General features: G+C 74.3%; 41 protein-coding genes and 1 pseudogene. 20 read left to right on the forward strand and 22 right to left on the reverse strand.

Features of this window, described 5'->3' with window-relative positions; translation table 11 throughout:
- Together E1281_RS40040 and E1281_RS07745 are read left to right on the forward strand one after the other, a co-directional pair.
- Positions 1-1,220, forward strand: a 1,220-nt coding sequence (locus E1281_RS40040) for a SelB C-terminal domain-containing protein (protein WP_347813273.1), incomplete at its 5' end; no start/stop codon positions are given.
- Between the two features lie 73 nt (positions 1,221-1,293).
- Positions 1,294-2,487 (forward strand): RtcB family protein, encoded by a 1,194-nt coding sequence (locus tag E1281_RS07745; RefSeq protein ID WP_131876466.1) that lies wholly within the window; start codon positions 1,294-1,296, stop codon positions 2,485-2,487.
- 152 nt (positions 2,488-2,639) lie between these two features.
- Here the strand turns inward: E1281_RS07745 and E1281_RS07750 are convergent, their stop codons facing one another.
- The gene (locus tag E1281_RS07750) at positions 2,640-3,467 is read right to left on the reverse strand and encodes an alpha/beta hydrolase (protein WP_131876467.1); all 828 of its coding nucleotides are present in this window, start codon (positions 3,465-3,467) and stop codon (positions 2,640-2,642) included.
- Positions 3,468-3,574: 107 nt separating this feature from the next.
- Here E1281_RS07750 and moaA point away from each other — a divergent pair, with 107 nt between their 5' ends.
- The 3 genes from moaA to E1281_RS07765 are packed head-to-tail and all read left to right on the forward strand — an operon-like array spanning position 3,575 to position 5,488.
- Complete coding sequence (gene moaA, locus E1281_RS07755; protein ID WP_131876468.1) at positions 3,575-4,564, forward strand: GTP 3',8-cyclase MoaA; 990 nt, start codon at positions 3,575-3,577, stop codon at positions 4,562-4,564.
- Positions 4,564-5,172 carry a molybdenum cofactor guanylyltransferase gene (locus E1281_RS07760; protein ID WP_131876469.1) on the forward strand — a complete coding sequence of 203 codons (609 nt, stop codon included), beginning with the start codon at positions 4,564-4,566 and terminating at the stop codon, positions 5,170-5,172. The genes moaA and E1281_RS07760 overlap by 1 nt, the downstream gene beginning before the upstream one ends.
- Before the next feature lie 19 nt (positions 5,173-5,191).
- Entirely contained in the window at positions 5,192-5,488 is a 297-nt protein-coding gene (locus tag E1281_RS07765) for a DUF6457 domain-containing protein (RefSeq protein WP_243716696.1), read from the forward strand.
- Here the strand turns inward: E1281_RS07765 and E1281_RS07770 are convergent.
- Positions 5,485-5,730, reverse strand: coding sequence for a hypothetical protein (locus E1281_RS07770; protein ID WP_131876470.1), 246 nt, complete (start codon positions 5,728-5,730; stop codon positions 5,485-5,487). The genes E1281_RS07765 and E1281_RS07770 overlap by 4 nt on opposite strands.
- Positions 5,731-5,810: 80 nt before the next feature.
- Here E1281_RS07770 and E1281_RS07775 point away from each other — a divergent pair, with 80 nt between their 5' ends.
- On the forward strand, positions 5,811-7,229 hold the full coding sequence (locus E1281_RS07775; protein WP_243716689.1) for an MFS transporter: 1,419 nt from the start codon (positions 5,811-5,813) through the stop codon (positions 7,227-7,229).
- On the opposite strand, the gene E1281_RS07780 is transcribed toward E1281_RS07775, so the two are convergent.
- A complete protein-coding gene (locus E1281_RS07780; protein WP_131876471.1) occupies positions 7,226-8,572 on the reverse strand; it encodes an NAD(P)/FAD-dependent oxidoreductase in 1,347 nt (448 codons plus the stop codon). The genes E1281_RS07775 and E1281_RS07780 overlap by 4 nt on opposite strands.
- Entirely contained in the window at positions 8,562-9,377 is an 816-nt protein-coding gene (locus tag E1281_RS07785) for a tryptophan 2,3-dioxygenase family protein (protein WP_131876472.1), read from the reverse strand. Before E1281_RS07785 ends, E1281_RS07780 begins: the two co-directional genes overlap by 11 nt.
- A 129-nt stretch (positions 9,378-9,506) precedes the next feature.
- On the opposite strand from E1281_RS07785, the gene E1281_RS07790 reads away from it, so the two are divergent.
- Entirely contained in the window at positions 9,507-10,610 is a 1,104-nt protein-coding gene (locus tag E1281_RS07790; protein WP_131876473.1) for an alpha/beta hydrolase, read from the forward strand.
- Here E1281_RS07790 and E1281_RS07795 read toward each other — a convergent pair.
- Positions 10,604-11,155, reverse strand: coding sequence for a MarR family transcriptional regulator (locus tag E1281_RS07795; protein WP_243716690.1), 552 nt, complete (start codon positions 11,153-11,155; stop codon positions 10,604-10,606). The genes E1281_RS07790 and E1281_RS07795 overlap by 7 nt on opposite strands.
- Before the next feature lie 53 nt (positions 11,156-11,208).
- Here E1281_RS07795 and icmF point away from each other — a divergent pair, with 53 nt between their 5' ends.
- Together icmF and E1281_RS07805 are read left to right on the forward strand one after the other, a co-directional pair.
- Entirely contained in the window at positions 11,209-14,427 is a 3,219-nt protein-coding gene (gene icmF, locus E1281_RS07800) for a fused isobutyryl-CoA mutase/GTPase IcmF (RefSeq protein WP_131876495.1), read from the forward strand.
- A 6-nt stretch (positions 14,428-14,433) separates the two neighbouring features.
- Positions 14,434-15,204, forward strand: coding sequence for a helical backbone metal receptor (locus tag E1281_RS07805; protein WP_131876474.1), 771 nt, complete (start codon positions 14,434-14,436; stop codon positions 15,202-15,204).
- Here the strand turns inward: E1281_RS07805 and E1281_RS07810 are convergent.
- The 5 genes from E1281_RS07810 to E1281_RS07830 all read right to left on the reverse strand — a co-directional run bounded on the left by E1281_RS07810 (position 15,198) and on the right by E1281_RS07830 (position 20,828).
- On the reverse strand, positions 15,198-15,818 hold the full coding sequence (locus E1281_RS07810) for a TetR/AcrR family transcriptional regulator (protein WP_131876475.1): 621 nt from the start codon (positions 15,816-15,818) through the stop codon (positions 15,198-15,200). The two genes, E1281_RS07805 and E1281_RS07810, sit on opposite strands and share 7 nt — an antisense overlap.
- Positions 15,815-16,570 (reverse strand): 3-oxoacyl-ACP reductase FabG, encoded by a 756-nt coding sequence (gene fabG, locus E1281_RS07815; RefSeq protein ID WP_131876476.1) that lies wholly within the window; start codon positions 16,568-16,570, stop codon positions 15,815-15,817. Before fabG ends, E1281_RS07810 begins: the two co-directional genes overlap by 4 nt.
- Before the next feature lie 13 nt (positions 16,571-16,583).
- Entirely contained in the window at positions 16,584-17,735 is a 1,152-nt protein-coding gene (locus E1281_RS07820) for an acyl-CoA dehydrogenase family protein (RefSeq protein WP_131876477.1), read from the reverse strand.
- A 119-nt stretch (positions 17,736-17,854) separates the two neighbouring features.
- Positions 17,855-19,837 (reverse strand): substrate-binding domain-containing protein, encoded by a 1,983-nt coding sequence (locus E1281_RS07825; RefSeq protein ID WP_131876478.1) that lies wholly within the window; start codon positions 19,835-19,837, stop codon positions 17,855-17,857.
- A 649-nt stretch (positions 19,838-20,486) separates the two neighbouring features.
- Complete coding sequence (locus tag E1281_RS07830; RefSeq protein WP_243716692.1) at positions 20,487-20,828, reverse strand: DUF3099 domain-containing protein; 342 nt, start codon at positions 20,826-20,828, stop codon at positions 20,487-20,489.
- A gap of 69 nt (positions 20,829-20,897) precedes the next feature.
- Between E1281_RS07830 and E1281_RS07835 the strand changes: the two genes are divergently transcribed.
- Positions 20,898-21,110, forward strand: a complete 213-nt coding sequence (locus tag E1281_RS07835) for a dodecin (RefSeq protein WP_131876479.1) — start codon at positions 20,898-20,900, stop codon at positions 21,108-21,110.
- Between the two features lie 85 nt (positions 21,111-21,195).
- Here the strand turns inward: E1281_RS07835 and E1281_RS07840 are convergent, their stop codons facing one another.
- A complete protein-coding gene (locus E1281_RS07840; protein WP_131876480.1) occupies positions 21,196-22,581 on the reverse strand; it encodes a metallopeptidase TldD-related protein in 1,386 nt (461 codons plus the stop codon).
- Positions 22,578-24,077: a TldD/PmbA family protein gene (locus tag E1281_RS07845; RefSeq protein ID WP_131876481.1), complete on the reverse strand. Its 1,500-nt coding sequence runs from the start codon at positions 24,075-24,077 to the stop codon at positions 22,578-22,580. The genes E1281_RS07840 and E1281_RS07845 overlap by 4 nt, the downstream gene beginning before the upstream one ends.
- Before the next feature lie 145 nt (positions 24,078-24,222).
- Here E1281_RS07845 and E1281_RS07850 point away from each other — a divergent pair, with 145 nt between their 5' ends.
- Positions 24,223-24,927, forward strand: a complete 705-nt coding sequence (locus E1281_RS07850; RefSeq protein ID WP_131876482.1) for a beta-ketoacyl-ACP reductase — start codon at positions 24,223-24,225, stop codon at positions 24,925-24,927.
- Between the two features lie 5 nt (positions 24,928-24,932).
- Positions 24,933-25,718, forward strand: coding sequence for an enoyl-ACP reductase FabI (fabI, locus tag E1281_RS07855; protein WP_131876483.1), 786 nt, complete (start codon positions 24,933-24,935; stop codon positions 25,716-25,718).
- 39 nt (positions 25,719-25,757) lie between these two features.
- On the opposite strand, the gene E1281_RS07860 is transcribed toward fabI, so the two are convergent.
- The 3 genes from E1281_RS07860 to E1281_RS07870 all read right to left on the reverse strand — a co-directional run bounded on the left by E1281_RS07860 (position 25,758) and on the right by E1281_RS07870 (position 29,421).
- Positions 25,758-26,399: a hypothetical protein gene (locus E1281_RS07860; protein ID WP_131876484.1), complete on the reverse strand. Its 642-nt coding sequence runs from the start codon at positions 26,397-26,399 to the stop codon at positions 25,758-25,760.
- A gap of 109 nt (positions 26,400-26,508) precedes the next feature.
- On the reverse strand, positions 26,509-28,419 hold the full coding sequence (locus E1281_RS07865; protein WP_243716693.1) for a helix-hairpin-helix domain-containing protein: 1,911 nt from the start codon (positions 28,417-28,419) through the stop codon (positions 26,509-26,511).
- 51 nt (positions 28,420-28,470) lie between these two features.
- Positions 28,471-29,421: an aldo/keto reductase gene (locus E1281_RS07870; protein ID WP_131876486.1), complete on the reverse strand. Its 951-nt coding sequence runs from the start codon at positions 29,419-29,421 to the stop codon at positions 28,471-28,473.
- A 130-nt stretch (positions 29,422-29,551) separates the two neighbouring features.
- Here E1281_RS07870 and E1281_RS07875 point away from each other — a divergent pair, with 130 nt between their 5' ends.
- Positions 29,552-30,199, forward strand: a complete 648-nt coding sequence (locus E1281_RS07875) for a hypothetical protein (protein ID WP_207943167.1) — start codon at positions 29,552-29,554, stop codon at positions 30,197-30,199.
- On the opposite strand, the pseudogene corA reads toward E1281_RS07875, so the two are convergent.
- Positions 30,196-31,176, reverse strand: a pseudogene (corA, locus tag E1281_RS07880) (magnesium/cobalt transporter CorA). The gene E1281_RS07875 and the pseudogene corA overlap by 4 nt on opposite strands.
- A 63-nt stretch (positions 31,177-31,239) precedes the next feature.
- Between corA and E1281_RS07885 the strand changes: the two are divergent.
- The 3 genes from E1281_RS07885 (at position 31,240) to E1281_RS07895 (ending at position 33,421) form a co-directional block, all read left to right on the forward strand.
- Positions 31,240-31,953, forward strand: coding sequence for a histidine phosphatase family protein (locus E1281_RS07885; RefSeq protein ID WP_131876487.1), 714 nt, complete (start codon positions 31,240-31,242; stop codon positions 31,951-31,953).
- A gap of 10 nt (positions 31,954-31,963) precedes the next feature.
- Positions 31,964-32,512 carry a DUF3090 domain-containing protein gene (locus tag E1281_RS07890; RefSeq protein WP_131876488.1) on the forward strand — a complete coding sequence of 183 codons (549 nt, stop codon included), beginning with the start codon at positions 31,964-31,966 and terminating at the stop codon, positions 32,510-32,512.
- A gap of 120 nt (positions 32,513-32,632) precedes the next feature.
- Positions 32,633-33,421 (forward strand): SCO1664 family protein, encoded by a 789-nt coding sequence (locus E1281_RS07895; RefSeq protein ID WP_131876489.1) that lies wholly within the window; start codon positions 32,633-32,635, stop codon positions 33,419-33,421.
- Positions 33,422-33,515: 94 nt separating this feature from the next.
- Here the strand turns inward: E1281_RS07895 and E1281_RS07900 are convergent, their stop codons facing one another.
- From E1281_RS07900 to E1281_RS07920, 5 genes are all read right to left on the reverse strand, one after another.
- The gene (locus E1281_RS07900) at positions 33,516-34,103 is read right to left on the reverse strand and encodes an SDR family NAD(P)-dependent oxidoreductase (protein ID WP_207943168.1); all 588 of its coding nucleotides are present in this window, start codon (positions 34,101-34,103) and stop codon (positions 33,516-33,518) included.
- Positions 34,100-34,444 (reverse strand): hypothetical protein, encoded by a 345-nt coding sequence (locus tag E1281_RS07905; RefSeq protein ID WP_131876490.1) that lies wholly within the window; start codon positions 34,442-34,444, stop codon positions 34,100-34,102. Before E1281_RS07905 ends, E1281_RS07900 begins: the two co-directional genes overlap by 4 nt.
- Before the next feature lie 94 nt (positions 34,445-34,538).
- Positions 34,539-35,129 (reverse strand): FAD-dependent monooxygenase, encoded by a 591-nt coding sequence (locus E1281_RS07910; protein WP_207943170.1) that lies wholly within the window; start codon positions 35,127-35,129, stop codon positions 34,539-34,541.
- On the reverse strand, positions 35,126-35,950 hold the full coding sequence (locus E1281_RS41130; RefSeq protein WP_207943169.1) for an aldehyde dehydrogenase: 825 nt from the start codon (positions 35,948-35,950) through the stop codon (positions 35,126-35,128). The genes E1281_RS07910 and E1281_RS41130 overlap by 4 nt, the downstream gene beginning before the upstream one ends.
- A 333-nt stretch (positions 35,951-36,283) precedes the next feature.
- Positions 36,284-37,750, reverse strand: coding sequence for a flavin reductase (locus E1281_RS07920; RefSeq protein ID WP_165958823.1), 1,467 nt, complete (start codon positions 37,748-37,750; stop codon positions 36,284-36,286).
- Positions 37,751-37,907: 157 nt separating this feature from the next.
- On the opposite strand from E1281_RS07920, the gene E1281_RS07925 reads away from it, so the two are divergent.
- Complete coding sequence (locus tag E1281_RS07925; protein WP_243716695.1) at positions 37,908-38,723, forward strand: IclR family transcriptional regulator; 816 nt, start codon at positions 37,908-37,910, stop codon at positions 38,721-38,723.
- A gap of 7 nt (positions 38,724-38,730) precedes the next feature.
- Here E1281_RS07925 and E1281_RS40045 read toward each other — a convergent pair whose 3' ends face one another.
- A complete protein-coding gene (locus E1281_RS40045) occupies positions 38,731-38,871 on the reverse strand; it encodes a hypothetical protein (RefSeq protein ID WP_165958822.1) in 141 nt (46 codons plus the stop codon).
- On the opposite strand from E1281_RS40045, the gene E1281_RS40050 reads away from it, so the two are divergent.
- From E1281_RS40050 to E1281_RS07935, 3 genes are all read left to right on the forward strand, one after another.
- On the forward strand, positions 38,855-39,994 hold the full coding sequence (locus E1281_RS40050) for a hypothetical protein (RefSeq protein ID WP_165958824.1): 1,140 nt from the start codon (positions 38,855-38,857) through the stop codon (positions 39,992-39,994). The genes E1281_RS40045 and E1281_RS40050 overlap by 17 nt on opposite strands.
- Positions 39,991-40,572 (forward strand): neocarzinostatin apoprotein domain-containing protein, encoded by a 582-nt coding sequence (locus E1281_RS40055; RefSeq protein ID WP_165958825.1) that lies wholly within the window; start codon positions 39,991-39,993, stop codon positions 40,570-40,572. Before E1281_RS40050 ends, E1281_RS40055 begins: the two co-directional genes overlap by 4 nt.
- Before the next feature lie 517 nt (positions 40,573-41,089).
- Entirely contained in the window at positions 41,090-41,854 is a 765-nt protein-coding gene (locus E1281_RS07935) for an NRDE family protein (RefSeq protein ID WP_131876492.1), read from the forward strand.
- The last annotated feature ends 2 nt before the right edge of the window (positions 41,855-41,856 follow it).

Here is a 41,856-nt window from a genome sequence, read left to right on the forward strand (position 1 = left end):
TCGTCACCGGCACCCTCTCCGCCGGGACGGTCGCCGTCGGGGACGAGCTGCTCCTCATGCCCGCCGGCGAGCGCGTCCGCGTCCGGACGATCGGCTGCGCGGGCGAGCCGTGCGACGCGGTCGGCGGCGTCTCGCGGATCGTGCTCACCCTGCGCGACGCCGGGCGCGTGGACGGCGGCATGGCCCTCGTCACCGACGGCGCCTGGACCCACACCACCTCCGTCGACGTCCGCACCCGCTTCGGCGAGGCGTCCGGCCGGCTGGCGCGGCGGCTGACCCTGCACATCGGGTCGGCGGCGGTCCCGGTGCGGCTGCGGCCCCTCGGCCCCGACACCGCCCGCCTGACCCTCAACACCCGGCTCGCCCTGCACCTCGGCGACACCGGGGTCCTGCGCGACCCGGAGCGCCGCTCGATCGCGGGCGTGAGCGTCCTGGACGTCCGGCCGCCGACGCTGGTGCGGCGCGACGCCGGCGCGGCCCGCGCGCGGGAGCTGGCCTCCTGGCCCGACCGGCCGGACGGCACGTTCGTCCTGCGCCGCCACGGCGTGCTGCGCCGGTCGGAGCTGTCGGTCATGGGCTGCGCGGCGCCGCGGGACGCCGTCACGCTGAACGGCGAGTGGGTCGCCGACCCCGCGCACTGGAACTCGCTGTTCGAGCGCCTCACCGAGGAGGCGTCGCGGCACGCCGCCGAGAACCCCAGCGCCCCGGGGATCCCGCTGGAGACCGTCCGGCTGCGGCTGGGCCTCCCGGCCCGGCGGCTCGTCGCGGCCCTGGTCCGCCCGCCGCTGCGCGTCGAGGCCGGGCGCGTCCACGGCCCGCCGCCCGCCCCGCGGGAGGCCGGGCACGCCCCGGGACCGGCCGCGGTGGCCACCGCCCCGCCGCCGCCCTGGGCGGACGCCGTGGAGCGCCTCCGGGCCGCGCTGGCCGGCGCGCCGTTCTCCCCGCCGGGCGCCGACCGGCTCGCGGAGCTGGGCCTCACCGGCGGAGTGCTCGCCGAGGCCGAGCGCGCGGGCGCCGTCCTGCGGATCGAGGGCGAGGCAGACGACGACATCGTCCTGCTGCCGGGCGCCGACCGGGAGGCGCTGCGCATCCTGTCGGCCCTGCCGCAGCCGTTCACCCCCGGGCAGGCGGGCGAGGCCCTGTCGACCAGCCGCGGCGTCGCCGTCGCCCTCCTGCGCCACCTGGACGGGCTGGGCCTCACCGAACGCCGCCCCTCATGAAAACCTGTTGAACGGGAAGGCCCGTTCTGGCGTCATAGATCACGGTTCGGATCCCGTCGATCAAGGAGAAGGCATGCCGTACCAGACCATCAAGGGCGGCCGCGTTCCCATCCGGATGTGGACCGACCCGGCCACCGTCGAGGACCAGGCGCTCGACCAGCTCCGCAACGTCTCCGCCCTGCCGTGGGTGGAGGGCCTCGCGGTGATGCCCGACGTCCACTACGGCAAGGGCGCGACCGTCGGCTCGGTCATCGCGATGAAGGACGCGGTCTCCCCGGCGGCCGTCGGAGTCGACATCGGCTGCGGGATGACCGCCGCGAAGTCCACGCTCACCGTCGAGGACATGCCCGACGACCTGTCGGTCCTGCGCGGCCGCCTGGAGAAGGCGATCCCCGTCGGACGCGGCTCCCACCGCCAGGCCGTGGACCCGGACGGGCTCCCGAACCTAAGGGAGCGCGGCTGGTACGACTTCTGGAAGGCGTTCGACGAGCTGCACCCCGCCGTGCGGTCCCGGCTCGGCCGCGCCCGCACGCAGATGGGCACGCTCGGCGGCGGCAACCACTTCCTGGAGCTGTGCGCGGACGACGCGGGCGCGATCTGGCTCGTCCTGCACTCGGGGTCGCGCAACATCGGCAACGAGCTGGCCGAGCAGCACATCGAGGCCGCCCGCAAGCTCCCGCACAACCAGGACCTGCCGGACAACGACCTCGCCGTGTTCCTCAGCGGCACCGTGAAGATGGACGCGTACCGCCACGACCTCTTCTGGGCCCAGGAGTACGCGCGACGCAACCGCGCCGTCATGATGGCGCTCGCCCAGAACGTCGTGACCAAGCGGTTCGGGGAGAAGCGCTGCCGCTGGAACCAGCCCATCTCCTGCCACCACAACTACGTGGCGGAGGAGGAGTACGGCGGCACCGAACTCCTCGTCACCCGCAAGGGCGCGATCCGCGCGGGCGCCGGCGACCTCGGCATCATCCCGGGATCGATGGCGACCGGCACCTACATCGTGCGCGGCCTCGGCAACGAGACCGCCTACAACTCCGCCTCGCACGGCGCGGGCCGCAGGATGAGCCGCACCAAGGCACGCAAGAACTTCACCGTGGACGACCTCGTCGCGCAGACGCACGGCGTCGAGTGCCGCAAGGACAGCGGCGTCATCGACGAGATCCCCGGCGCCTACAAGGACCTGGAGTCGGTGATCGAGGCCCAGTCCGACCTGGTCGAAGTGGTCGCCCACCTTCGCCAGCTCATCTGCGTCAAGGGCTGAGTTGATTGCAGGCCCGGCCCACTGCGCTCGCCTGGCGGCTCGCTCCGTGACCTGGCCTGTGCGAGCGCGAATCGCTTCGCGATCCTCCCGGTGAGGCTCGCCTCCGGCGTCGCCTCACCGGTCAGGTCGCGCGCTCGCGCGCGTGGCTGAGGTCATCGCCCGGGAGCCGGCGACTTCGGCAGGTGGTGTTCGATGAAGGTGGTGACATCGGTGAGGATCTCGTCGCGGTTCGTCTCGTTGAAGATCTCGTGGCGGGCGCCGGGGTAGAGGCGTTCGGTGAAGCGGCTGCCGCGGATCGCCTCGATGCCGGTGCGGGTGTCCTCGGGGCGGACGAGTCGGTCGGCCTCGCCGTGTGCGTAGAAGGTCGGGAGTTCGCCGAGGGGGCCGTGGGCGTCGATGGCGCGCAGGGCTGTGTCGAGGGCCCGCACGGTGGTCTTCTTGAAGGGGCCGTGCCAGATGAGCGGGTCTTCGGTGTAGGCCTTGCCGACGGCCGGGTCGCGCGAGAGCGTGGACGTGTCGATCGACTCGTCCGGCATCTCGTCCAGCGGGAGCAGGCCGTCCACGACGTGCCAGCGGCCCAGCACCGGACCGGACAGCACCAGCGCGGCGAGGAGGCCGCCGTGCAGCTGGGCGTACCGGGTCGCGATCAGCCCGCCCATGGAGTGACCGATCATGACGACGGGCAGGCCGGGGTGGTCGCCGCGCGCCGACTCCACGACCGTGTGCAGGTCGGCCACGACGTCCTCGTAGTCCTCGATCAGCACGCGGTCGCCCGCCGAGCGGCCGTGGCCCATGTGGTCGGGCCCGCAGACGACGGCGCCGTGCCCGACGAGGGCGTCGGCGACGTGGTCGTAGCGGCCGAGGTGCTCGCCGTAGCCGTGGACGAGGACCGCGACGTAGCGCGGCTCGCCGTCCGCCCAGATGCGGGCGGTGATCGCGCCCCGCGTCCCCGCGAACTCCCATTCCCGCGACGTGGTCACTCCGGCCTCCTTCGTGGTCGACGGAAAGTAACCGTCTCTCGCGATGCGACGGAACGTCAACCACCGGAATAGGGTGGAGTGTCCGACCGCAATAGGAAGGGGCGCCCGTGCTGGTCGACACCTTCGGCCGAACCGCGACGGACCTGCGGGTCTCCCTCACCGACCGCTGCAACCTCCGATGCTCCTACTGCATGCCCCCCGAGGGCCTGGACTGGCTGCCCAAGCCTGAACTGCTCACCGACGACGAGGTGGCACGCCTGGTGGGGCTCGCCGTCCGGGAGCTGGGAGTGACCGAGGTCCGCTACACCGGCGGCGAGCCGCTGCTGCGGCGCGGCCTGCCCGGCATCGTGGCGCGGACGACGGAGCTGGCCCCGCGTCCCCAGGTGTCGCTGACCACCAACGGCATCGGACTGGACCGGCTGGCCGCGCCGCTGGCCGAGGCCGGGCTCGACCGGGTCAACGTCTCTCTCGACACCCTCGACCGCGGCACCTTCGAGCGGCTCGCGCACCGCGACCGCCTGGACGACGTCCTCAAGGGCCTGGCCGCCGCGCAGGCCGCGGGACTCGAACCGGTGAAGATCAACGCGGTGCTGATGCGCGGCGTGAACGACCACGAGGCCGTCCCGCTGCTGCGGTACTGCCTCGACCACGGCTACCGGCTGCGGTTCATCGAGCAGATGCCGCTGGACGCCCAGCACGGCTGGACCCGCAAGGACATGATCACCGCCGACGAGATCCTGGAGCGGCTGGCGGCGGAGTTCGACCTGGCCCCCGACGACGCGCACGACCGCGGCAGCGCGCCCGCCGAGTCGTTCGCGATCGGCGGCGGCCCGGAGACCGTCGGCGTCATCGGCTCGGTGACCCGGCCGTTCTGCGGCGTCTGCGACCGGGTGCGGCTCACCGCCGACGGGCAGGTCCGCAACTGCCTGTTCGCCACCGAGGAGTCCAACCTGCGCGACGCGATGCGCGGCGGAGCCGCCGACGACGAACTGGCCGACCGCTGGCGCACGGCCGTGCGGGCCAAGCGCGCCGGGCACGGCATCGACGACCCGTCCTTCCTGCAGCCCGCCCGGCCCATGTCGGCGATCGGCGGCTGATGGCCCGCGGCGCCGGGGCGTTCGACGCGGTCGTGCTCGCGGGCGGGCGCGCCCGGCGGTTCGGCGCCGACAAGCCCGCCGCGCCCGTCGGCGGCCGCGCGCTGATCGAGTGGGCGGCGGCAGCGGCGTCCGGGGCGTCCCGGCTGATCGTGGTGGGGCCGCCGCGGGACGTCCTGCCGGGGGCCGTGCTCGTCCGGGAGGACCCGCCGGGCGGCGGGCCGGTGCCCGCGCTGCGCGCCGGGCTCGCCGAGGTGCGGGCGCCGCGGCTGGCGCTGCTGGCGGCCGACCTGCCGTTCCTGCGTCCCGCCCACGTCTCCCGGCTGCTGGAGGCCCTGGGGGAGCGGCCCGGGGCGGTGCTGGTGGACGAGGAGGGCCGCGAGCAGTGGCTCGCGGGCTGCTGGGACGCCGGAGCGCTGCGGACGGCGCTGGACGCCTACACGGGCGCGTCGCTGCGGGGGCTCCTCGGCCCCCTCGGACCCGTCACGGTCGGGTCGCCGGCGGGCGCCCGCCCCGCCTGGTACGACTGCGACACCCCCGAGGAGTTGGCCGCCGCCGACCGCCTGCTTCGACCGTGCGAGAGTGGGCAGGTTCGCCGAGACCACGCGTGAAGGGGGACCCGTGTCCGTACTGGAGGACTGGATCAACGCGGCCTGTCACGAACTGGGCCTCGAACGCTGCGAGATCGACCGCGACCTGGTGCTGGACCTGGCCCGCGACGTCGCGCACGGGGTCGCGCGGCCCGGTGCGCCGCTGACGGCGTACCTGCTCGGCCTCGCGGTCGGCCGGGGCGCGCCCGCGCGGGACGCCGCCGCCCGGCTGACCGAGATGGCCGAGGGCTGGGACGCCGAGGCCCGCGAGCCCTCCGAGGTGCCGGGCCCGGCGGGCGAGGCCGTCCTCGACGACGCCCGGCCCCCGGGCGCCTAACCTTCGCGCGGGGGTTCGCCGAGGTCGGTGACCGGCACCACGTCCTTCAGGAAGTCGCGGCGGCCGAGGAACGCCGACAGGCTCTCGCGGTGCTCGTCGCAGGCGAGCCAGACCTTCCGCCGGTCCGGGGTGTGGATCTTCGGGTTGTTCCACCGCAGCGCCCACACGGCGTCGGCGCGGCAGCCCTTGGCCGAGCACTGGAGTTCCTCGTCGGGGCCGGGTCCCGGAGCGGAGTCGGTCATCGGGCAACTGTGGCACAGCACGCCGCGTGGAACGTGCCCGCCCCGCGTTTCGCGCGGTGGTCGGCGGATAGGACCGTGCAGTGCGCACGGAGACCGCGGACGCGGAGGGAGTCTGGGACGGGAGGCGCCGCTGGCAGGCGCTCTCGGTCTGCCTCGTCGCGGCGTTCATGACACTGCTGGACGTCAGCATCGTCAACGTGGCGCTGCCGTCGATCCGCGACGGGCTGGACGCGTCCGAGGCGGGGCTGCAGTGGATCCTGTCCGGGTACGCGCTGACGTTCGGGCTCGTCCTGGTGCCGGCGGGCAGGCTCGGCGACGCGCGCAGCCGCCGCGCCGTCTTCATGACCGGGCTCTCCCTGTTCACGCTGGCGAGCGGGCTGGCCGGGCTCGCCCCGACGGTCCTGTTCCTCGTCCTGGCGCGCCTCCTGCAGGGCGTCGCGGGCGGCATCCTGAACCCGCAGGTCGCGGGCCTCATCCAGCAGTTGTTCCGCGGCGCCGAGCGGGGGCGGGCGTTCGGTGCGCTCGGCTCGGTCATCGGGATCGCGACGGCCGTCGGCCCGCTGCTCGGCGGCGCCCTGATCGCCGTCGCCGGGCCCGACGAGGGCTGGCGCTGGGTGTTCTACGTCAACGTCCCGGTCGGGGTGGCCGCCCTGGTGCTGGCGTGGCGTCTCCTGCCCGCCCCCGTCTACGGGGAGCGCCAGGGCCTCGACCCGGCCGGGGTCGTCCTGCTGGGCGCGGGGATCGTGTGCGTGCTGCTGCCGCTCGTCCAGGAGCAGCAGTGGCGGAGCGACCTGAAGTGGCTGCTGGTCCTCGCGGGCGTGGTGCTGATCGCCGTGTTCGCCGCGTGGGAGCGCCGGGCCCGGACCCCGATGATGGACCTCGCCCTGTTCCGGCTCCGGTCCTACGCGCTCGGCTCGACGATCGCGCTGCTGTACTTCGCCGGATTCACCGCGGTCTTCTTCATCTTCGTCCTCTACCTGCAGAACGGGCTGGGCTACAGCGCCCTCGGCGCGGGTCTCGCGATCACCCCGTTCGCAGTCGGGTCGGGCACCGCGTCCGCCGTCGGGGGGCGGCTGGTGGCGCGGTACGGCCGCCCGCTCGTGGCCGCCGGGCTGGGGCTGGTGCTGGTGGGGCTCGGCGCGGCGTGGGTGGCGGTCGAACTGCACCCCGGGGGCGGCGTGGCGTGGGTGACCGCGGCGCCGCTGCTGGTCGCGGGAATCGGCAGCGGCCTCGTCATCGCGCCCAACCAGACGATCACGCTGTCGGAGGTGCCCCACACCGAGGGCGGCAGCGCGGCGGGCGTGCTGCAGACCGGCCAGCGCGTCGGCACCGCGATGGGCATCGCCGCCGTCGGGTCGGTGTTCTTCGCGTCCCTCTCCCGGACGGGCGGGGACTGGGCGGCCGCGTTCCGGTACGGGCTGGTCGTCATCATGGTGCTCGTCCTGGCGGCCCTGGCGGCGGCCGTCGCCGACGTGGCGACCGGCCGCCGCTCCGGCTAGGGCCTGCGGCGCCGGGTGCGCACGGTCAAGGCGCGCACGGTCAGGGCCAGGACGGCCGCGGCGCCCGCCGCGGCGGCGGCGAGGATCCGGTTCTGGCGTCTGATCCGGGCGGGGATCTCCGCGTACGGCATCGTCGAGAACGACACCAGCTCGTAGCGCGACACGTACCGCCCCGCCAGGCAGCGCTCCAGTGCGTGCGTCGCGGCCTGCTTCGCCCGGTACACCGGCGACGCGACGCGGTCGCGCATCTCGATGAAGTTGTCCAGGGCCATCTCGGCGATCGCGTCGGTGCTGGCCTTGCGGCGCTCCTGGTAGAGCGACAGCGCACCGGCCCAGTCGCCGCCGGTCTCGGTCAGGCACCGGTCGATCTCGATGCAGTCCTCGAACGCGCAGTTGGCGCCCTGCCCGAAGAACGGCACGATCGCGTGCGCGGCATCCCCCAGCAGCGCCACGGCGGCGCCGTCGCCCCGCCGCGTCCACGGCCACGCCCGGACGGTCACCAGCGACCCGACCGGGTTGTGCTCGTAGTCGTCGGCCAGGTCCGGCATCAGGCCCGCGACGTCGGGGTAGTGGCGCTCGAAGTAGGCCGCGACCTCCTCCGGCGTGCCGAGCGCGTCGAAGTCGTCCTTCGGCCAGAACAGCGTGCAGGTGAACGACCGGTCCAGGTTCGGCAGCGCGATCATCATCGAGGTGCCGCGCGGCCAGATGTGGAGCGCGTCCGGATCGAGCGCGAACTCGCCGTCCTTCGGCGGGACGGTCAGCTCCTTGTAGCCGTGCTCCAGGAAGTCGGCGTCGACGTCCAGCCCGAGGGACCCGCGGACCGCGCTGTAGGCGCCGTCCCCGGCCAGGACGACATCGGCGGGCTCGTCGTCGGCGTCCTCCAGGAGCAGCGTCCCGGCCGCGGTGTCCACGCCGGTGACGCGCTGGGAGAAACGGAGCGTGACGCCGGGCGTGGCGTCGGCGGTGTCGAGCAGCGAGCGGTTGAGCTCGGCCCGGCTGATGGAGTTGATGGCGCGCCCGCGGTCCGAGCCGTACGGCTGGAAGTTCGGCGCGCCGGACACCGGATGCACCATCCGGCCGTGCATCGGCAGGGCCTGCTTGAGCGACCGCTCCCGCAGGCCCACCTGCTCCAGCGCGGCCAGGCCCCGCGCCGAGACCGCCAGGTTGATCGAACGTCCGCGCTCGGCGCCGGAGACGCGCGGGTCGGGGCGCCGCTCGTACACCGTCACGGGGACGCCGCGGCGTCCCAGCAGCACGGCGAGCAGGCAGCCCGCGAGGCCCGCGCCGACGATCGCGACGCGTTCCCCGCCCTCACCTGCCGCGGGGCCGCCGTCACCCGCCATGGCCGGGCTCCTCCTCCGCGCCGGCCGCCTCGGTCTGCGAGCGGACCTCCCACAGGTCGGGGAACGAGGGGGTGAACAGCGTGCGGCGCAGGTAGTCCGCGCCGGCCGAGCCGCCCGTGCCGATCATGGCGCCGATCGTCCGCTCCACCATCTTCAGGTGCCGGTACCGCCACTCCTGGACGCCCTCGTCCACGTCGACGAGCGCCTCGCACACCTCGGCGGCGGGCCCGGACTCGTCGGCGTAGACGGCGAGGAGCGCCTTCTGCACGCCGGGGTCGGCCTCCCAGGGGCGGGAGGTGTCCCGGTCGAGCGCCTCGCGCGGGACGGCGTAGCCCTTGCCGTCCAGGTACCGCAGCAGGGAGTCGAAGACCGACGGGCGGGACACCGCCGCCCGGAGCCGCTCGTCGTCGCGCAGGTCCGAGGCGGGGAAGGCGCGCCGCCCGAGGACGGCCTCGATCTCGCGGAACTGCTCGCTCTGGAACCCGCTGGAGCTCCCGAGGACGTCCCGGAACGCGGCGAACTGCCGCGGCGTCATCGTCTCCAGCACGTCGAGCTGCCCGACCACCGTCTTGAGGATCTTGGCGATCCGGCGCGCGGTGTGCAGCGACCCCGCGCTGCCGCCCTCCTCCAGCCTGCGCTGGAGCAGCTCGGCCTCGTGCAGGATCTGCTTGAACCACAGCTCGTAGACCTGGTGAATGATCACGAAGAGCAGCTCGTCGTGGGCCCGTGTCTTCGGTTCCTGGCAGGCCAGGAGCTCGTCGAGCTTCAGGTACCCGCCGTACGTCATCGTCGGCGAATCCGCCATCACGCCTCCTTGCGACACAACGGATGTGCCCGCAGCATATGGGATCGCTCCACGCGCCCCGGGGACGGCGCCGCGGCGGCGCCCCCTACGATCAGAACCGGATTCGGTGGCGCCTCGGGAAGGGTCCGGATGAGCGGAATCGTCAAGGAGTTCGTGGGGCTGCCGTCGCCCCTGGCCGGCAGGGCGGGCGCGGGCGGCCACCCGTGCCAGGGCGTCTACCACCGGCCGGCGGGCGAGCCGCCGAAAACGGCGTTCATCGCGACCCACTACAACATCGACTTCTCCGAGCACTACCTCGCCGAGCACCTCGCGGCCCGCGGCTACGGCTTCCTCGGCTGGAACACCCGCTTCCGCGGCAACGAGGCGCACTTCCTGCTCGACCACGCGCTCGCCGAGATCGGCGAGGGCGTCCGCTGGCTGCGCGAGCAGGCCGGGGCCGAGCGGATCGTCCTGCTCGGCAACTCCGGCGGCGGCTCGCTCATGGCCGCCTACCAGTCCCAGGCCGTCGAGCCCAACGTCACGCCGGTCGCCGGCATGCGGCCGGTCCCCGCCATCGAGGACCTGCCGCCCGGGGACCTGTTCATCGCCCTCGCCGCGCACTCGGGCCGGCCCGAGGTCCTCACCGCGTGGATGGACCCGTCGGTCACCGACGAGACCGACCCGCTGTCCGCCGACCCCGCGCTCGACCCGTTCGACCCCGAGAACGGCCCGCCCTACGACCCCGCCTTCCAGGCCCGCTACCGCGCCGCCCAGCGCGCCCGCAACGAGCGCATCACCGACCGGGTCCTGGAACGCCTGGACGCCCTGAAGGGCTCCCGCGCCCGCGACACCCTGTTCACCGTGCACCGCACCTGGGCCGACCTGCGGATGATCGACCCGTCGATCGAGCCGTCCGACCGCGAGCCCAACCGCTGCTACCTGGGCGAGCCGGCCAGGGCGAACTACGGCGTGTTCGGCATCGGCTCCCTGTGCACGCTGCGGACCTGGCTGTCGATGTGGAGCCTGCGCACGTCCCAGTGCGCCGCCGCGCCGCACCTCGCCCGGATCACCGCGCCGTCGCTGGTCGTGCACGCGACGGCGGACGAGTGCGTCTACGACTCCGACGCCCGCGCGGTGTTCGACGCCCTCGCCTCGCCCGACAAGACGCTCGACTTCATCAAGGACACCCATTACCTGCCGCGGTCACGCCCCTGGGTCGCCGACCTCGTCGACGCCTGGGTCCGCGATCACTGACCCTCACCGCCGGCCTCCGCGAGGTCGCCGGTGGCCAGGCGGACCTGGCGGAGCGCGGTGGTGATCTCGGCGGCGTGGGCGGCGGGCAGGCCGGCGACGCCGAAACCCGACTCGTTGAGGGCGCGGGTGGCCTCCTCGGCCAGGTCGCGCCCGGCGTCGGTGATCCGGGCCAGGACGACGCGGCGGTCGTCGGGGGAGGGGCCGCGGCCGACGAGGCCGCGCCGCTCCAGCCGGCCGATCACGTTGGTGACCGACGCGGGGTGGACCATCAGGCGGGTGCCCATCTTGCCCATCGGGAGCGTCCCCGTGCGGGTGAAGGCGAGCAGGCGCAGCGCCTCGTAGGCGGCGAACGTGAGGGCGTACGGTTTGAGGACGGCCTCGATCCGGCTCAGCAGGAGCTGCTGGGCCCGCATCACCGAGGTCACGGCCGCCATGTGGTCGGCGTGCTCGGGCCAGCGGAGGCTCCACTGGCGGTGGGCCTCGGAGATCGGGTCGGGGGTCTCGGGCACCGCCCCACCGTATGTGGTCTTGACCGGGTCGCGCACGGAAACTATTTTAACTTCCAAATATTGGATGTCCAAGGTTTGGGGTGGAGACGGTGACGGGGGAGCTGCACACGCCGGTGCACCCGGTGCGGTTCGTGACCGCGGCGGCGCTGTTCGACGGCCACGACGCCGCCATCAACATCATGCGGCGCATCCTGCAGTCCCAGGGCGCCGAGGTGGTGCACCTCGGCCACGACCGCTCGGTCCGCGAGGTCGTCGACGCCGTCCTGGAGGAGGACGCGCAGGGCGTGGCGATCAGCTCCTACCAGGGCGGCCACGTCGAGTACTTCGAGTACCTGTCGCGCAGCCTCAAGGAGGCCGGCGCCGAGCACGTGAAGGTGTTCGGCGGGGGCGGCGGCGTGATCGTCCACGAGGAGATCGCGCGGCTGTCCGGGGCCGGCGTCCGAATCTTCTCGCCCGAGGACGGGCACCGGCTCGGCCTGCCCGGAATGATCAACGAGCTGGTGCGCGACTGCGACGCCGACCTCGCCGCCGAACCCGTCCCGGTGGAGGCGGTGCTGGCGGGGGAGCGGCGCGCCCTCGCCCGCGCCCTCACCTGCCTGCAGGCGGGCAGGCTCGCCGAGGGCGACCGCGCCGCGCTCGCCGAGGCGGCGGCAGGGCGGAACGTCCCCGTCCTGGGGATCACCGGGACCGGCGGCTCCGGGAAGTCGTCGCTCACCGACGAGCTGGTGCGGCGGCTCCGCGTCGACCAGCGGGACCGGCTCCGCGTCGCGGTTCTGGCCGTCGACCCCACCCGGCGGCGCGGCGGCGGCGCGCTGCTCGGCGACCGGATCAGGATGAACGCCCTCGACGGCGACCGCGTGTTCTTCCGCTCGCTGGCGACGCGGGGCGCGCGCGAGCTGCCCGGCGGCGTCGAGGAGATGATCACCGCGTGCAAGGCCGCCGGGTTCGACCTGGTCGTCCTGGAGACGCCCGGCATCGGGCAGGGCGACGCCGCGATCGTGCCGCTGGTCGACGTCTCGCTGTACGTGATGACGCCCGAGTTCGGCGCGGCGTCCCAGCTGGAGAAGATCGACATGCTCGACTTCGCGGACGTGGTGGCGATCAACAAGTTCGAGCGGCGCGGCGGCGCGGACGCGCTGCGGGACGTGTCCCGGCAGCTCGTCCGCAACCGTGAGGCGTTCGGGCGGCGGCCCGAGGACATGCCCGTGTTCGGCACCAGCGCGGCCACGTTCGACGACGACGGCGTCACCGCCCTCTACCAGCACCTTGGCGGGCTCCTCGGGGAGCACGGGCTGGAGCTGGAGGACGGCGCCCTACCCGAGATCTCCACGAAGGTCTCCACGGGCGCCGCGGCGGTCATCCCGACCGGCCGCGTGCGGTACCTGTCCGACATCGCCGAGACGGTGCGCGGCTACCACGCCCGCACCGCCGAGCAGGTGGCGGCCGTCCGGCGCGTGCAAAGGCTGGACGAGGTGCGCGCCGAGCTGGCGGACGCGTCCGAGGTCGAAGGGCTCCTGGAGAAGGCGCGCCGCGACGTGGCCCCGGAGAACGCCGAGCTGATCGAGGGCTGGCCGGCGCTCGTGGAGTCGTACTCGGGCGACGAGCAGGTCGTCCGCGTCCGCGACCGGGAGCTCCGCACCCGGCTGACGCGCGAGTCCCTGTCGGGCAACCGGATCCCGCGCGTGGCGCTGCCGCGCTTCACCGACCACGGCGAGCTGCTGAGGTTCCTGAGGAACGAGAACCTGCCGGGGCGTTTCCCGTTCACCGGCGGCGTGTTCCCGTTCAAGCGCGACAACGAGGACCCCGCGCGCATGTTCGCGGGGGAGGGCGACCCGTTCCGGACCAACCGGCGCTTCAAGCTGCTGTCGGAGGGCCAGCCCGCGACCCGCCTGTCGACGGCGTTCGATTCGGTCACCCTGTACGGGCGCGACCCGGACGAGCGCCCCGACGTCTACGGCAAGGTCGGCACCTCCGGCGTGTCGATCGCCACGCTGGACGACATGAAGGCGCTGTACGACGGGTTCGACCTGTCGTCGCCGACGACGTCGGTGTCGATGACGATCAACGGCCCCGCGCCCACGATCCTGGCGTTCTTCCTCAACACCGCCATCGACCAAGGGCTCGACGCCTTCTACGAGGAGCACGGGCGCGAGCCGTCCAAGGACGAGGCCGCCGAGATCCGCGCGCGTGTGCTGTCCACCGTGCGCGGCACCGTGCAGGCCGACATCCTCAAGGAGGACCAGGGGCAGAACACCTGCATCTTCTCCACCGAGTTCTCCCTGCGGATGATGGGCGACATCCAGGAATGGTTCATCGCCAACGGGGTCCGCAACTTCTACTCGGTGTCCATCTCCGGCTACCACATCGCCGAGGCCGGGGCGAACCCCATCAGCCAGCTCGCGTTCACGCTCGCCAACGGGTTCACCTACGTCGAGTCGTACCTGGCGCGCGGCATGGACGTCGACGACTTCGCGCCCAACCTGTCGTTCTTCTTCTCCAACGGCATGGACCCCGAGTACAGCGTCCTCGGACGCGTCGCCCGCCGCATCTGGGCCGTGGCCATGCGCGACCGGTACGGCGCCAACGAGCGCAGCCAGAAGCTCAAATACCACGTGCAGACGTCCGGCCGTTCCCTGCACGCGCAGGAGATGGACTTCAACGACATCCGCACGACGCTTCAGGCCCTCATCGCCATCTACGACAACTGCAACAGCCTCCACACCAACGCCTACGACGAGGCCGTCACCACGCCGACGGCGGAGTCGGTGCGGCGGGCGCTGGCGATCCAGCTCATCATCAACCGCGAGTGGGGCCTGGCGATGAACGAGAACCCGCTGCAGGGGTCGTTCGTCATCGACGACCTCACCGACCTGGTCGAAGAGGCGGTCCTGGCGGAGTTCGACCGCATCAGCGAGCGCGGCGGCGTCCTCGGCGCGATGGAGACCGGCTACCAGCGGGGCCGCATCCAGGACGAGTCGATGCTCTACGAGCAGCGCAAGCACGACGGCTCGCTGCCGATCGTCGGCGTCAACACGTTCCGCGCCCCGGGGGCCGACGACGGGACGCCGGAGACGATCGAGCTGGCCCGCGCGACCGAGGAGGAGAAGCGGTCCCAGCTCGACCGGGTCCACGCCTACCAGGACGCGCACCGCGACGAGGCGCGGGAGGCGCTGTCCGCGCTCCAGGACGCGGCGCGGTCGGGGGAGAACGTGTTCGCGGTGCTGATGGACGCGGCCCGCGTGTGCAGCCTGGAGCAGGTCACCGACGCGTTCTTCGAGGTCGGCGGGCAGTACCGCCGCAACGTCTGACGCCCGATGAGCCCTCTCGACGACACCGGCGCCCCGGTCCCCGTCCCGGACCGGGTGCGCCGCGTCGTGTCGATCGTCCCGTCCCTGACCGAGAGCGTCGCCGTCACCGCGCCGGGCCTGCTGGCGGGGGCCACGGACTGGTGCACCCACCCGGCGGGTCTGGACGTGCCGCGCGTCAGGGGGACCAAGAACCCCGACCTGGAGCGGATCGCGGAGCTGCGGCCCGACGTCGTCCTCGGCAACACCGAGGAGAACCGCCCCGCCGACGTCGGCGCGATGCGCGCCGCGGGGATCCCGGTGTGGATGACGGAGATCCGCACCGTGGACGAGGCCCTCTCGTCCCTGCGGCGCATGCTCACCGAGGCATGCCGGGTCCCGGTGCCGGGCTGGCTGGACGAGGCGTCCCGCGTCTGGGCGGGCGTCGCGCCGGGCGCCCCCCGCGCGGCCGTCATCCCGGTCTGGCGGCGGCCGTGGATGGTCGTCGGCCGCGACACCTTCACCGGCGACGTCCTGTCCCGCCTGGGCGTGTCCAACCTCTACGGCGGCCACCCCGAGCGCTACCCGAAGGTCCCCCTCGACGAGCTGAACGCGGCCGGCGCCGACCTGGTCGTCCTGCCGGACGAGCCCTACCGGTTCACCGAGGAGGACGGCCCCGAGTCGTTCCCCGGCATCGACGCCGCGCTCGTCGACGGCCGGTACCTCACCTGGTACGGCCCGTCCCTCGCGGCCGCCCCGGGCGAGCTGGCGCGGGCGCTCGCCGCCGCCCGGACCTACTGATCTCCGCCCTGGCCGCCGCCGGCGGGCCCGCGCGCGAACATCGCCTCCACGCAGGCCGCCATGCGCTCGTCCAGCTCCTCCGGCGGCAGCTCGATCTCCCGCGCCAGGTGCTCGCGCAGCAGCGTGTACCCGTAGATCGTCGACGCGATCGCCGCCTGGACGGCCGCCACGTCCGGCACCGGCAGCTCGCCCCGCCCGGCTTCCGCGGCGAGGTCCTCCCGGCCCGCGCCCCGGTTGAGCAGGACCCGGGGCCGGTCGTCGCCGTCCAGCACCAGCAGCGACGCCAGGACGACCGGCTCCGGGTTGCGCAGGCTCGTCCAGAACAGCCGCGACAGCCGCCTGCGCAGCGGGAGCCCCGCCGCGTCCACCGCGTCCTCGGCGTTCGGCCGGGACCGGTGGAACAGCGCCGAGCGCAGCAGCGCCCGCCGCGACCCGAAGTACTGGTAGACCAGCCCGCGGTTGACCCCGGCCGCGTCGGCGACCTCCCGCAGGTTCAGCCCGGCGAGGACGCCGCCGCGCCGCAGCAGCGCGATCGCCGCCGCGCGCAGCGACTCCTCGGTCGCCTCCCGGTCGCGCGCCGGGCCGTCCCTGCGCGCCGTCCGCGGTGACGTCACGCCCGCGGGCCGCCGGCGACGTAGATGACCTGCCCGGACACGAACGAGGCGTCGTCGCCGACGAGGAACGCGACCGTCCCGGCGATGTCCTCCGGGGTGCCGACGCGCCGGACGGGGATCTCCTTGGCGGCGGCGGCCTTGAAGTCCTCGAACTCCACGCCCACGCGGGCGGCGGTCGCGGCCGTCATCTCCGTCGCGATGAACCCGGGCGCGATCGCGTTGGCGGTCACGCCGAACCTGCCCAGCTCGATCGCCAGGGTCTTGGTGAAGCCCTGGAGGCCCGCCTTGGCCGCCGAGTAGTTGACCTGCCCGCGGTTGCCGAGCGCCGACACCGACGACAGGTTGACGATGCGTCCCCACCCGGCCTTCGTCATGTGCTCCTGGGCGGCGCGGCTCATCAGGAACGAGCCGCGCAGGTGCACCGACATGACCGTGTCCCAGTCGTCGTCGGACATCTTGAACAGCAGGTTGTCCCGGGTGACCCCGGCGTTGTTCACCAGCACGACCGGCGGGCCCAGCTCTGCCGCCACGCGCGCGACGGCGGCCGGGACCTGCCCGGAGTCGGAGACGTCCACGCCGACGGCGAGGGCCTCCCCGCCGTTCTCGCGGATCTCCGCCACGGTGCCGGCGCAGGCGGCCTCGTCGAGGTCGCAGACCGCGACGGCGAAGCCCTCCCGGGCGAGCCGGACGGCGGTGGCGGCGCCGATGCCGCGCGCCGCGCCCGTGACGATGGCGACGCGAGAGTCCGTCATCTCCCTGCCCCTCTCAGACCTGGATGTCCTTGGCGATGATGGTCTTGAGCACCTCGCTGGTGCCGCCGTAGATGCGGGCGACCCGGGCGTCGGCGTACAGCCGCGCGATCGGGTACTCCAGGATGTAGCCGTAGCCGCCGTGCAGCTGGAGGCACTTGTCGACGACGCGGCCCTGCACCTCGGTGCAGAACAGCTTGCACACGGCGGCGTCGGCGGGGGTGAGCTCCCCGGCGTCGAGGGCCTCGATGCAGCGGTCGACCAGCGAGCGGGCCGCCTCGACCTCGGTGGCGCACTCGGCGAGGACGAACTTGGTGTTCTGGAACGACGACACGGTCTTGCCGAAGACCGTCCGGTCCTGGACGTACCTGCGCGCGAACTCCACGGCCGCGGCGGCGGACGCGTAGGAGCTGGTCGCGATGCCGAGCCGCTCCTCGGCGAGGTTGTGCGTCAGGTACTCGAACCCGCGGCCCTCCTCGCCGAGCAGGTCCTCGGCCGGGACGCGGACGTCGGTGAACGACAGCTCGGCGGTGTCGGAGCTGCGCAGCCCGATCTTCTCCAGCTTGCGGCCGACCGCGTAGCCCGCGCTGCTCGTGTCCACCGCCAGGATCGACAGGCCGGCCCGGCGGTTCTCCGGCGTGGCCGGCGACGTGCGCGCCACGACCAGGACCCGGTCGGCGAGGACCCCGCCGGTGATGAACGTCTTGGCGCCGTTCAGGACGTAGTGGTCGCCGTCGAGCCGGGCGGTGGTCTGCATGCCGGCGAGGTCGGAGCCGGTGCCGGGCTCGGTCATCGCGATGGCCGTCATCATCTCGCCGGAGACGAACGGCGGCAGCCAGCGCTTCTTCTGCTCCTCCGACCCGTACTTCAGCAGGTAGGGCAGGACGAGGTTGACGTGCACGCCGTAGCCGCCGAAGCTCACCCCGGCCCGGGCGCACTCCTCGGAGACCACTGCCTGGTACTTGAAGCTGGTCTCGCCCGCGCCGCCGTACTCCTCGGGCACCTGGACGCCGAACACGCCGAGCTCGCCGAGCTTGTTGTAGAAGCCGCGCGGCGGATGGCCGGCGTCCTCCCACTCGCCGTAGACGGGCGCGACCTCCGCCTCGATGAAGGCCCGGATCATCTCCCGGAAGGCCTCATGGTCCTCGTTGAACACGGTGCGCCGCACGCTCTGGCCCCTTTCGCCGCACAACTAGCAGAACGCTAACTTAACTCGAATCGATTTCTAGAATCAAATACGAGCAGGGCGTTCCGCGGCCGCGCGGCGGCCGGACCGGGCGGCCGGGGTCAGCAGTCGGGCTCGCAGACCCGCTGGGACAGCGCCTTGAGGAAGAAGGACTGGACCTGCCCCGGCGTCTGCGCCACGTACGCGTCGCCCTTCGTCGCCCGCGCGATCCGCCGCAGCTCGTCGGCGTCCACGCCTTCGCCGATGCCGAACATGTTGATCTGGACGGGGCGTTCGGGGTCGTACGCGCGGCGTATGCGGTCCAGCGTCTCCGCCAGCGAGGGGCCTTCCCGGTCCTCGTTCTTCCCGTCCGTCCACAGCAGGACCGAGTTCACGTACTCCGGCTTGTAGGTCCGCTTCATGTGGTCGAACGCGGCGATGGCGGTCTCGTACAGGCCGGTGCCGCCGTGCTCCTTGACCCTGGTCCGGGCGAACGCGCTCAGCACGAGCTGGCGCCGGGTGGCCGAGCCGAGCCGCTCGGCCAGCGGCCCCACGCTCACGAGCTCCCGCCAGTCCCGCTCTCCCTCCAGCTCCGTGGAGAACACCCACTGGCCGAGTTCGCTGTCGTCCGGCAGCAGGGACAGACCGTTCTGCGCCGTGCGGATCGTGGACTGCAGGCGGGTGATACCGGGCCCGATCCTCCGGTCCATGGACCCGGAGATGTCGATGATGCTCAGCATCCGGATGCTCAGCGAGAGCTGCGCCCACTGCTGCATGGTGCGCCCGACCTCCGCCGCGGACGCCGGGGGCAGCGCCTTCGGCGCGGTCCTGCTCAGCCCGGTCCGCCCGGAGAACGCCGCCGGCGCGGCGCCGTCGGGCGTGCGGAAGCCCAGCCCGTGCACGTCGTCGCGGGTGGCGTCGCCGGCCAGCTCCCTGCGCAGCAGCCGCGCCGCGTCCAGCTCGGCCGGGTCCCCGGACAGGACGGTGACCGGGTGGTCGAGGAAGATCGTGCCCTCGGCCGGGTAGACGGCGACGGCGTTCTCCGGGGAGCGTTTCGCGTTGTGGGCGAACACCGCCTGCTCCGGCGCCAGCGCGACCGGGTGGCGTTCTCCCGCGTCCTGGCCGAACTCGGCGAACCCCGCCTTGACGGACACCGCGACCCCCTCCCGGATCGTCCGCACCACGCCGGTGAACAACGCCTGGCCCTGCGGGTCCTCGGACAGCAGCGCGCTGGCCAGCATCAGCGTGGCCATGCCGGTCGCGGTGCCGTCGGGGTCGGGGACCCGCAGCCGGAACAGCCGCGGCGGGATCGCGCTCTCCGCGGGCGCGCCATCGGCCCCCTGCTCGGCGTTCGCCGCCGTCCCGGCCGCGGCCAGGAGCTCCTTCCAGGACGGCTGCGCGGGCGCGCCGAGGTCGCGCAGCCGTGCGGCGAGCCCGCTCGGCATCGCGGGCACGACCGGGGTCGAGGCCATCCCGCCGAGGCCGGTGAGGCCCGCGGCAGCCCCGGCCCGCCCGGATCCCTCGACGAGCCTGGTCCACAGGGACGAGTCGGGGATCCAGACGTCCGGCCGCTCGGTGACGCCGGCGACGCCCTTGCCCGACAGCAGCGTCGCGACCGCGGCCGGCTCGGCGGACCGCACGCGGGCCTGGGCGCACCTGCCGGCGACGCGGTTGCGGTCGTCGTTGAAGCGTTCCGCGGCCCGGGTCACCGCGGGGGCGATGTCCGGCGCCGCGGCCACGCTGATCGTGAGCGCGTCCTCGCCGGAGCAGTCGTCGCCCGCCCAGGTGATCGCGTACGCGCCGGCGCCCGTCAGCAGGACCAGCGCGACCGCGCCGGCCAGCGGGCCGAGCAGGACGCCGCCGATCCGCCTCGGCGGCCGGGGCCCTCGGCGGCCCGGCCCGGCGGCGGCGTGCGCCGGGCCGGTGGGACGGGACGGGCGGCCGACGGCCGCGCCGGGGGCCGGGGGACCGCCCGGCGGCCCGGACGCGGAGGAGGGCACATGGCCCGGGTAGGAGGCGCCGAGGAAGGTGTAGGGGACGTCGGGGTCGCCGGTCTCCGGCGGGGTCCGGGGTGCCCACTCGGGCACGTCGTCGTGTCCGCTCATCGCCGATCTCCGTTTCCCGGGCGGGGGCGCCGGGGCGTGGCGCGCCGCTTGGTGACAGCCGCCCTGTGAGACACATAGAGGAAGTGTTTCAGCAGGATCACGTGTGATGTTCGTCTCATCGGCGTCTTCCGTCAAGTGTTCCGGCGGCTCAGGTCCGGACGCGGGCCCGGCCGCGGCGGGGCCACCCTCCGGGCGCGGGGCCGGTGTCATCGCCGAGGAGGAGTAGGCGGCGCCGCTCAGGAGTACGCAGGGCGCCCGGGAATGGATCGGACCCCGTCCAGGTCGTTCTGACGGACCGTGCGCGGCCGGAAACGCCGTGCTCTACACGGATTCGGGGGAGAAAGGTTCGGTCCGGTCGGGTTTCGGGTCGTGGCCGGAGCAGGCCACCGCCGGGGGTTGCTTTCCCGCGCGGATGTGCTTCGGGGCGGAGCCGGCCGTCAAGGGCGGTTCATCGGCGCCCCGGGGGAGTTCCAGGAGAAGACCCCGGACATGAAAAGCGGCGCCGGGTGGATACGGGGGCAATCCACCCGGCGCCGCATCATCGGTGTTCCGACGGGGGCCCGGAACACCGGCACGGGCGCTCCGACGGGGGACCAGAGCGCCGGTACAAATCGTACACCGAAACCCCCCGCGGTTAGTCAAGAGAATGTCACGACCCGATTTCCGGTCGCTGTCCGGAAACCGGCTTGTGTTCCCGGTCGCCGGGATCGTCCCTCCGGTCGCCGAAGGACGCGGGGGCGGTCGGCTCCCGTCCGCCGTTCGCGAAGACCACCGCGACGTACGGCAGGATGAGCGCCCCGGCCACGAGGACGATCGCCAGCCACGCCGGAGCCCCGGCCACGGCGGCGAGTATGGCGCCCACGAAGCACACCGTCCGGACCCCCATGGACACCAGGTAGCGCCGCTGGCGGTGGCCGATGTCCTCGGACATCGGGCGGGGAGCGTCGGTGACCGTGTAGACCTCCGGCTCCCGATCGTGATTGGGCTTCACGATTCCAAGGTAAGCCCATGGGGTCCGGCTGGCGACAGCAGTACGGGTCAAGACATCGGAGGAAACGAGATGACCGATCGCACGTACCGGGTGACGGAGATCGTGGGGACCTCGCCGGAGTCGCTGGAGACGGCGATCCGCAACGGCGTCAGGCGCGCCTCGCAGACCCTGCGCCACCTGGACTGGTTCGAGGTGACCGAGGTCCGCGGCCAGATAGAGGACGGCGAGGTCGCCCACATGCAGGTCACCATGAAGGTCGGCTTCCGGCTGGAGGACGCCTGAGCCCGGCGGGCCCGCCCCCGAGAGGGCGGGCCCCAGGCACGGCCACGGACGACGCCGAGCGAAGCTCGTCCTCGGGACGGTGGCCTCAGGACGCCTGCGACACCGTCGACATGTTGAAGTCGGCGACGCGCAGCGGCGGCATGGCGGCGCGGGTGAAGTAGTCGGACCACTCGCGCGGCAGCGTCGGGCCGGTCTCGCCGACCTCGGTGAGGCGTGACAGCAGGTCGACGGGGCTCTCGTTGAACCTGAAGTTGTTCACCGCGCCGACGACCTCGCCGTCCTCGACGAGGTAGACGCCGTCGCGGGTGAGGCCCGTCAGCAGGAGGCTCTGCGAGTCGACCTCGCGGATGTACCACAGGCACGTCAGCAGCAGCCCGCGCTCGGTGCGGGCGACCATCTCCTCCAGCGTCGCGCCGCCGCCCGGCCCGGTCATCGCCAGGTTGTCGACCGGCGGGGTGAGCGGCAGCCCCGTGCGCTCGGCGGAGTGCCGCGTCTGGATGAGGGAGGCGAGGTCGCCGCCGCTGATCCAGTCGGTGGCGCCCAGCGCGAGGCCGTTGTCGAACACCGACGACTCGCGGCTGGAGGCGTGCGCGACGACGAACGGGGCGCACTCCATGCCCGCGGCGGCGGGGTCGCTGGACAGCGTGACGGGCAGGTTCGCGAGCCGCTCGCCGACGCGGGTGCCGCCGCCGGGGGCGCTGAACACCGTCCGGCCGTCCTGCGCGTCCTGGGAGCCCGCCGACCAGTACAGGTAGATCATCAGGTCGGCGACGGCGGACGGCGGCAGGATCGTCTCGTACCGCCCGGCGGGCAGGTCCACGCGCCGCTCGCCCCACTCCAGCCGCCTGGCCAGGTCGCCGGTCAGCGCGGGGACGTCGACGTCGGTGAAGTCGCGGGTGCCGACGCCCGCCCACGCCGAGCCGCCGGCGCCCTTGGCGTTGAGCTCCAGCAGCCCGGTCGGCTGGTCGTGGCGCAGCCGCAGCCCCGCGGAGCTGCCCAGGAACGTCGAGGTGAGCATGTGGTTGGCGAACCCGTACAGGCGGCGGTCGCCGGCCTGCGCGGCGGCGAACGCCTCGCCCAGCGCCGGTGCGAACCCCTCGAACACGCCGATCCCCGTCTCGGCCGGGTCGTCGTCCCAGTCCGCCGAGGGCGGCCCCCCGGTGATCAGGGGCGCGGCGTCCTCGGCGGCCTCGGCGCCGGCGGCGTCGGCCTCGGCGGCGCGCACCAGGTCCTCGATGCCGTCCGCGGTGACGGCCGACCGCGACACCACCCCGGTGGCGACGCCGCCGGGGGTGTCGCGCAGCGCGATGACGGTGAGGCGGCTGGAGCGGGTCACGCCGTTGGTGGTGAGCGTGTTGCCCGCCCACCGCAGGTTCGCGGTGCTCGCCTCGTCGGCGATGACGATGCAGTCGTCCGAGCGCGACAGCGACAGCGCCCGCTCGACGGCCTCCTGCGGCCCGGTGGTCGTCACTGTCCGGCCTCCTTCAGGGCGTTGAGGATGTTGACGCCGCGGAACAGCGCCGACGGGCAGCCGTGGCTGACCGGTGCGACCTGCCCCGGCTGGCCCTTGCCGCAGTTGAACGCGCCGCCGAGCACGTACGTCTGCGGCCCGCCGACCGCCTCCATGGAGTTCCAGAAGTCGGTGGTGGTGGCCTGGTAGGCGACGTCGCGCAGCTGCCCGGCGAGGCGGCCGTTCTCGATCCGGAAGAACCGCTGCCCGGTGAACTGGAAGTTGTAGCGCTGCATGTCGATCGACCAGCTCTTGTCGCCGACGATGTAGATGCCGCGCTCGACGCCGGAGATCAGCTCGTCGGTGGACGGGCCGCCCTCGGCGGGCCGGAGCGAGACGTTCGCCATCCTCTGGAGCGGCATGCTGGACGGCGCGTCGGCGAACGCGCAGCCGTTGGAGCGCTCGGCGCCGGTGAGGCGGGCGATGCGGCGGTCGGTCTGGTAGCCGGTGAACAGCCCGCCGGTGACGATGTCGAACGACTGCGTCCGCACGCCCTCGTCGTCGTAGCCGATCGTGGCCAGTCCGTGCTCGGCGGTGCGGTCCCCGGTGATGTTCATGACCGTCGAGCCGTACCGCAGGTTCCCGAGCTTGTCCGGGGTCGCGAACGAGGTGCCTGCGTAGGCGGCCTCGTAGCCGAGCGCCCGGTCCAGCTCGGTGGCGTGCCCGATCGACTCGTGGATCGTCAGCCAGAGGTTGGACGGGTCGACGACGACGTCGTACACGCCCGCCTCGACCGACGGCGCGGCGAGCTTCTCGGCGAGCAGTTCGGGGATGCGGGCGAGTTCGCCGTCCCAGTCCCAGTGCTCGCCCGACAGCCACTCCCACCCGTACCCGGCGGGCGGCGCGAGCGTGCGCATCGTGTCGAAGAGGCCGCCGGAGAGGCCCACCGCGTTCACGACCGGATGCAGCCGGACGCGCTGCTGGGTGGTGACGGTCCCGGCGAGGTCGGCGAAGAACTTGTTCTCCTTGACCTGCAGCAGCGTCGCGTCCACGTGGTCGACGCGGTCGTCGCCGAGGAGCCGGCGGCTCCAGCCCGACAGCAGCGCCACCTTGTCCGCGGTCGGCACGTCGAACGGGTCGGTCTCGTACGCCGAGACCCACGTGCGCTCGCCGTGCACGGGTTCGGGGGCCAGCTCGATGGGCTCGCGGTTGACGGCCCTGGCGACCGCGGCGACGTCGACGGCCCGGGCCGCGATGCGGGCGGCCCCCTCGGGCGTCAGGTCGATGCCGGCGGCGAAGCCCCAGGTGCCGTCCTTGACGACGCGGACCGACAGGCCGACGTCGTCGGCGTCCAGCGCGGTCTCCAGCGCGGCGTCGTGCAGGCGGAGGGTCTGGCTGCGGATGCGCTCCAGGCGGAAGTCGGCGTGCTCGGCGCCCAGCTCCCGGGCCCGGGACAGCGCCGCGTCGGCCAGCGTGCGAAGCGGCAGCGCGGTGAAGGCGGGATCGATTTCATGCACGCTTGGGAACCTACCCGCCGCGCCCGGGAGGGGACCCGAACAAACACGGGTGAGCGGATCTTGTCGGTTCGGCACATCCGCACGGTGCCGGAAGGCCGCTAGTGTCGTGCGCTGTCATCACCGAACAGCCAACGAGAGGGTCGCGATGAGTCGCTCTGTCCTCGTCACCGGGGGGAGCCGGGGCATCGGCCTGGCGATCGCCCGAGAGCTCGCCGCCGCGGGCGACGCGGTCGCCGTCACCTACCGGTCCGGCGAGCCGCCCGAGGGACTGTTCGGCGTGCGCTGCGACGTGACGAGCGCCGAGGACGTCGACGCCGCCTTCGCCAAGGTCGAGGCCGAGCAGGGACCGGTCGAGGTGGTGGTCGCCAACGCCGGGATGAACAAGGACACCCTGCTGGCGATCATGAGCGAGGAGTCGTTCACCTCCGTGCTCGACACCAACCTGACCGGCGCGTTCCGCGTCGCCAAGCGCGGTGTGAAGGCCATGATGCGCAAGCGCAAGGGCCGCATCGTGCTGATCTCCTCGGTCGTCGGCCTGATGGGCTCGCCCGGGCAGGCCAACTACGCCGCCTCCAAGGCGGGCATGGTCGGGTTCGCGCGGTCCCTGGCCCGGGAGCTGGGCTCGCGGGGCATCACGGTGAACGTGGTCTCGCCCGGGTTCGTCGACACCGACATGACGCAGGCGCTCACCGAGGACCAGCAGAAGGGCATCCTGTCCGCGATCCCGCTGGGGCGGATGGCGGAGCCGGACGAGGTCGCCAAGGCCGTGCGGTTCGTGGCGAGCGAGGACGCCGCCTACATCACCGGGGCCGTGATCCCGGTCGACGGCGGCCTGGGAATGGGGCACTGACGGGCATGGGGATCCTCGAAGGCAAGCGCATCCTGGTCACCGGCGTCCTGACCGACGCCTCGATCGGCTTCCACGTCGCGCGGGTCGCGCAGGAGGAGGGCGCCGAGGTGGTGCTGACCGCCTACCCGCGCCCGACGCTCACCGCCAGGACCGCCAAGCGGCTCCCGTCCGGCCCCGACTCCCCGCCTCCGGTGATCGAGCTGGACGTGATGAACACCGAGCAGCTCGACGCCCTCGCCGGGAACCTGCGCGACAGCGGGTTCGACCGCCTGGACGGCGTCGTCCACGCGATCGGCTTCGCGCCGCAGACCGCCCTCGGCGGCAACTTCCTGGAGACGCCCTGGGAGGACGTGGCGACCGCCGTGCACGCCTCGACGTACTCGCTGAAGGCGCTGACGATGGCGTGCCTGCCGCTGATGGAGGACGGCGGCTCGGTCGTCGGCCTGGACTTCGACGCGACCAAGGCGTGGCCCGTGTACGACTGGATGGGCGTGGCCAAGGCCGGCCTGGAGTCGTGCTCCCGCTACCTGGCCAAGTACCTGGGCCCGCGCGGCATCCGGGTGAACCTGGTCGCCGCCGGCCCGCTGGCCACGATGGCGGCCAAGAGCATCCCCGGCTTCGAGGGCATGACCGACATGTGGCCGAAGGCGGCACCCCTCGGCTGGGACATCAAGGACAGCGACCCCACCGCCCGCGCCTGCGCCGCCCTCCTCTCCGACTGGTTCCCGGCCACCACCGGCGAGATAGTCCACGTGGACGGCGGCCTCCACGCCATCGGCGGCGTCGATTGAACGGCCACCGCCTTGTCGGCCACCGCCTTCAGGTGGTGATCAAGTACGCCGGTGCCGCAGGCCGCGGGACAGGACGCTGAGGTTGAGGGCGCCGACGGCGCCCGCGGCGCCTGCCGCGGCGGCGACCAGGAGCATGCGGCCGTCGTCCCGCTGCGAGGCGGCGACGGGGGAGACGAGGCGCGTCCGCGGTCCGGCGACGGTGCGGGCCTGGGGGTCCTGGTAGGCGTTCGGGTCCGCCGCGATCTCGGGGGTCGGCAGGACGCCGGGCAGGCCGGGCGTGGTGGCCGGCGCGTTCTCCGAGTACGGTTGCGGGACCCGCGAGCCGGTCATGGTGGCCGGCGGGGCGGGCGCGCCGCCGCCGCTCGGGGCGGAGGCCGGCGTGCGCGGCCGCCTTGCCGGGGCCTTGGACGTCCTCTTCCCCGTGTTCTTGCTCGCGGTGGTCTTCTTGGTGGTCTTGGACTGGGTCGGCTTCGGGGTGGGCGTCGGCGTCTTCGGTGTGAGCGCCTCGCGCATGTTCCCGAGGTTGCACTTCCAGTTCTCGATCGTGGTCTCCGGGTCGACGCCCTTCTTGCAGACCTCGGCCGCCGCGGCCTGGGACGCCGGGGCGGCCAGCAGAAGGACGAGCGCACCCGCCGAGACCGCCGCGGAAGCCGTACCGACCCGCCTGACCCGATGAGGCATGTGGCCCCTCCCACCCCGTGATAAGCGTCTGCTGACTCTGCTGACATCGTGTCCCATACGGGCCTGCCGGTAAACCGCGACACGGGGGTTTCTTTACCTCGCCGTGGACTCAGTGGGCCACCAGTTTCGCGAGCCTGGTCCGCCGCCCGGCCGTGCCGTTCTCGCGGACCGTCCTGGCCAGTGCCGGGCCGGCCGCCTGGACGACCGACAGGTGCCGGAGGGCCAGCCCGAACGCGGTGGCCACCAGCGGCCGCGACAGGCCCTCCGGCGACATGACCGCGACCACGGCGGGCCTGCGGGTGCCGCGGGCCTGCGCGACCGTCACGGCCCAGCCGTGCCGCAGCCGGGACGTCTCCGCCGGGGCGACGACCGCCCGGCCGCCGGGGAACTCGACGTCCAGCCCGTGCGGGCCGCCGCCGGTCACCACACCGGTCTCGCCGGGCGCGGCCTGGGGGAGCGGCGCGGCGGCGACCACCCGGTCGCCGGGGTCCATCCCGCCGAACCTGCCGGGCCCGGGGTTCAGCCGCTCCTTGAGCGCCGCGTTGAGCGCCCGCGTGCCCGCCTCGCCGCCCGCGGCCGGGGCGACGACCTGGACGTCCTCGGCCGCGATCCCGAGCGCGCGGGGGATCGAGTCGGTGACGAGCTGGACGGCCCGGTGCACCGCCTCCCCGGGACCGGCGGCGGGCACGATCACGACCTCGCGGTCCGGGGCGTCCACGGCGGCCAGGTCGCCGCCGCGGACCGCCTCGGCGAGCGCGCCGAGGGGGCCGGACGGCGGCGCGGCGTCCAGGGTGACGACGGGGACCGTCTCGGACGCCTCCAGGTCGTCCAGCGGGCGGCCCGGCCCGGCGGGCGGCGGGGCGTCCGGCTCGGCGCACAGCACGAGATGCGCGCCGTCGGGGCACGCCTCGGCCAGGACCGCGCACAGCTCGACGTCGAGCACCGAGGCGTCCGCCACGATGACCAGGTCGAGGTCGAGGGGGTGGTGCTCGCCGCGGCCGTAGACGACGGCTCCCGGCGCGGAGGGCGGTTCGTCCCGCGGCTCCAGCAGCCGGTGCAGGCCGGCGACCGCGACGTCCGCGGCGCCCTCGGGAAGCGCGGCGGCCAGATCGGCGGCGGCGCGGTCGGTGGGCGCGGCCACGGCCGTCCGCACGCCCCGGCCCGCCGCCGCGGCGGCGATGCCGGTGACGGCGCGGGCGAGGTCGTCCGGCGTGCCGCGCAGGATGCTCACCCCGGTGCGCAGCGCGGCGGTGAGCGCGAGGGAGCGGTCCTCGGGCAGGCCGTCGCGCAGTTCCCCGACGGCCGCGTCCTCCAGCAGCGGCGCGGCGGTGAGCGTCAGCCGCTGGAAGCCCTCGGCCGCCGCCTCCTCCGCGAGCGCCCACCGCGCCGGGCCGAGCGTCTCCTCGGGTTCGGGCGGCTCGGCATCCTCGTCGAGGAACTCCTCGCCGAACTCGGGCTCCTCGGTGAGCGCGACGACCTCGGCCTCGTCCAGCGCGGCCTCCACGGCGCCCTGCGGGTCGGGGACCTGCGCGCGCTCCAGCTCGGCGACGACGTCGGCGGCGGGCGTGACCGTGTGGCCGCCGCGCGCGGCCTCGGTCAGCAGGTGCAGGACGAGCGCGCGGCCCCGCCGGGGGTCGTCGGGGCGGGCGTCCGGCCCGAGGAGGGCGCGGGCGAAATGGTCGGCCTGCCCGAGCCGGACGCCCGGGACGCGCAGCAGCCGCCACGGATCGGCGCGCAGCCCGGCGGCGGCGTCCGGGCCGAGCCGCGCGGCGGCAGCGGCGGCGAGCGCCGCGGGGACGCCCGTCGCGGAGAACAGCTCGGTGAGTGCCCGCAGGCCCTCCCGCGCGGACGGCGGCGGTTCCGGCGGCGCGGCGGGAGCGGAAGGAGCGGCCGGTGCGGGCTCGCGGGGCTCCCCGGCGCGGCGGCCGTCGAGGGCCTCGGCGGCGGCCTCGGCGGCGCGCATCGCCTCCGCGGCGCGGGCCGCCCGCTCGGCGGGGGTGGGTTCAGGGGTGTCGGTCACGGGCTTCCCGTCGCGGCTGATCGGGGTCGGCGGTGGTTCGTCCCGAGCGTGTCACGGGCCGGACGCGGTGTCGGAGACGTCGTCCAGCGCGCCGCGGATCTCGTTCGGCAGCGTCAGGTCCTCGCTGTCCAGGATGGCGCCGAGCTGCGCGGCGGTCCGGGCGCCCACGACCGGCGCGGCGACGCCCGCCCGGTCGCGGACCCAGGCGAGCGCGACGGCGAGGGGGGAGCGGCCGAGGCCCTCGGCGGCGGTCACCACCGACTCCACGATGCGGGCGCACTCCTCGTCGAGGTAGGGCTGGACGAACTCGGAGAAGTGCGGCGCGGCGGCGCGCGAGCCCGCGGGGATGCCGGTGCGGTACTTGCCGGTGAGCACCCCGCGGCCGAGCGGCGAGCACGGCAGCAGCCCCGCCCCCGCGTCGAGCGCGGCGGGCGCGACCTCGCGCTCGATGTCGCGGCGCAGCAGCGAGTACTCCAGCTGCGCGGACACGATCGGGGCGCGGCCCGGCCACGCCCGCTGCCAGGCGGCGGCCTTGGACACCTGCCAGCCCGCGTAGTTGGACACCCCGACGTAGCGGGCCCGGCCGGACGCGACCGCCTCGTCCAGCGCCGACAGCGTCTCCTCCAGCGGCGTGGCCGGGTCGTAGACGTGCAGCTGCCAGAGGTCGACGTGCTCCAGGTCCATCCGGTCCAGGGAGGCGTCCAGCGCGCGGAGCAGGTGGCGGCGGGAGCCGTCGTAGCGGCCGTTCGGCCGGATCGCCGCCTTCGTCGCGATGACGAGGCCGTCCCGGTCGACCGCCTCGCGGAGCAGGTGGCCGAGGATCCGCTCGCTGTCGCCGTCGTTGTAGACGTCGGCGGTGTCCACCAGCGTGCCCCCGGCCTCGACGAACGCGGCGAGCTGCGCGGCGGCCTCGTCCGGGTCGGTGTCCTGCCCCCAGGTCATGGTGCCGAGGCCCAGCCGGGACACCAGCAGCCCGCTCCGCCCGAGGTGACGCTCCTTCATAGGCGGTCAATGTAGCGGTCCGCGGCGGGCGCGCGAGAAGCGGGCGATCACGCCGCGCGGATTCGCGCCCGGCGCAAAGATCCTGGTGACATCTATTGCCGGGACCTCCGCACGGCTAAAGTCTGCGCCCATGGCGCCACCCCCGTTCTCGATGTACTCACCGAAGACGCCGGACGGCGACGGGCCGCACGTGGCGCCGGTGTTCGGCGCAGGTCCCGGCGACGACCCCGGTTACCTCGCCTCCCTGGGCCGCGGCACCGAGCTCGGCCGCATGCGGGTGATGATGGTCTTCCTGCTTGCCGCGCCCGTCCTGATCCTGGGGATCACGCCGCTGATCGTGCAGGGCGGCGAGAACGCCCCGCTCTGGTCCTACCTTCCGCTGGTGCCCGCGGCACTGGGCGCGCTGGCGGTCGGCCCGCGCACCCCGCGTGCGATGGCCCCGGGCGCCGACCCGGAGACGGCCGCGCGGACCGCGCTGATGATGTTCCGGCAGGCGGTGCTGCTGCGGTTCGCGCTGGCCGAGGGCGTGATCCTGATGGGGCTGCCGCTGGCGATGGCCGGGCGGAGCGAGCTGGTCTTCGTCGCCGGGTTCGCCGCCGGCTACCCGCTGCTGGTCTGGCTCGCGCTGCCGACCCGCGGCGGCGTGGAGCGCCTGCGGCGCCGCCTGGAGTCGCGGGGCGCCGAGTCGCACCTGTGGGCGGTCCTGCTGGCCGCCCCTCCCTCCGCCGGCGACGCGTCCGCCGACGACGCGCCGCCGGGCGGCGGCACGCCCGGCTAGAGCCAGCCGCTCTTGCGGAGCCTGCGGAACAGCAGCGTGCACACGACCGCCATCACGGCGAGGGCCAGCGGGTATCCGAAGGTCCAGTGCAGCTCGGGCATGTGGTCGAAGTTCATGCCGTAGATCCCGGCCATCGCCGTCGGCACCGCGATGATCGCGGCCCACGCGGAGATCTTGCGCATGTCCTCGTTCTGCCGTTTGCCGAGCAGCGCCAGGTGCGCGGTGAGGACGCTGTTGAGCAGCTCGTTGTGCGCGTCGACCTGCCCGTCCACGCGCAGCAGGTGGTCCTGCACGTCGCGGAAGTACTCGCGGGTGGAGCCGCACTCGGGGACGCGGCCCCTCACGATCTCCTGCATCACGGGGACGAGCGGGTCCTCGGCGCTCCGGAACTCCAGGACCTCCCGCTTGAGGGAGTAGATGTCGGCGGTGACGTCCCGCGCGCCCGTGTCGAACACGGCGCGTTCGAGCCCGATGATGTCGACCTCGACCTCGTGGACGACGAGGCCGTACTGGTCGACGACCTCGTCGCACACCGCGTACAGCACGGCGGTGGCGCCGTGCTTGAGCAGCTAGGGCGCGTCCTCCAGCCGCTGGCGGACGGGGCCGAGCGGGTTCCCGCCGCCGTGCCGGACGGTGACGACGAAGTCGCGGCCGAGGAACAGCATGATCTCGCCGACCTCGATGTCGGACGTCGTGTCGATGTAGGTGATCGTCTTCAGCACGATGAACAGCGTGTCGTCGTAGCGCTCCAGCTTGGGCCGCTGGTGGGCGGCGACGGCGTCCTCGGCGGCGAGCGGGTGCAGCCCCAGCTCCTCCTTGACGAGCTCGAACTCCTCCTCGTCGGGTTCGAACAGGCCGATCCACAGGAAGCACTCGCCGTTCTCCCGCGCGAGATCGAAGGCGTCGCTGATGTCGCCGTCGATGTCGTGGCGCTTCCCGCCCGCGTAGATGGCCTTGTCCACGATCACACGAGGCATTCTTCCGCATCGCGGCCGTGGTCGCCGCCGGTTGGGTGCCGGTCATCTCCTAGAGTGGCCGCTGTGACCACCCTTCTCCTGGTACGGCATGGCCTGACCGCGATGACCGGCCCCGTGCTGGCCGGCTGGACGCCCGGGGTCCGCCTCGACGAGCGCGGCCGCGCGCAGGTCGCCCGGCTCGCCGGCCGCCTGGCGCCGCTCCCGCTCGCCGCGATCGTGACCAGCCCCCTGGAGCGCTGCGCCGAGACCGCCGAGGCCGTCGCCGCCGGGCGCGGCGGCCCGGCCGGGAAGATCGAGACGGACGAGCGGTTCGGCGAGGTCCGCTACGGCGACTGGACGGGCCGCCCTCTCAAGGAACTCGCCGAGGAACCCCTCTGGCGGGTCGTGCAGGCCCATCCGAGCGCCGCGCGGTTCCCCGGCGAGGAGGGGGAGTCCCTCGCGGGCGCGCAGCACCGCGCCGTCACCGCCGTCCGCGACTGGAACGAGCGGATCGCCGCCGAGCACGGCCCGGACGCCCTCTACGCGGTGTGCAGCCACGGCGACATCATCAAGTCGGTCGTCGCCGACGCACTCGGCCTCCACCTGGACCAGTTCCAGCGGATCCAGGCCGACCCCGCGTCGCTGACCGTCATCCGGTACACCGAAACGCGCCCGTTCGTCGCCCGCGTCAACGACACCGGCGGCGATGTGGCCGGTCTCGTTCCCGAGCCGCCGGAGGAAGGTTCCGGGAAAGACGGACTCGGCCCGGGTGACGCGCCCGTGGGCGGCGGCGCGTAGGGTCGGTGTCATGCCCGTCATCTCCTACGACCCGCCGGAGCGTTTCGTCGCGGGCGCCGTCGGGCGGCCGGGCGACCGCGCCTTCTATCTGCAGGCGCGGTCCGGGCGCCGCGTCACCAGCGTCGGCCTGGAGAAGTTCCAGGTGACGCTGCTGGCCGAGCGGCTGGAGGAGCTCCTGGACGAGGTCCTGCGGCGCAGCGGCGGGGAGGCGCCGGTGCCCGCCGCGACCCCGTCGGAGCTCGCGGACGACGGCCCCCTCGACCAGCCGGTGGAGGAGGAGTTCAAGGTCGGCACGATGGCGCTGGCGTGGGACCCCGACGACGAGCAGGTCGTCATCGAGGCGCAGGAGGTCACCGAGTCCGAGGAGGACGCCGAGGTCGGCGAGGAGGATCCGGCCATCGCGGTGCTGCGGGTGCGGATCAGCGCCGCGCAGGCCCGCGCGTTCGCCGAGCGGGCCCTGAAGGTCGTGGCCGCCGGGCGCCCGCCCTGCCCGCTGTGCGGCCTGCCGCTCGACACCGAGGGGCACGTGTGCCCGCGCCAGAACGGATACCTCGGCTGACATGGCGCCCTCGACACCGTTCCCCCGGGCCGTCCGCGCGGACGGGTCCCGCCGGTCCCGGCGGGACGAGGAGGGCCCGCCGTGCCGGATCATGGACGGACCCGACGGGAGAATGAGCGCATGACGCAGTCCTCCCGGGACCGGGTGCCCGCGGACGGCGCGGGGCGGGGCGGGCCCGGACGCCGGGTCTCCCCCCGCGACGTGGACGCCGCCGAGGGGCTGCTGGCGGCCGGGCGGCTCGCCGTGGAGGGCCGGCTCGTCCAGGCGTCCAACGCCACGCTCTACTGCTCCGTCGACCTCGACGGGCTCACCGGCGCCTGCGTCTACAAGCCCGTCGCCGGGGAACGGCCGCTGTGGGACTTCCCGGACGGCACCCTCGCCGAGCGCGAGGTCGCCGCCTACGAGGTGTCCAAGGCCATGGGCTGGGGGACCGTCCCGCCGACCGTCCACCGCGACGGCCCGTACGGGCCCGGCATGGTGCAGCTGTGGGTCGAGCCCGACCCCGACATCGACCTGGTGGCCCTGTCCCGCTCCGACGACGAGGCGATCCGCCGCATGGCGGTGTTCGACGCGGTCGTCAACAACGCCGACCGCAAGATCGGGCACCTGCTGCCGCCCGGCGACGGCCACGTCTACGGCTGCGACCACGGCGTGTGCTTCTCCGCCGACTACAAGCTCCGCACCGTCCTGTGGCAGTGGCGCGGCAAGCCGCTGACCTCCGAGGCCCTGGAGGCCCTGGCCCGTGTGGACGAGGGCATCCGCGACGGCGCCCTCGGCGCCCGCCTGGCCGAGCTCCTCACCGCCGACGAGGTCGACGCCACCCGCCGCCGGGTGGAGCTGATGCTGAAGCACCGGATCCACCCCTACCCGCCGGAGGACTGGCCCGCCATCCCGTGGCCGCCCCTGTGACCCTGTGATCCCGTGAGCGGGGTCAGTGGTCGCGCAGGAGCGAGCCGGCGCCTTCGACGCGGTCCTCGATGCCGTTGTCGCGGAGCGCCATCCATCAGGTCGCGGCGTTGATGGCGATGACGGGCAGGCCCAGCCACCGCTCGGCCTCGTCGGCGAGCCCGACCATCGACAGGTTCGTGCCGCACTGGACGAGCGCGTCCACCTCGCCCGAGGCGAGCTCCCGCAGCGCGGAGCGCAGTTCGTCCTCGGTGACGTGGGCGATCGACACCGCCGTCGGGCATTTCAGGCCGACGATCCGGTCGACGGTGAAGCCGAGGTCGGTGACGACCATGCCGGGGGACAAGTGCGCGACCTTCACCGGTCCGCCCTCGACCTCCTTGGCCAGCCCGGTGGTGAGGTAGTCGGTGCCGCGCTTGGTCGCCCCGTATCCGATCAGCCCGGGGACGGTGCGGCCGTCGCCGAGGCCGGCCATGTTCCAGACCGTCCCGCCGCCCTGCCGGGTCATGCCCGCCACCGCGACGGCGCTGCCGTGCAGCACGCCGAGGAGGTTGACGGCGACGGCCTTGTCGACCCTCTCGCGGGACCGGCCGCAGATCGCGACCCGCGCGTCCCTGGCGAGGAGCTTCCGTGCCAGGCCGAGGCCGATGCCCCGGGTCCCGCCGGTGATGACGACCGTGGTCATGCGGCCTCCCAGGTCAGGACGCCGTGCAGGACGCACGCCAGCACGTTGCCCTCGAACAGCTCGTACACGACGGCGAGGGTCTCGCCGGCCTTCATCCCCGGCTCGGCGTCGATCATGAACTCGCGCCCCTTGGCCTTCCACACGTCGCCGAAGTGCAGGCTGAGGTAGTTGGCCCGCCCGAAGGCGATCGCGTTGCCCCAGGCGTCCGGCCCCTCGTAGAAGTGCCGGAACCCGTCCCGCCTGGCCTCGACCGTGTACATGCGGTCGAGGGCGCCGGACCAGGTGACGTGCTGGCGGGTGCGCAGCAGGTCGACCGGCTCCAGCTCGACCGACACGGTCACCTGCCGATGAGCTTCTGGTCGGCGCCCCACAGCCCGCCCGCGAGGACTCCGGCGAGGGCGCCGGCCATCAGCACCGCGTCGTGGACGCCGCTGTTCATGCCCATCCCGCCGAGCGGGTGTTGACGTGCGCGGCGTCGCCCGCCAGCAGGACACGGCCCGCCCGGAACCGGACGGCCGCCCTCTGGTGGACCCGGTACAGGCTCGCGTGCGCGATGTCCCACCCGGTCTCGGCGACGCCGCCGAGCCGCTCGGGCAGCCGGGCCAGCTCGTCCCCGTCCGGGGTGCCTTCGGGCGTGGGGAACAGCACGCGCCAGTGGTCGGGGGTGCGCAGCAGCACCAGCCATTCGTCGGGGTCGAACACGTAGTTCACGTCGGCGATGCCGGGGAGCAGCGACGCCACGTCGGTGCCGGTGGAGGCGACGAGGAAGCGCTCGGGGTAGGTGAGGCCGGCGAACTCCACGCCGGCGCACCGCCGGACGGCCGATCCGGCGCCGTCCGCGCCGATGAGCCAGCCGCCCCGGTGCCGCGTCCCGTCCCCGGCGGTCACCTGGACGCCGCCGGCGTGCGTGAGGACGTCGCGCACGCGCTCCCCGAACCGCACGTCGCCGCCCGCCCTGCGCAGGTGCTCCACCAGCGCCGCCGTCAGGCCGACGGGCCCCGCGCCCGCGACCAGGACCCGGGTCACGCGTCGTCCCCGGGCCGCAGGTCGTCCCCGGAGTGCAGGGCGTACGCGTTCTCCACGCCCACCACCTGCGGGTTGGTGAAGAACCGGAACGTCTCGGCGGTGCCCTCCTCGCCCAGTCCGGACGCGCCCCAGGCGGGACGGGGCGCGAACAGGTGCAGGCTCATGACGCTCGACCCGTTGACCTTGACCTCGCCGGCGCGGATCCGGCCGGCGACCGCCAGCGCCGCGTCCTCGTCGGTGCCGGCGACGTGGCCTTCGAGGCCGTAGCCGGTGCCGTTGGCCAGGTCCACCGCCTCGTCGAGCGTCCGGTAGGGGTGGACGGTCGCGACCGGGCCGAAGATCTCCTCGGTGACGCGGGCGGGGTCCACGCCGGTGACCAGCGCGGGCGCCAGGTAGTTGCCCTCGGCGGGGACCTTGGTGGGCGCGATGACCCGGCCGCCGAGCGCGTCGCGCCGCCCTTCGACGAGGGCGCGGTGCCGCGAGTGCACCAGCGGGCCGAGGCCGCTGTCGTCCAGCGGCGGCCCCGCGCGCAGGGCCTCTAGGCGCCCGGCGGCCTCGTCCAGCACGGCGTCCTGGATGTCCGCCGGCAGGATGAGGCGGCCGAGGCCCCGGCACCACTGGCCGTTGAGCGTGGTCAGCAGGTCGACGGCGGCGCGGGCGGCCCGTCCGGGGCCGGCGTCCGGCATCACGATCAGGGGGTTGTTGCCGCCCAGCCCCAGCTGGACGGGCTTGAGCCCGGCGGCGCAGGCGGCGGCGACCGACGCGCCGCCCGCGGCGCCTCCGGTGAACGACACCGCCCGGACGCGCGGGTCGCCGGTCAGGCGGGGCGCCGGCCGCCGCGTCCCCGTGGACGAGCTGGAACACCCCGCCGGGGACGCCGTGCGCGGCCAGCGCGCCGGCGACGGCCTCGGCGAGGACCTGGGTGCCGTGCGGCGCGTACTCGCTGGGCTTGAGGATCACCGGGCAGCCCGCGGCCAGCGCGCCGGCGGCCTTGTGCGCCGCCATCGGCGCGGGCGCGTTCCACGGGACCAGGCACAGCGCGGGCCCCCACGGCAGCCGCCGCACCTGCACCGCGCGGCCGTCCTCGCGGCGCAGGACCGCGGTGGTGCCGTTCCGCAGCTGCGCGGCGGCCAGCCGGAAGGATCCGGTCACGATCATGCCGAGCGGGAGGGTCTGGCGGAGCGGGACGCCCGTCGCGGTGGCCTCCAGCCGGACGATGTCGCCGAGCACCGGTTCCAGCGCGTCCGCGATCTCGTCGAGCAGGCCGGCGCGGTCGCCGCGGGCGGCCCGGTCCCCGGCCGCCGCCTCGGCCGCGGCCAGGGCCCGCTCGGTCCGGTCCTCGCCCGTGGCGGCGGCGGGGCCGAGCGCCAGCCCGGTCGCCGGGTCCTCCAGGACGAGGTCCAGTTCGCCGGTGCAGCGGGCCCACTCGCCGTCGACGAGGTCGCGCTGCGGCCCGGTCGCTCCCGCGCCCCTGTTCGTCTCCGCGCGGTCGGCCACTTCTGCACGCTCGCGAACAGGTCGTTCTCCCGGGCCTCGGTGACGACCTGCGCGGCCTCCAGCCTGCCGCGCTCGGCGGGGAACGTCATCACCAGTCCCATCGCCAGGTCGCGCATGCCCCGGCCGATGACGCCGTCGAGCGTCGCCGCCGACGTGCCGCACGCCTTGAACGCGCCCAGCGCGACCTGGTAGCACGACTCGGCGATGTCGCCCTTGGCGATCCGCCACTGCCGGTACACGTCCCGCTTGGGCAGCAGCGGCGGGTCGCTGGTCTCCAGCTGGAGTTGCCGGCGGATCCACAGGTAGGCGGTCTCCAGCCGCTCGGTCATCTCCCCGATGATCACCTGGTGCATGGGGGAGGAGGCGATCGGCCGCCCGGAGTCGGCGAACGTCGCCCGGGTGAGGCGGTCGAGGGCGAAGTCGTAGACGGACTGGGCCGTGCCGAGGTAGCACGCCGAGATCGCCAGCTGGTTGCCGACGAAGCTGCCCCGGCTCTCCTCGCTGGCGAAGTTGGCCATCCACGTCCCGGCGGCCATCCGCGTCAGGACCTTCCCGGCGGACGCCCGGACCGGTCCCGCCTCGTCGGCGGCGAAGCGGTGCAGCGCGGCGGCCAGGCCGGTGTCGGCGATGACGGCCGATTCGGGCAGCGGATCGGCGAGCTGGCCCCAGGCGCGGGAGTGGAACAGCAGCGGGGCGGTGCGGCGCGGGACGCGCGCGGCGGTGACCTCGCCGACGAAGATCGTGTGGTCGCCGCCGGGGTAGGCGTGCGCGACCCGGCAGTCCAGCCAGGCGAGCGCGGCGTCGAGCACGGGCGCCCCGGTGGGCGCGGCCGTCCAGTCCTGCCCGGCGAAGCGGTCGCCGGGCGCGTGGCCGGCGAAGCCGTGCCCGATCGCGGCCTGGTCCTCGCCGAGGATGCTGACCGCGAAGGCGCCGCTGCGCTCGACCAGCGCGTGGGTGTGGATGCCGCGGGCGAGGCAGACCAGCACCATCGGCGGGTCGAGGCTGACGCTGCTGAACGAGCTCGCGGTCATGCCGTGCCAGCCGTCCGCGGTGGTGGTGACGACCGCGACGCCCGTCGGCCACTGGCCCAGCACCGTCCGGAAGGTCTGCGCGTCGACCCCCACGGCATCGGCCTTTCGTTTCGCGTATGGAAACATCGTATCGATCACGGTAACGACGCTCGTCGGCTCATGTCAACGGCCGTGTGCCGATGTTTCGCTACGGGAAACGGATTGCCCTAAACTGGCGCCGTCCGCCCCGACGTCCCGAGAAGGAGCCGCAGTGACGCGCAGTGCTACGAACCAGGGCGACCGCGCCGCCGAGGAGGGCGAGGGGCAGAGCCGGTCGATCGCGGCGGTGGAGCGGGCGATGGACGTGCTGCTGCTGTTCGGCCGCAGCTCCCGCCCCGATCTCGGCGTCACCGAGATCGCCACCGAGCTGGGGCTGACCAAGGCGGCCGTGCACCGCATCCTGACCGCGCTGCGCAGCCGCGAGCTGATCACGCTGGATCCGGGGACCCGCCGCTACGCCCTCGGGCACGCCGCGATCGCGCTCGGCCGGGCCTACCTGGCCCGGATGGACCTGCGCGCGCTGGCCGCGCCCGAGCTGCGGCGCCTGGCCCAGGAGGTGGGGGAGACCGCCACGCTGTCGATCCGGCGGGGCGACACCCGGCTGTACGTCGACCAGGTCGTGCTGCCGCACGAGCTGCGCGTCGAGGTCAGCCTCGGGATCCCCTACCCGCTGCACGCGGGCAGCTCGTCCAAGGCGATCCTGGCGTTCCTCGACGACGCCGAGGTGGAGGGCTACATGGAGCGTCATCCGCTGGAGGCGCTGACCGAGCGGACCATCGTGGAGGCGGAGCGGCTCCGCGAGGAGCTGGCGGCGGTGCGCGAGCGCGGGTACGCCGGCTCCACGGGCGAGCGCCAGGAGGGCACCGCCTCCGTCGCCGCCCCGATCTTCGACCACGACGGGCGGGTCATCGCGGCGCTGAGCGCGGCCGGGCCGCTGACCCGGTTCAAGCCCCGGATGGGCGAGTGCGCCCCGCTGGTCGTCGGGGCCGCGTCCCGGGTCTCCGCCCAGCTCGGCCACCGCGGCTAGCGCCGCGTCACAGATCGGCGCCCGGCTTGAGGATGCCGAGGGCGCCGGCGCTCAGGACCGCGGCCCAGATTCCGAACACGTACGGCAGGCAGCCGTCCACCGACCGCTTGAGCGCTCGCTCGACCTCGGGGGTGGAGCCGCCGCCCATCCCCGCACGGCATCTGGCCTGGGGGCTGACCGCCGCCGTCGCGCTGGTCGCGGTGCTGCGGCGGACGGCCCGCTCGGTGCGCACCGTGCCGTTCCTGCTGCTGGCCGCGGCCGCCGCGCCGCCGCTGATGGCGACCGCGCCGGGGCCGGTGCGGCTGGCGGCGGGCTTCGCGGTGGCGACCGCCGCCGGCTGCCTCGCCGCCGCCCTCGACCGGGCGGTCCTGCGGCCGCTGCCCGACGACCGGCGCCCGGCGGCGGCGGGACTCACCGCCGTGGCCGCCGTGCTCGGCGGCCTGGCCGGGTTCGGCTGCGCCACCCTGCTCCGCGGCGTGGCCGCCGAAGGTTCGGCGCTGACGCTGACGGCCGTCCCGGTGGCGCTGGGCGCCGTGCTCGCGGCCCGCGTGCGGGGGCCGGTCACCGAGCCGGGGTTCCTGGACGTGCGGGCCCTGTCGGTCCGGCGCGGCCCCGTGCCGCTGCGCGGCGTCGCGCTGCGCGCGGACGCCGGCGAGTGCATCGCGGTGTTCGGCGCCGGGTCGCGGACGCTGCTCGCCGCGCTGGGCGGGACCGTCCCCGCGCGGGGACGGATCCGGCTCGGCGGCGCCGACCTCGCGGCGGTCCCGGCGGGGCGGCGGATGCGGCTCGGGCTGTGCCCTCTGGCGGCGCCGGTGCCGGGCGCGGCGGACGGGCGCACCGTCGCCGGCCGCCTCGCCGACCACGCCCGCGCCCTGGGCCACACCGACCCGCCCGCGGCCGCCGCCGCGGTCCTGGAGGTCTTCCCGCCGCTGCGCCGGTGCGGCGGCGAACCCGCGGGCGCCCTCGGCGAGGCCGAACGCGAGCTGCTCGGCGTCGCCGAGGCGCTGCTGACCCGTCCCAAGCTGCTGCTGGCCGACGGCGTCGTCGCCGGTCCCTACGGCGAGGCGGCGCGGACCGTGCTGCGCCGGCTCGCCGCCTCCGGCACGGTGATCGTCCTTACCGGGCCTCCCGTCCCGGCGGCCCTCGACCTCGCCTCCCGGGCCTACGTCCTCGACCGGGGGCGCGTCGCCGCCGAACTCGCCCGGCCCAGGCCCGACCAGGTCCTCCGGCTGCTGCCGGGGAACCCCGACGCAGGAGATGCCGCCTCGTGATCGTGCCAGCGCTCGCCGCCCTCGCGTTCGCCTCGCCCGCCGCGGCCCCCGGCGGGGACGCGCCCGCCATCGAGGTCAGCAAGTTCGCCGACCTGTCCGAGGGCGAGCGGATCACCGTGTCCGGGACGGGTTTCCGCCCCGGTCTGAAGTCGGTGGCCGTCGGGCTGTGCAGGGAGGGCTACACCAACGGCCTCAAGGACTGCGACCTCGGCGGAGGCGCGACGTTCGTCAACATCGACGGCAAGGGCGCCTTCACCGGGGTCACGCTCAAGGCCCGTCCGAAGTTCAACGCCATCGACTGCATGACGCGCCAGTGCGTGATCGGCGCCGCGCCGCTGCCCACCACCAACCCGCCCGCCGTCGTCAAGGCCAACACCGCGATCGTCCGGGTCGGCTTCACGGGGTCCTCGTTCAAGGGCGGCGCCGTCTTCGCCGCCCCGGGGCCCGGCACCGGCGGCCCCTCGGCCCCGCTGTGGGCCGCCACGGCCGTCCTCATCGCCGGCGCCGGCGCCGGGGCCGCCGCCGTCGTCGTCCAGCGCCGTGACACCCCCGCCACCGATGTAAGGAGCACACCATGAACCGAGTCCGGCGCCATCGCCGCGATAGCGGGCGCGTGCGTGCTGGCGCTCGCGCAGCCCGCCCTCGCCGCGCCGAAGATCAACGCGAGCAAGACCACCGGACTGAAGGCCGGCGAGACCATCACCGTCCAGACCTCCGGCTTGGCCGCGACGAACGCCTCCATCGTCGGATGGACGACGTTGTCGATGGGCAGGTACGGGCGCTCCGGACCCCACGGGCCGAGTCCCGTGGTGGCGATCTGCCCGTACGCGCACACCCGCGCCAATGACCCGCCGGCCTCCGCGGGCGCGGAGGCGGGCACGGAGGCGGGCACGGAGGCGGTGCCCGCGGAGAGCAGGAGGCAGGTTCCCAGTGCCGAGGCCAGGACCGGCCCCCGTGATCTCGTCGGCATGACCGTCCCCTCAGACCGGGCCAGTGTTTCGCTTAAGGAAACAGTGTTTCACTCACATTTTCAAGGGGACCCGCCGCGGCACCCCCGCGGTTCCGGCGTTTCACGCCAAGTGCTCCAATTGGGGCATGTGCACGGCGATCATCAGTATCGACCCCGCCTCCCCGGTCCCCGTTCTGCTGGTCGGCGTGCGGGACGAGTTCGTCGCCCGCGACTGGGAGCCGCCCGGGCGGCACTGGCCGGACCGGCCGGGGCTGCTCGGCGGGCGCGACCTGCGCGCCGGCGGCACCTGGCTCGCCGTGGACCCGGACGCGCCCCGCGCCGGGCTGGTACTGAACGGCCGCGGCCGGATGGCGCCGGAGGAGGGGCGCGTGTCCCGCGGCGGGCTGCCGCTGCGGGTCGCCGCCGACGGCAAGCTCGGCCGCCCGGACCTGGCGGCGCACGACCCGTTCCACCTCGTCGCCGCCGAGCCCGGCCGCGTGCGGCTGTGGGGCTGGGACGGCGCCGCGCTCACCGAACGCGACCTCGGCCCCGGCCTGCACATGATCGTCAACAGCGGGCTGGAGGGCGAGGGGCAGCTGGAGGGCGAGACCGAGGACGCCTACATGGCGGCGCGGCTCGCGCACTTCCGGCCGCGGCTGGCCGCCGCGCCGCGCCCCGTGCCCGGCCGGGACGAGCCGGTGGACCGCGCGTGGGGCGACTGGCTGGCGCTCGTGAACGGAGACGGCCTGCCCCGCGCCGACCACCGGGCCCTGCTGCCGCTGCTCGACCTCGGCGACGGCCGGGTGTGGGGTACCACGTCCGTCAGCCTCGTCGCGCTCGCCGGGACCGGCGTCCGCTACGACTTCTCCGCCGTCCCCGGCGACCCCGCCGCCTGGACCCGGGTCCTGTGACC

The organism is Actinomadura sp. KC345 (assembly GCF_004348515.1).
Taxonomy (GTDB): Bacteria; Actinomycetota; Actinomycetes; order Streptosporangiales; family Streptosporangiaceae; genus Spirillospora.

What these genes read in the sequence shown, in the direction of transcription:
- E1281_RS07835 (WP_131876479.1), top strand. Translation starts at nt 20,898, where the DNA reads ATGACCGATCGCACGTACCGGGTGACGGAGATCGTGGGGACCTCGCCG.
- E1281_RS07745 (WP_131876466.1), top strand. Translation starts at nt 1,294, where the DNA reads ATGCCGTACCAGACCATCAAGGGCGGCCGCGTTCCCATCCGGATGTGG.
- fabI (WP_131876483.1), top strand. Translation starts at nt 24,933, where the DNA reads ATGGGGATCCTCGAAGGCAAGCGCATCCTGGTCACCGGCGTCCTGACC.
- E1281_RS07935 (WP_131876492.1), top strand. Translation starts at nt 41,090, where the DNA reads ATGTGCACGGCGATCATCAGTATCGACCCCGCCTCCCCGGTCCCCGTT.
- E1281_RS07860 (WP_131876484.1), bottom strand. Translation starts at nt 26,399, where the DNA reads ATGCCTCATCGGGTCAGGCGGGTCGGTACGGCTTCCGCGGCGGTCTCG.
- E1281_RS07825 (WP_131876478.1), bottom strand. Translation starts at nt 19,837, where the DNA reads ATGAGCGGACACGACGACGTGCCCGAGTGGGCACCCCGGACCCCGCCG.
- fabG (WP_131876476.1), bottom strand. Translation starts at nt 16,570, where the DNA reads ATGACGGACTCTCGCGTCGCCATCGTCACGGGCGCGGCGCGCGGCATC.
- E1281_RS07760 (WP_131876469.1), top strand. Translation starts at nt 4,564, where the DNA reads ATGGCCCGCGGCGCCGGGGCGTTCGACGCGGTCGTGCTCGCGGGCGGG.
- E1281_RS07870 (WP_131876486.1), bottom strand. Translation starts at nt 29,421, where the DNA reads ATGAAGGAGCGTCACCTCGGGCGGAGCGGGCTGCTGGTGTCCCGGCTG.
- E1281_RS07900 (WP_207943168.1), bottom strand. Translation starts at nt 34,103, where the DNA reads ATGACCACGGTCGTCATCACCGGCGGGACCCGGGGCATCGGCCTCGGC.
- E1281_RS07780 (WP_131876471.1), bottom strand. Translation starts at nt 8,572, where the DNA reads ATGGCGGGTGACGGCGGCCCCGCGGCAGGTGAGGGCGGGGAACGCGTC.
- E1281_RS07770 (WP_131876470.1), bottom strand. Translation starts at nt 5,730, where the DNA reads ATGACCGACTCCGCTCCGGGACCCGGCCCCGACGAGGAACTCCAGTGC.
- E1281_RS40045 (WP_165958822.1), bottom strand. Translation starts at nt 38,871, where the DNA reads ATGGGCGGCGGCTCCACCCCCGAGGTCGAGCGAGCGCTCAAGCGGTCG.
- E1281_RS07875 (WP_207943167.1), top strand. Translation starts at nt 29,552, where the DNA reads ATGGCGCCACCCCCGTTCTCGATGTACTCACCGAAGACGCCGGACGGC.
- E1281_RS07895 (WP_131876489.1), top strand. Translation starts at nt 32,633, where the DNA reads ATGACGCAGTCCTCCCGGGACCGGGTGCCCGCGGACGGCGCGGGGCGG.
- E1281_RS07785 (WP_131876472.1), bottom strand. Translation starts at nt 9,377, where the DNA reads ATGGCGGATTCGCCGACGATGACGTACGGCGGGTACCTGAAGCTCGAC.
- E1281_RS07790 (WP_131876473.1), top strand. Translation starts at nt 9,507, where the DNA reads ATGAGCGGAATCGTCAAGGAGTTCGTGGGGCTGCCGTCGCCCCTGGCC.
- E1281_RS07890 (WP_131876488.1), top strand. Translation starts at nt 31,964, where the DNA reads ATGCCCGTCATCTCCTACGACCCGCCGGAGCGTTTCGTCGCGGGCGCC.
- E1281_RS07850 (WP_131876482.1), top strand. Translation starts at nt 24,223, where the DNA reads ATGAGTCGCTCTGTCCTCGTCACCGGGGGGAGCCGGGGCATCGGCCTG.
- E1281_RS07805 (WP_131876474.1), top strand. Translation starts at nt 14,434, where the DNA reads ATGAGCCCTCTCGACGACACCGGCGCCCCGGTCCCCGTCCCGGACCGG.